The organism is Roseovarius halophilus (ex Wu et al. 2025) (assembly GCF_047086965.1).
Map to the genome: position 1 here is coordinate 1 of NZ_JBKOTX010000011.1, position 56,055 is coordinate 56,055.

At 66.4% G+C, this 56,055-nt stretch carries 57 protein-coding genes and 1 tRNA gene (1 of these 58 only partly in view); 27 read left to right on the top strand and 31 right to left on the bottom strand.

Features of this window, described 5'->3' with window-relative positions; all coding sequences use genetic code 11:
• On the bottom strand, positions 1-2,589 hold a 2,589-nt coding region (gene secA / locus ACH107_RS03650; RefSeq protein WP_412504693.1), incomplete at its 3' end, for a preprotein translocase subunit SecA.
• 188 nt (positions 2,590-2,777) lie between these two features.
• Between secA and ACH107_RS03655 the strand changes: the two genes are divergently transcribed.
• Genes ACH107_RS03655 through mutT form a run of 3 tightly spaced genes read left to right on the top strand, consistent with a single transcriptional unit; the run spans position 2,778 to position 5,257 of the window.
• Entirely contained in the window at positions 2,778-3,644 is an 867-nt protein-coding gene (locus ACH107_RS03655; protein WP_412504694.1) for a peptidylprolyl isomerase, read from the top strand.
• A 3-nt stretch (positions 3,645-3,647) separates the two neighbouring features.
• Positions 3,648-4,862, top strand: a complete 1,215-nt coding sequence (argJ, locus tag ACH107_RS03660; protein ID WP_412504695.1) for a bifunctional glutamate N-acetyltransferase/amino-acid acetyltransferase ArgJ — start codon at positions 3,648-3,650, stop codon at positions 4,860-4,862.
• Positions 4,859-5,257, top strand: coding sequence for an 8-oxo-dGTP diphosphatase MutT (gene mutT, locus ACH107_RS03665; protein ID WP_310690032.1), 399 nt, complete (start codon positions 4,859-4,861; stop codon positions 5,255-5,257). Before argJ ends, mutT begins: the two co-directional genes overlap by 4 nt.
• A gap of 74 nt (positions 5,258-5,331) precedes the next feature.
• Here the strand turns inward: mutT and infB are convergent, their stop codons facing one another.
• From infB to pip, 5 genes are all read right to left on the bottom strand, one after another.
• On the bottom strand, positions 5,332-7,836 hold the full coding sequence (gene infB, locus ACH107_RS03670; protein WP_310690033.1) for a translation initiation factor IF-2: 2,505 nt from the start codon (positions 7,834-7,836) through the stop codon (positions 5,332-5,334).
• A complete protein-coding gene (locus ACH107_RS03675) occupies positions 7,833-8,465 on the bottom strand; it encodes an RNA-binding protein (protein WP_412504725.1) in 633 nt (210 codons plus the stop codon). Before ACH107_RS03675 ends, infB begins: the two co-directional genes overlap by 4 nt.
• Before the next feature lie 21 nt (positions 8,466-8,486).
• Positions 8,487-10,100, bottom strand: a complete 1,614-nt coding sequence (nusA, locus tag ACH107_RS03680) for a transcription termination factor NusA (RefSeq protein WP_412504696.1) — start codon at positions 10,098-10,100, stop codon at positions 8,487-8,489.
• A complete protein-coding gene (gene rimP, locus ACH107_RS03685; protein ID WP_310690035.1) occupies positions 10,100-10,693 on the bottom strand; it encodes a ribosome maturation factor RimP in 594 nt (197 codons plus the stop codon). The genes nusA and rimP overlap by 1 nt, the downstream gene beginning before the upstream one ends.
• 224 nt (positions 10,694-10,917) lie before the next feature.
• Positions 10,918-11,892, bottom strand: coding sequence for a prolyl aminopeptidase (pip, locus tag ACH107_RS03690; RefSeq protein ID WP_412504697.1), 975 nt, complete (start codon positions 11,890-11,892; stop codon positions 10,918-10,920).
• Positions 11,893-11,960: 68 nt separating this feature from the next.
• Between pip and ubiG the strand changes: the two genes are divergently transcribed.
• Positions 11,961-12,707: a bifunctional 2-polyprenyl-6-hydroxyphenol methylase/3-demethylubiquinol 3-O-methyltransferase UbiG gene (ubiG, locus tag ACH107_RS03695; RefSeq protein ID WP_412504698.1), complete on the top strand. Its 747-nt coding sequence runs from the start codon at positions 11,961-11,963 to the stop codon at positions 12,705-12,707.
• Positions 12,708-12,725: 18 nt separating this feature from the next.
• On the opposite strand, the gene ACH107_RS03700 is transcribed toward ubiG, so the two are convergent.
• From ACH107_RS03700 to ACH107_RS03715, 4 genes are read right to left on the bottom strand one after another with little or no spacing between them, the layout of a single operon-like run.
• Positions 12,726-13,169 carry a MarR family winged helix-turn-helix transcriptional regulator gene (locus ACH107_RS03700; protein ID WP_310690038.1) on the bottom strand — a complete coding sequence of 148 codons (444 nt, stop codon included), beginning with the start codon at positions 13,167-13,169 and terminating at the stop codon, positions 12,726-12,728.
• Positions 13,166-13,993, bottom strand: a complete 828-nt coding sequence (locus ACH107_RS03705; protein WP_310690039.1) for a carbon-nitrogen hydrolase family protein — start codon at positions 13,991-13,993, stop codon at positions 13,166-13,168. The genes ACH107_RS03700 and ACH107_RS03705 overlap by 4 nt, the downstream gene beginning before the upstream one ends.
• Positions 13,990-14,247, bottom strand: a complete 258-nt coding sequence (gene grxC / locus ACH107_RS03710) for a glutaredoxin 3 (protein WP_310690040.1) — start codon at positions 14,245-14,247, stop codon at positions 13,990-13,992. Before grxC ends, ACH107_RS03705 begins: the two co-directional genes overlap by 4 nt.
• Positions 14,248-14,276: 29 nt before the next feature.
• Positions 14,277-15,017: a double zinc ribbon domain-containing protein gene (locus tag ACH107_RS03715; RefSeq protein ID WP_412504699.1), complete on the bottom strand. Its 741-nt coding sequence runs from the start codon at positions 15,015-15,017 to the stop codon at positions 14,277-14,279.
• 14 nt (positions 15,018-15,031) lie between these two features.
• Between ACH107_RS03715 and ACH107_RS03720 the strand changes: the two genes are divergently transcribed.
• Both ACH107_RS03720 and hemH read left to right on the top strand, forming a co-directional pair.
• The gene (locus tag ACH107_RS03720) at positions 15,032-15,865 is read left to right on the top strand and encodes an SAM-dependent methyltransferase (RefSeq protein ID WP_310690042.1); all 834 of its coding nucleotides are present in this window, start codon (positions 15,032-15,034) and stop codon (positions 15,863-15,865) included.
• 55 nt (positions 15,866-15,920) lie between these two features.
• Positions 15,921-16,985: a ferrochelatase gene (hemH, locus tag ACH107_RS03725; RefSeq protein WP_310690043.1), complete on the top strand. Its 1,065-nt coding sequence runs from the start codon at positions 15,921-15,923 to the stop codon at positions 16,983-16,985.
• Positions 16,986-17,071: 86 nt separating this feature from the next.
• On the opposite strand, the gene ACH107_RS03730 is transcribed toward hemH, so the two are convergent.
• Positions 17,072-17,263, bottom strand: a complete 192-nt coding sequence (locus ACH107_RS03730) for a hypothetical protein (RefSeq protein WP_310702608.1) — start codon at positions 17,261-17,263, stop codon at positions 17,072-17,074.
• Between the two features lie 147 nt (positions 17,264-17,410).
• Positions 17,411-18,004 carry a L,D-transpeptidase family protein gene (locus ACH107_RS03735; protein WP_310690045.1) on the bottom strand — a complete coding sequence of 198 codons (594 nt, stop codon included), beginning with the start codon at positions 18,002-18,004 and terminating at the stop codon, positions 17,411-17,413.
• Positions 18,005-18,165: 161 nt separating this feature from the next.
• On the opposite strand from ACH107_RS03735, the gene ACH107_RS03740 reads away from it, so the two are divergent.
• Positions 18,166-18,732, top strand: coding sequence for a CAP domain-containing protein (locus ACH107_RS03740; protein ID WP_412504700.1), 567 nt, complete (start codon positions 18,166-18,168; stop codon positions 18,730-18,732).
• Here the strand turns inward: ACH107_RS03740 and ACH107_RS03745 are convergent.
• From ACH107_RS03745 to ACH107_RS03770, 6 genes are all read right to left on the bottom strand, one after another.
• Entirely contained in the window at positions 18,723-19,214 is a 492-nt protein-coding gene (locus ACH107_RS03745) for a L,D-transpeptidase family protein (protein ID WP_310690047.1), read from the bottom strand. The two genes, ACH107_RS03740 and ACH107_RS03745, sit on opposite strands and share 10 nt — an antisense overlap.
• A gap of 81 nt (positions 19,215-19,295) precedes the next feature.
• Positions 19,296-20,492 carry a class I SAM-dependent RNA methyltransferase gene (locus ACH107_RS03750; protein ID WP_412504701.1) on the bottom strand — a complete coding sequence of 399 codons (1,197 nt, stop codon included), beginning with the start codon at positions 20,490-20,492 and terminating at the stop codon, positions 19,296-19,298.
• 30 nt (positions 20,493-20,522) lie between these two features.
• Positions 20,523-21,095 carry a LysE family translocator gene (locus tag ACH107_RS03755; RefSeq protein ID WP_412504702.1) on the bottom strand — a complete coding sequence of 191 codons (573 nt, stop codon included), beginning with the start codon at positions 21,093-21,095 and terminating at the stop codon, positions 20,523-20,525.
• Positions 21,095-22,252, bottom strand: coding sequence for a CCA tRNA nucleotidyltransferase (locus ACH107_RS03760; RefSeq protein WP_412504703.1), 1,158 nt, complete (start codon positions 22,250-22,252; stop codon positions 21,095-21,097). Before ACH107_RS03760 ends, ACH107_RS03755 begins: the two co-directional genes overlap by 1 nt.
• Positions 22,249-22,839, bottom strand: coding sequence for a CoA pyrophosphatase (locus ACH107_RS03765; RefSeq protein ID WP_310690051.1), 591 nt, complete (start codon positions 22,837-22,839; stop codon positions 22,249-22,251). The genes ACH107_RS03760 and ACH107_RS03765 overlap by 4 nt, the downstream gene beginning before the upstream one ends.
• Positions 22,829-23,815 carry an Hsp33 family molecular chaperone HslO gene (locus ACH107_RS03770; protein WP_310690052.1) on the bottom strand — a complete coding sequence of 329 codons (987 nt, stop codon included), beginning with the start codon at positions 23,813-23,815 and terminating at the stop codon, positions 22,829-22,831. The genes ACH107_RS03765 and ACH107_RS03770 overlap by 11 nt, the downstream gene beginning before the upstream one ends.
• A 70-nt stretch (positions 23,816-23,885) precedes the next feature.
• On the opposite strand from ACH107_RS03770, the gene ACH107_RS03775 reads away from it, so the two are divergent.
• Complete coding sequence (locus ACH107_RS03775; RefSeq protein ID WP_310690053.1) at positions 23,886-24,320, top strand: NUDIX hydrolase; 435 nt, start codon at positions 23,886-23,888, stop codon at positions 24,318-24,320.
• Positions 24,321-24,366: 46 nt separating this feature from the next.
• Complete coding sequence (locus ACH107_RS03780; protein WP_412504704.1) at positions 24,367-25,593, top strand: argininosuccinate synthase; 1,227 nt, start codon at positions 24,367-24,369, stop codon at positions 25,591-25,593.
• A gap of 97 nt (positions 25,594-25,690) precedes the next feature.
• Here the strand turns inward: ACH107_RS03780 and ACH107_RS03785 are convergent.
• The 8 genes from ACH107_RS03785 to leuC form a co-directional block, all read right to left on the bottom strand.
• Positions 25,691-25,767 (bottom strand) — tRNA-Pro (locus tag ACH107_RS03785).
• Between the two features lie 15 nt (positions 25,768-25,782).
• Entirely contained in the window at positions 25,783-26,775 is a 993-nt protein-coding gene (locus tag ACH107_RS03790) for a DMT family transporter (protein WP_310703124.1), read from the bottom strand.
• Between the two features lie 96 nt (positions 26,776-26,871).
• Entirely contained in the window at positions 26,872-27,978 is a 1,107-nt protein-coding gene (gene leuB, locus ACH107_RS03795; protein ID WP_412504705.1) for a 3-isopropylmalate dehydrogenase, read from the bottom strand.
• 84 nt (positions 27,979-28,062) lie between these two features.
• The gene (locus tag ACH107_RS03800) at positions 28,063-29,112 is read right to left on the bottom strand and encodes an endonuclease/exonuclease/phosphatase family protein (RefSeq protein ID WP_412504706.1); all 1,050 of its coding nucleotides are present in this window, start codon (positions 29,110-29,112) and stop codon (positions 28,063-28,065) included.
• Positions 29,113-29,141: 29 nt separating this feature from the next.
• A complete protein-coding gene (locus ACH107_RS03805; protein ID WP_412504707.1) occupies positions 29,142-29,963 on the bottom strand; it encodes a hypothetical protein in 822 nt (273 codons plus the stop codon).
• Between the two features lie 354 nt (positions 29,964-30,317).
• A complete protein-coding gene (gene leuD, locus ACH107_RS03810) occupies positions 30,318-30,923 on the bottom strand; it encodes a 3-isopropylmalate dehydratase small subunit (RefSeq protein WP_310691172.1) in 606 nt (201 codons plus the stop codon).
• A gap of 21 nt (positions 30,924-30,944) precedes the next feature.
• Entirely contained in the window at positions 30,945-32,120 is a 1,176-nt protein-coding gene (locus ACH107_RS03815; RefSeq protein ID WP_412504708.1) for an AAA family ATPase, read from the bottom strand.
• Between the two features lie 74 nt (positions 32,121-32,194).
• Positions 32,195-33,601, bottom strand: coding sequence for a 3-isopropylmalate dehydratase large subunit (leuC, locus tag ACH107_RS03820; protein WP_310703067.1), 1,407 nt, complete (start codon positions 33,599-33,601; stop codon positions 32,195-32,197).
• 353 nt (positions 33,602-33,954) lie between these two features.
• Between leuC and rsfS the strand changes: the two genes are divergently transcribed.
• The 11 genes from rsfS (at position 33,955) to ACH107_RS03875 (ending at position 45,190) form a co-directional block, all read left to right on the top strand.
• A complete protein-coding gene (rsfS, locus tag ACH107_RS03825; RefSeq protein WP_412504709.1) occupies positions 33,955-34,326 on the top strand; it encodes a ribosome silencing factor in 372 nt (123 codons plus the stop codon).
• Positions 34,326-34,796, top strand: coding sequence for a 23S rRNA (pseudouridine(1915)-N(3))-methyltransferase RlmH (gene rlmH / locus ACH107_RS03830; RefSeq protein ID WP_412504710.1), 471 nt, complete (start codon positions 34,326-34,328; stop codon positions 34,794-34,796). The genes rsfS and rlmH overlap by 1 nt, the downstream gene beginning before the upstream one ends.
• A gap of 112 nt (positions 34,797-34,908) precedes the next feature.
• Positions 34,909-36,435 (top strand): 2,3-bisphosphoglycerate-independent phosphoglycerate mutase, encoded by a 1,527-nt coding sequence (gene gpmI, locus ACH107_RS03835; RefSeq protein ID WP_310691180.1) that lies wholly within the window; start codon positions 34,909-34,911, stop codon positions 36,433-36,435.
• Positions 36,432-37,550, top strand: a complete 1,119-nt coding sequence (locus tag ACH107_RS03840; RefSeq protein ID WP_310691181.1) for a murein hydrolase activator EnvC family protein — start codon at positions 36,432-36,434, stop codon at positions 37,548-37,550. Before gpmI ends, ACH107_RS03840 begins: the two co-directional genes overlap by 4 nt.
• A 29-nt stretch (positions 37,551-37,579) precedes the next feature.
• Positions 37,580-38,920, top strand: a complete 1,341-nt coding sequence (locus ACH107_RS03845) for a S41 family peptidase (protein ID WP_412504711.1) — start codon at positions 37,580-37,582, stop codon at positions 38,918-38,920.
• Between the two features lie 3 nt (positions 38,921-38,923).
• Positions 38,924-39,406, top strand: a complete 483-nt coding sequence (locus ACH107_RS03850; RefSeq protein WP_412504712.1) for an RNA pyrophosphohydrolase — start codon at positions 38,924-38,926, stop codon at positions 39,404-39,406.
• Positions 39,403-39,765 carry a hypothetical protein gene (locus tag ACH107_RS03855; RefSeq protein ID WP_412504713.1) on the top strand — a complete coding sequence of 121 codons (363 nt, stop codon included), beginning with the start codon at positions 39,403-39,405 and terminating at the stop codon, positions 39,763-39,765. The genes ACH107_RS03850 and ACH107_RS03855 overlap by 4 nt, the downstream gene beginning before the upstream one ends.
• Before the next feature lie 409 nt (positions 39,766-40,174).
• Positions 40,175-40,975 (top strand): DeoR/GlpR family DNA-binding transcription regulator, encoded by an 801-nt coding sequence (locus ACH107_RS03860; RefSeq protein WP_310691184.1) that lies wholly within the window; start codon positions 40,175-40,177, stop codon positions 40,973-40,975.
• A 143-nt stretch (positions 40,976-41,118) separates the two neighbouring features.
• Positions 41,119-42,198 carry a DUF2793 domain-containing protein gene (locus ACH107_RS03865; RefSeq protein WP_412504714.1) on the top strand — a complete coding sequence of 360 codons (1,080 nt, stop codon included), beginning with the start codon at positions 41,119-41,121 and terminating at the stop codon, positions 42,196-42,198.
• Positions 42,199-42,288: 90 nt separating this feature from the next.
• Positions 42,289-43,611: a UDP-glucose/GDP-mannose dehydrogenase family protein gene (locus ACH107_RS03870; RefSeq protein ID WP_310691186.1), complete on the top strand. Its 1,323-nt coding sequence runs from the start codon at positions 42,289-42,291 to the stop codon at positions 43,609-43,611.
• 94 nt (positions 43,612-43,705) lie between these two features.
• Positions 43,706-45,190 (top strand): calcium-binding protein, encoded by a 1,485-nt coding sequence (locus ACH107_RS03875; protein WP_412504715.1) that lies wholly within the window; start codon positions 43,706-43,708, stop codon positions 45,188-45,190.
• Positions 45,191-45,205: 15 nt separating this feature from the next.
• Here ACH107_RS03875 and ACH107_RS03880 read toward each other — a convergent pair whose 3' ends face one another.
• Complete coding sequence (locus tag ACH107_RS03880; protein ID WP_412504716.1) at positions 45,206-46,396, bottom strand: NAD(P)/FAD-dependent oxidoreductase; 1,191 nt, start codon at positions 46,394-46,396, stop codon at positions 45,206-45,208.
• 44 nt (positions 46,397-46,440) lie between these two features.
• Between ACH107_RS03880 and ACH107_RS03885 the strand changes: the two genes are divergently transcribed.
• The gene (locus ACH107_RS03885) at positions 46,441-46,740 is read left to right on the top strand and encodes an HNH endonuclease (RefSeq protein WP_310691190.1); all 300 of its coding nucleotides are present in this window, start codon (positions 46,441-46,443) and stop codon (positions 46,738-46,740) included.
• Between the two features lie 89 nt (positions 46,741-46,829).
• Here ACH107_RS03885 and ACH107_RS03890 read toward each other — a convergent pair whose 3' ends face one another.
• Both ACH107_RS03890 and ACH107_RS03895 read right to left on the bottom strand, forming a co-directional pair.
• A complete protein-coding gene (locus tag ACH107_RS03890; RefSeq protein ID WP_310691191.1) occupies positions 46,830-47,429 on the bottom strand; it encodes an enoyl-CoA hydratase/isomerase family protein in 600 nt (199 codons plus the stop codon).
• Complete coding sequence (locus ACH107_RS03895) at positions 47,426-48,169, bottom strand: SDR family oxidoreductase (RefSeq protein ID WP_412504717.1); 744 nt, start codon at positions 48,167-48,169, stop codon at positions 47,426-47,428. The genes ACH107_RS03890 and ACH107_RS03895 overlap by 4 nt, the downstream gene beginning before the upstream one ends.
• Before the next feature lie 135 nt (positions 48,170-48,304).
• On the opposite strand from ACH107_RS03895, the gene ACH107_RS03900 reads away from it, so the two are divergent.
• From ACH107_RS03900 to lpxK, 6 genes are all read left to right on the top strand, one after another.
• Complete coding sequence (locus tag ACH107_RS03900) at positions 48,305-49,810, top strand: DUF2125 domain-containing protein (RefSeq protein ID WP_412504718.1); 1,506 nt, start codon at positions 48,305-48,307, stop codon at positions 49,808-49,810.
• A 142-nt stretch (positions 49,811-49,952) separates the two neighbouring features.
• Positions 49,953-51,299: a TldD/PmbA family protein gene (locus tag ACH107_RS03905; RefSeq protein WP_412504726.1), complete on the top strand. Its 1,347-nt coding sequence runs from the start codon at positions 49,953-49,955 to the stop codon at positions 51,297-51,299.
• On the top strand, positions 51,292-52,098 hold the full coding sequence (locus ACH107_RS03910; protein ID WP_412504727.1) for an inositol monophosphatase family protein: 807 nt from the start codon (positions 51,292-51,294) through the stop codon (positions 52,096-52,098). The genes ACH107_RS03905 and ACH107_RS03910 overlap by 8 nt, the downstream gene beginning before the upstream one ends.
• Before the next feature lie 45 nt (positions 52,099-52,143).
• Complete coding sequence (locus tag ACH107_RS03915; protein ID WP_310691195.1) at positions 52,144-52,386, top strand: DUF4170 domain-containing protein; 243 nt, start codon at positions 52,144-52,146, stop codon at positions 52,384-52,386.
• A 27-nt stretch (positions 52,387-52,413) separates the two neighbouring features.
• Positions 52,414-53,556, top strand: a complete 1,143-nt coding sequence (locus tag ACH107_RS03920; protein WP_412504719.1) for a 3-deoxy-D-manno-octulosonic acid transferase — start codon at positions 52,414-52,416, stop codon at positions 53,554-53,556.
• Complete coding sequence (gene lpxK / locus ACH107_RS03925; protein ID WP_310691197.1) at positions 53,556-54,560, top strand: tetraacyldisaccharide 4'-kinase; 1,005 nt, start codon at positions 53,556-53,558, stop codon at positions 54,558-54,560. Before ACH107_RS03920 ends, lpxK begins: the two co-directional genes overlap by 1 nt.
• Here lpxK and ACH107_RS03930 read toward each other — a convergent pair.
• The gene (locus ACH107_RS03930; protein ID WP_310691198.1) at positions 54,539-55,663 is read right to left on the bottom strand and encodes a CaiB/BaiF CoA-transferase family protein; all 1,125 of its coding nucleotides are present in this window, start codon (positions 55,661-55,663) and stop codon (positions 54,539-54,541) included. The genes lpxK and ACH107_RS03930 overlap by 22 nt on opposite strands.
• Positions 55,660-56,055, bottom strand: partial view of a DsbA family protein gene (locus tag ACH107_RS03935; protein WP_412504720.1) — the 3' portion only. Its footprint extends 279 nt past the window's final position; 396 of the gene's 675 nt are visible here — the last part of the coding sequence; its start codon lies beyond the right edge, outside the window; it ends in the stop codon at positions 55,660-55,662. Before ACH107_RS03935 ends, ACH107_RS03930 begins: the two co-directional genes overlap by 4 nt.

Consider the following 56,055-nt stretch of genomic DNA (forward strand, 5'->3'; position numbering starts at 1 on the left):
GGCCGGGGCCCCGGCCCGCGTCGGGCCTGTATTCTCGCGCGAGGCGGCATTCTGAAGCTGTTTCTGCTGCTCTTGCAACTGGGCCATCATCTGCTTCTGCTCTTCCTCGGTCATGGGCCGGATCTGCGACAGCTTTTGCGTGACATCCGTGCGCAGACCGTCCAACAGCCCCTCGAAGAGCTGGAAGGATTCGGTCTTGTATTCGTTCAGCGGGTCACGCTGGGCATAGCCACGGAATCCGACGACCGAGCGCAGATGCTCCAGCGTCACCAGATGCTCGCGCCACTTGGTGTCGATGGTCTGAAGCAGGATCTGCTTTTCGATGTTGCGCATGGTGTCCAGGCCGAACGCCTCGGCCTTTTCATCCATGTACTTGGTCGCCGCCTCTGACAGACGCTCGTGGATGGCGTCGTTGTCGACGCCTTCCTCCTCGGCCCACTCCATGATCGGCACGTCGATGCCCAGCTTTTCGATCACCTCGGCATGGAGGCCCTCGGTATCCCACTGGTCGGCGTAGGACTTGGGCGGCATATGGGCGTCGACCATGTCCTCGATGACCTGCTCGCGCATGTCGCTGACGATCTCCGAGAGGTCCTGCGCCTCCATGATCTCGCGGCGCTGGCCGAAGATCACCTTGCGCTGGTCGTTCATCACGTCATCGAACTTGAGCAGCTGCTTGCGGATGTCGAAATTGCGCCCCTCGACCTTGGCCTGCGCCCGCTCCAAAGACTTGTTAACCCAAGGGTGGACGATGGCCTCGCCCTCTTTCATGCCGAGGCCCGACAGCATCTTGTCGAGCCGTTCCGAGCCGAAGATGCGCATCAGGTCATCCTCGAGCGACAGAAAGAAAGCCGAGCGCCCCGGATCACCCTGCCGGCCCGACCGGCCGCGCAACTGGTTGTCGATGCGGCGGCTCTCGTGCCGCTCGGTGGCCAGAACGAAAAGCCCGCCGGCCTGCTTCACGGCCTCTTCATCGGCCTCATGCTCGGACTCGATGCGCTCGCGGATCGCCTCGGGGTCGCCCTCCGGATCTGCCTCGATGGCCTGCATGACCTGGAAATCGACATTGCCGCCCAGCTTGATGTCGGTGCCGCGTCCGGCCATGTTCGTGGCGATGGTCACGGCGCCCAGCTTGCCGGCGTCGGCGATGATCTGCGCCTCCTGTTCGTGCTGGCGAGCGTTGAGGACGTTGTGTGTGACCCCCACCTCGGTCAGAAGCTGGCTGAGATGCTCGGACTTGTCGATCGAGGTGGTACCCACCAGGATCGGCTGGCCCTTGGCGTTGGCCTCCTTGATGGTCTCGACGATGGCGTCGAACTTCTCCTTGGCGGTGCGATAGACCGCGTCATCGTCGTCGGCCCGGTCGATGGGCTTGTTCGTCGGCACCTCGACAACGCCCAGACCGTAGATTTCCATGAACTCGTCGGCCTCGGTCAGGGCCGTGCCGGTCATGCCCGACAGCTTGTCATAAAGCCGGAAATAGTTCTGGAACGTCACGCTCGCCATGGTGACGTTCTCGGGCTGGATTTCGCAGCCCTCCTTGGCTTCGATGGCCTGGTGCAACCCTTCGGACAGACGCCGGCCGTGCATCATGCGACCGGTGAACTCGTCGATCAGCACGACCTGGCCGTCGCGCACGATATAGTCCTTGTCGCGCGTGAACAGCTTGTGCGCCCGCAGGCCCTGGTTCACATGGTGAACGACGGTGGTGCTTTCGGGATCATAAAGCGACTGCCCCTCGGGCAGGAGCCCGGCCTCAAGTAGGCGCTGCTCGAGAAACTCGTTGCCTTCATCGGTGTAGGTGACACCGCGGGTCTTCTCGTCCAGCTCGTAGTGGTCCTCGGTCAGCTCGGGGATGACCTTGTCGATGGCGACATAGAGGTCGGACCGGTCCTGCGCCGGTCCCGAAATGATCAGCGGGGTGCGCGCCTCGTCGATCAGGATGCTGTCGACCTCGTCAACGATGGCGAAGTTGTGTCCGCGCTGCTTCATTTCCGAAAGCTCGGATTTCATGTTGTCGCGCAGATAGTCGAAGCCCAACTCGTTGTTGGTCGCATAGGTGATGTCGCAGGCGTAGGCTTGCTTCTTTTCGTCCTCGTCCTGCTGCGGGTAGACCACGCCGCAGGTCAGGCCCAACGCCCCGTAGACCTTGCCCATCCACTCGGCATCGCGGCGGGCCAGGTAGTCGTTGACGGTGACAATATGCACGCCCTTGCCGGTCAGCGCGTTGAGATAGGCCGGGAAGGTCGCCACCAGCGTCTTGCCCTCGCCCGTCTTCATTTCCGAGATGTTGCCCTGGTGCAGGAAGATGCCGCCCATCAGCTGTACGTCGAAGGCGCGCAGACCCAGGGCGCGCTTGGCTGCCTCGCGGCAATTGGCGAAGGCCTCGGGCAGGATGTCGTCCAGGCTCTCGCCGTCCTTTGCGCGCCGGGCCAGGTCTTCGGTCCGGGCCTTCAGATCGGCATCGGCGAGCTTTTCGAACTCGGGTTCAAGCGCGTTGATCTTTTCGACGATCGGGCGTGTCGCCTTGATCTTGCGGTCGTTGGCGGTGCCGAAGACCTTTTTCGCGAGTGTTCCGAAACCGAGCATGTTGTCTCCGCGGCCAGGGGCTGGCCTTCGTGGCATCAAAGAATGAGGAGGTTGGTTGTGCCCGCGCGGCACGCCGCCTAAGTTCGGGGCCAAGACCGGCCCCCCTCGGGACCTGAAAGCGATGTAAGGGGCCGCAATTCTAGTGTCAACGCCGCGCACCGACGCGGCAGATAAAGGACGGAGCCACTATGTACGAGAGCCTCAAGATCGCGACCCTGCTGACCGGCCTGGCGCTGCCCACGGGTGCGGCCCTGGCCCAGGACCAGGGCACGAGCTCGGGCGACGTCGCCGCCGACACGGTGGTCGCGACGGTCAACGGGACGGATATCACCCTGGGCGAAATGATCATCACGCGCCAGCAGCTGCCCGAACAGTACCAGGATTTGCCGAACGAGACGCTGTTTTCGGGCATCCTGGACCAGCTGGTTCAGCAGCAGCTTCTGGCCGACGCGCTGGAGGACACGCCCGCGCGCATCGGGATCGCGCTTGCCAACGAGGAACGCGCCCTGCGCGCCGGCGAGGTGGTCCAAGACCTCTACGCCGACGCCGTGACCGAAGAGGCGATCCAGGCCGCTTACGAGGCGCGCGTGGCCGACATGGACGAGAGCATGGAATGGAACGCCTCACACATCCTTGTCGAGACCGAGGAAGAGGCCGCCGAGATCAAGACGCTGGTCGAGGACGGCGCCGATTTCGCCGAAACCGCGCAGGACCGTTCGACCGGGCCGTCGGGCGCCAGCGGCGGTGAACTGGGCTGGTTCGGGCCGGGCCAGATGGTCGCCCCCTTCGAGGAGGCCCTCGGCAGCATGGAAACCGGCGATATCTCGGACCCGGTGCAGACCCAGTTCGGCTGGCATATCGTCAGACTGAACGACACCCGCGCGCAGGAGGCCCCCGGCCTTGACGAGTTGCGCCCGGAAATCGTTAGCCAGTTGCAGCAAGAGGCCGTGCAGGCGCGCTTGGACGAGTTGAGCGAGGCTGCGCAGGTCGACCGCAGCGTGCCCGATCAGGTCGACCCCTCGGTGCTGGGCAACACGGGCCTTCTTGAGGACTGATTCATGGCGAAATCCCCCCTGGCGCCCGCGCGCTTTCCCGACCTGCCGGTCATCGAGGGCGTGCGGTTCGCCAGCGCGGCCGCCGGCGTGCGTTACACCGACCGACCGGATGTGATGCTGGCCGAACTGGCCGGGGGGACGACCATCGCCGGGGTCTTTACCCGCAGCGCCACCCGCGCCGCGCCGGTGCTGGACTGCGAGGCCAAGATCGGCCGGCCGGACACGGGCCGGGCGGCCATCCTGGTGAACTCGGGCAATGCCAATGCCTTTACCGGGGTCGCCGGGGCGGCGGCGGTCGATGCGCTCTGCCAGGGCGTGGCCGAGACGCTGGACCTAGACCCCGGGCGCGTCTTGACTGCCTCGACCGGCGTTATCGGCGAGGTCCTGCCCCACGATCGCATCCTCGACAGCCTGGCCGGGCTGGCCGGGGCGCTGGCGCCTGAGGGGATCGAAGCCGCCGCCAACGCCATCATGACCACAGACACCTTCGCAAAGGGCTCCATGGCCGAGGTCGAGATCGGCGGTCGGCCGGTCCGCATCGCCGGCATCGCCAAGGGATCGGGCATGGTGGCGCCGGACATGGCGACCATGCTGGTCTATATCTTCACCGATGCCCGGATCGGACAGGACCCGTTGCAGACCCTGCTGCGCGCCCTGACCGACCAGACCTTCAATTGCATCACGGTGGACAGCGACACCTCGACCTCGGACACGCTGCTTTGTGCGGCGACCGGGGCCTCGGGCGTGGATGTCACCAACAGCGCCGGTTTCACCAAGGCCCTGCATGATGTGATGCTGGACTTGGCCCAGCAAGTGGTGCGCGATGGCGAGGGGGCCAGCAAGTTCGTCGAGGTTCAGGTCAGCGGGGCCGCGTCGGACGGTGAAGCGAAACAGATCGGCCTGGCCATCGCCAATTCCCCGCTGGTCAAGACGGCCATCGCAGGCGAGGATCCCAACTGGGGCCGCATCGTCATGGCCATCGGCAAGAGTGGCGTGCGCGCCGACCGCGACCGGATCACGATCCAATTCGGCACCATCCTGGTGGCGGAAAAGGGCTGGGTCGCCGAAGGTTATACCGAGGAGGTCGGCGCCGCCTACATGAAAAACGACGAGATCGTGATCGCGGTGGAGCTGGGGCTGGCCGGGGGCATGGCCACGGTCTGGACCTGCGATCTGACCCACGGGTACATCTCGATCAACGCGGATTACCGCTCTTGAAGACGGTTCTTGTGAGTGCCGTCGCCCTTGTCGATATCGACGGGCGGGTGTTGCTCGCGCAGCGCCCCGAGGGCAAGTCGATGGCCGGGATGTGGGAATTCCCCGGCGGCAAGGTCGACCCCGGCGAAACCCCCGAGTCGGCCCTGATCCGCGAATTGCAAGAGGAACTGGGCATCGACACCTGGTCGTCGTGCCTTGCCCCACTGACCTTCGCCAGCCACAGCTATGAAGAGTTCCACCTGCTCATGCCGCTCTTCGCCTGCCGCAAATGGGAGGGGATACCACAGGGCAGGGAAGGTCAGGCGTTGAAATGGGTGCGCCGGACCGAGTTGCGCGACTACCCGATGCCCCCCGCCGATATTCCGCTGCTCCCGATCCTGCGCGACTGGCTCTGAGCCGCCGCCGACCCTTATGACGCAAAAGGGCGCCCACATGGGCGCCCTTCGCATGTCTTGGGTCCGGCAAAGCGTCAGAGGCTGCGCTCGATCTCCTCGCGTTCGAAGATCTCGATCACATCGCCGGGGCGGATGTCCTCGTATTTCTCGAAGGCCATACCGCATTCCTGGCCCGAGATGACCTCGGCCACCTCGTCCTTGAAACGCTTGAGCGTCTTCAGCGTGCCTTCGTGGATCACCACGTCGTCGCGCAGCAGACGCACCCCGGCCGACCGGCGGGCGATGCCTTCGGTGACCAGGCAGCCGGCCACCTTGCCGACGCCCGAGACCTTGAAGACCTCGCGAATCTCGGCGTAGCCGATGAAGTTCTCGCGCACCTCGGCCGAGAGCAGGCCAGAGGCGGCCGCCTTCACGTCGTCCACCAGGTCGTAGATGACCGAGTAGTAGCGGATCTCGACACCCTTTTGGTTGGCCGAGTTGCGCGCCGGGGCGTTGGCCCGGACGTTGAAGCCGATCACCGGGGCGCCCGAGGCTTCGGCCAGGCCGATGTCGGTCTCGGTGATGGCGCCGACACCCGAATGCAGAACCCGCACGCGCACCTCGTCGTTGCCAATCTTCTCCATTGCCTGGATGATCGCCTCGGTCGAGCCCTGGACGTCGGCCTTGACCACGATGGGCAGTTCCTTGACGTTTTTATCTTCCTTGGCCTTGGCCAGCAGCTGGTCCAGCGTGGTTGCAGCGCCGGCGGCAGCGCGCTTATCCTTGGCGGCCTCCTGGCGGTATTCGGCGATCTCGCGGGCCTGGGCCTCGGTCTCGACGACGTTGAGCACGTCGCCCGCCTCGGGCGTGCCGTTCAGGCCAAGCACCTCGACCGGGACCGAAGGCCCGGCCTCCTTGACGCGCTTGCCCTGGTCGTTCTCCATGGCGCGGACCTTGCCCCACTGTTCGCCGACGACGAAGATGTCGCCCTGGCGCAGCGTGCCTTTCTGTACCAGCACGGTGGCGACGGGGCCGCGGCCCACGTCCAGCTGGGCCTCGATCACTGCCCCTTGGGCGGCGCGATCGGGGTTGGCCTTGAGGTCCAGGATCTCGGACTGCAGCGCGATCGCCTCCAGCAATTCATCCAGACCCTGGCCGTTGATCGCCGAGACCTCGACATCCTGCACGTCACCGGACAGCCCCTCGACGATCACCTCGTGCTGAAGCAGGTCGGTGCGCACCTTGTCGGGGTTGGCGTCAGGCTTGTCGCACTTGTTGATGGCGACGATCATGGGGACCTCGGCAGCCTTGGCGTGATTGATCGCCTCGATGGTCTGCGGCATGACCGCATCATCGGCGGCCACCACCAGAACCACGATATCCGTCACGTCCGCCCCGCGCGCCCGCATCGAGGTAAAGGCCGCGTGGCCGGGCGTGTCGAGGAAAGTCAGCACGCTGCCGGAGTCGGTCTGCACCTGGTAGGCCCCGATGTGCTGGGTGATGCCCCCGGCCTCGCCGGCGGTGACGCGAGCGTGGCGGATGGTATCGAGCACCGAGGTCTTGCCATGGTCGACGTGGCCCATCACGGTCACGACCGGCGGACGCGGCTGCATGTCCGCCTCCTTGTCCTCGATCGTGTCGATGACCTGTTCCACGTCCGCATCCGAGACCCGCACGACGCGGTGGCCGAATTCCTCGATGATGAGTTCGGCGGTATCGGCGTCGATGGTCTGGGTCTGGGTCGCCATGATGCCGTTCTGCATCAATGACTTGACAACATCGGCCACCCGTTCGGCCATGCGGTTGGCCAGTTCGCTGACCATGATCGCCTCGGGCAGTTGCACATCGCGGATGACCTTCTCGCGGTCGACCTGGCCACCCATGGCCTTTTGCCGGGCGCGCTCCTGCTTGCGCTTCATCGCCGCCATGGATTTCTGACGTCCGCCCTCGCCGCCGCGCAGCGCCTGGTTCAGCGTGAGCTTGCCCGAACGGCGGCCCTCGTCGCGGCCGCCCTTGCCCTTGGACTGCTTGTTGTCGCGCTCCTTGTCCTTGCGCGGACCGGCGGCGGGCCGACCCCCGCCGCGGGGCTGCTGCTGTTCGGGCGCGGGGGCCGGGGCAGGGTCGGCGGGCGCGGCGGCCTTCCTGGCGTCCTCGGCCTCTTCGCGCTTCTTGCGCTCTTGCTCTTCCTGCTTGGCCTTGAGCGCCTCTTCGCGCTCGCGCTCTTCGCGTTCCTTGGCCTCGACCTCAGCACGGCGGCGCTCGCGCTCGGCGGCGCGGGCCTCTTCCTCTTCTTCGCGTTTCTTGGCGTCCTCGGCCTCCCGTGCTCGGGCGGCTGACAGGGCCTTCATCCGGCGCTCCATCTCGGCATCCGAGATCCCGGCCGGGCGCTTGGACGGGTCCCCGCCGGTCGGGTTCGATGCGCCGCCGCCCGAGCCGCCGGACTTGCCACCCGACGCGCCAGGCTTGGGCGTGACAACGCGCTTGCGCTTCGTTTCGACCACGACATTCTTGGTCCGGCCATGGCTGAAGCTTTGCTTCACACTGCCCGACCGTGGGCCGCCACGCACACCAAGGGGTTTCTTGCCGTCACTATCGCTCATTTGGCTTCTGTATCCTTTCCGGTGGCGCCCGCGCCACCGACGTTTGCCCGCAAACCTTTTAGTCTTGCGGCTTCCTCTACAACACGGTCGCCGAGTCCACCAGAGGCAAGCGCAGCGTGTATCACAGATTGACGCCCGAATGCCAAACCCAATTCGGTTGACGTCAGGCAGTCGAAATAGCGCGCCCCGGTCGGCGTCCAGAGCTTGTCCTTGCCGCGCACCGACCCGTCCGAGGCCTGGAGCAGGGCGCGCACGTTCGCCGTGCCGGCCAGCCAGCCCTTGACCTTCTCGAAGCCGCAAACGGCACCGCCCGCCTTACGAGCGAGTGAGACCGTCCCGATCACGCGGCGGGCCAGCTGACACTCGATCTCGTCGGCCAGTCCGGCCGGCAGCGTCACCTTGCCCTTGGCGGCGCGGGCGAACTGCGCGGGCTTGACCGCCTCGATCACGGCACGGTCGGCGGTCACGTACATCCCGCGCCCGGGCAGCTTGCCCAGGATGTCCGGCACTAAGTCGCCCTCCGGCCCCACGACGAACCGTATCAACCCGGGTTTGGGCGCCGTTTCACCGGTGACGATACACCGGCGTTCGGGTCCGTCCTGTTCCTTGGTGCGACCTCCGCGACCCATCGGCATCCAGAAGGCCCGCGATCAGGCCTCCTGCTCCTCGTCGAGCGCGGCGTCATCCTCGGACCCGGTCTCGAGATCGGCGGGATCGACCCAGCCCAGCATCACGCGCGCGGTCATGACCATGTTCTGCGCCTCTTCCAGGCTGACATCGAAGGGTTCCAACACCCCGTCATCCTTGGTGCGTTCCCCGTCGGTGACGGTCCAGCCGCCAGCCAGTTCCCAGTCGGCGCATGTGGCGAAGTCCTCCAGCGATGTCACGCCGTCCTCGGCCAACGCGAGTATCATCTGGGGGCTCAGCCCCTCGAATTCAACAAGGCTGTCCTGCACGCCCAGTTCGCGCGCGCGTGCCATGGCCTTGGCGTTCTGCTCCTCGAGGTATTCCCGGGCGCGGGCCTGAAGCTCAGTCGCAGTATCCTGATCGACGCCGTCGATGACCAGAAGCTCGTCCAGCTCGACATAGGCAACCTCTTCGAGGTTGGTGAAGCCTTCGGAGACCAGAAGCTGGGCGAAGAACTCGTCCAGGTCCAGCGTGTCCACGAACAGCTTGGTGCGTTCTTCGAACTCGGCCTGGCGGCGCTTGGATTCCTCTTCCTCGGTCATGATATCGATATCCAGCCCGGTCAGCTGGCTGGCCAGGCGGACGTTCTGGCCGCGCCGCCCGATGGCAAGGCTGAGCTGCTCCTCGGGCACGACAACCTCGATGCGCTCGGCCTCCTCGTCGAAGACCACCTTCGAGACCTCGGCCGGTTGCAGCGCGTTGACCAGGAAGGTCGGCATGTCCTCGTTCCAGGGGATGATGTCGATCTTCTCGCCCTGAAGCTCGTTGACCACAGCCTGCACGCGGCTGCCACGCATGCCGACACAGGCGCCGACCGGGTCGATCGAGCCGTCATGGGAAATCACGGCGATCTTGGCGCGGCTGCCGGGATCACGGGCCACCGACTTGATTTCGATGATGCCCTCGTAGATCTCGGGCACTTCCATCTTGAACAGTTCGGCCATGAACTCCGGCGCGGTCCGCGACAAAAAGATTTGCGGGCCTCGCTGCTCACGGCGCACGTCCTTGATGTAAACCCGGACCCGGTCGTTCGGGCGATAGCTTTCGCGGCCGATCTTTTCGTTGCGCCGCAAGACACCCTCGCCCTGGTTCAGGTCGACGATGACATTGCCGTATTCCTCGCGCTTGACCTGAACGTTGAGGACCTGACCGATCCGGTCCTTGAACTCCTCGTACTGCTTTTCACGCTCTGCTTCGCGGACCTTCTGCAGGATGACCTGCTTGGCCGATTGCGCGGCGATGCGACCCATCTCGACCGGGGGAACCTCCTCGACGTAGGTATCGCCGACCTGCGGGTTCTCCAGATACTGCTGCGCCTGATCGACGGTCATCTCGGCCTGGTAATTTTCCAGCTCGTCATCCTCGACAACCGTGCGCACCCGGGTGAACTCGGCGCGTCCGGTCTTGCGGTCGATACTCACGCGGATATCCATCTCGGCCCCGTAGCGGGATTTGGCGGCCCGGGCGAGGGACTCTTCCATGGCCTCGATCACCAGGGCCGGGTCGATCATCTTCTCACGTGCCACCGCCTCGGCGGTCTGCAGCAGTTCCAGCTGGTTGGCAGAGGTAATCGCCATCAGTCTTTCTCCTCATCCGGACCGTCCAGCACGGTCTCCACTTCGTCAAATTGTGTCTCGTCGATCTCGCCGGCATCCTTGCGGCCCTTGAGCACGTCGCGGATCAATTCATCGGTCAGCACCAGCTTGGCATCGCTGAGCCAGTCTAACTGCAACCCGATGGTCACCGATTCGCCATGCTCCTCGATCTCGATCAGGACGTCGTTGCCTTCGGTGCCGTGCAACGTGCCCTTGAAGCGGCGGCGGCCATCGATCAGCTGCTCGGTCTCGATCCGCGCGACATAGCCTGACCACAGGTCAAAATCCTTGAGCCGCGTCAGGGGCCGGTCGATGCCGGGACTGGACACCTCCAGCGTGTAGGCATCCAGAATCGGGTCCTCGACATCCAGAACCGCGCTGATTGCGGTGCTGATCTGGCCGCACTCGTCCACCTCGATGGTGCCATCGGGTTTCTGGACCATGACCTGCAGGGTGCTGTCCTTGCCGGTCATCAGCCGCACGCGCACCACCTCGAAACCCATGTCCTCGACGGTGGGGGTTATGATCTCGTTGATACGGCGATCCATCGCCGAACGGGCAATCAGGTCAGACATGGTATCCAGGCACGGCCTTGCAGGCACAAAAAAAACGGGCGCGCGGCCCGTTCGATCTTTCCGGTGGAGCCTCGGGGGTGGAAGCCGAAGCGCCGCTTTCATGAGGCATATAGGGGCTAAGCCTACCCGACGCAAGAGCCGTCTTGCAGACCCGCGTCCCGGCGGACGGGGGCGAAGGGCAGGGACCGGTCGCACACCCGCGAATCATCCCCCAGACCGCGCGGTCAGCGCCGCGTGGCGATCCGGTCCATGGCGCGGACCAGCTCGGAACTGATACCTGGTTCGGACAGCGCATGACCGGCCTTTGGCACCATGACCAGCCGCCCGGCGGGCCAGGCCTTGGACAGGCGATGCGCCGAGGCGGGCGGGCAGATCATGTCGAACCTGCCCTGCACGATCACGCCAGGGATGCGCGCGATCCGGTCCATCCGGGCGAGAATTGCAGTATCCTGGTTCAGGAAGGCACCGTTATGGAAATAGTGGCATTCAAGCCGCGCGAAGGCCCGCGCATAGTCACCCGGCCCGTCCATCCCGGACCCGTTGCTGTCGATCGAGGCGAGCGCGTTTTCCCAGCCTGCCCAGGCACGGGCATAACGGGTCTGGAGCGCCCGGTCCTCCGAGAACAACCGCCGGTGATAGGCGGCGATCATCCCGTCGCGCTCATCCTCGGGCACAAGGGCGGCGAAGCGATCCCAGAGCTCGGGCCAGAACCGGCCCGCCCCGCCCTCGTAGAACCAGTCAAGCTCGGGCTGGGTGGCCAGGAAAACGCCACGCAGGACCAGATCCCGCACCCGGTCGGGATGTTCCTGCGCATAGACAAGCGCCAGCGTCGCCCCCCAGCTGCCGCCGAAGGCGATCCAGTTTTCGATGCACAGGGTTTCCCGGATATGCTCGATGTCGCGCACAAGATCCCACGTCGTGTTCGCCTGGACGCTGGCATGGGGGCGCGAGCGGCCACAGCCGCGCTGATCGAAGAGGATCACCCGGTAGACGGCCGGGTCGAAGTAGCGCCGCATGGCCGGGCTGCACCCGCCCCCCGGTCCGCCATGCAGAACGACCACCGGCAGGCCCTGGGGATTGCCGCATTGTTCGACGTAGAGGCTATGACCGTCGCTCACCTCCAGCATCCGCTGGTCGAAGGGTTCGACCTGCGGGTACAGATGGGCAGCCGCGCGCCGTTGTTCCGGGACCTTGTCCATGTCCAACCTATATGCAATCGCGGGCAGGATGTCCCGACCGGGCGTGGGATGCCACTTTGGAGAGAACGATGCAAACCGGACCGAACACCATCGACGCAGGCGAAGTCGCCAAGTTCGAGGCCATGGCCGCCGAATGGTGGGACCCGCAAGGCAAGTTCAAGCCGCTGCACATGCTCAATCCCACCCGGCTGGACTACATCACCGGCCAGATCGCCGCCGAGTTCGCGCGCGACCTTTCCGCCGACCGGCCGTTTGCCGGGCTGCGCCTGCTGGATATCGGCTGCGGAGGGGGGCTGCTGTGCGAACCCATGGCGCGGCTGGGCGCGACGGTCGTGGGCGCCGACGCGGCCCCGCGCAACATCGCCGTCGCGCAGATCCATGCCGAGCAATCAGGGCTCGAGATCGACTATCGCCATACGACAGCCGAGGCGCTGGCGGCGGCGGGCGAGGCTTTCGACGTTGTCCTGAACATGGAGGTCGTCGAACACGTCGCCGACCCACAGGCCTATCTGAATGCCTGCCATGATCTTCTCAAACCGGGCGGGCTGCACATCTGTTCGACGATCAACCGCAATCCCAGAAGCTTTGCCAAGGCCATCGTGGGCGCGGAATACGTGATGCGCTGGCTGCCCAAGGGCACGCATGACTGGAAAAAGTTCATCACGCCGGACGAGCTATTCGCCCTGCTTCGCCAGGCCGGGCTGGACCCGGTGGACCGCAAGGGGTTCAGCTTCAACCCGGTGCTCTGGTCCTGGTCGATCTCGGAGCGTGACCTTTCGGTGAACTACGTCACCGCCGCGATACGCCCATCCTGAAGCGGCCCGCGCAGGGCGTTATTCATCAGCCGAAAGGTTGACGCGCAGCGCGCGCAGCACCGGCAGGATCGCGCGGACCTTCTCGGGGCCGACCTCGTCTACCGCCTCGGCGATAATGGGAGCGATGGCGGCCACGGCGGCATCGCGCGCCTTGCGGCCCGCCGGCGAGATCGTCACCATCTTGCGCCGGGCATCGTCCCAGTCGGGCCGGATATGGATATACCCCGCGGCCTCCAGCTTGCGCAGGGTGTTCGTCATGGCCCCGCGCGTCAGGTGAAAGGTGCGCGCCAGTTGCGCCGGGCTTTTTTCGGTCTGGCTGCGCGCCAGATGGTTGAGCACCGAGAAATGGCTCAACTCCATCCCCCGCGGCAAAACCTTCGCGACGTTGTTGCGCGCCAGCTGGTCCACCGTGAGAATCTCGCTGAAAAGGCCGACGGCAAGGCTGTCTGTCTGGGTGCTCATGGTCCCCGGAACGTCCTGTCGCTGTGGATCGCTGGCAAGCGGCTGCGGGTATTTGCCACCTCTTCCAGGTCGATATCAACGGTGAAGACACCCGTTTCCGTGCCTGCGTCCAGCAGAACCTGGCCCCAGGGCGACACGACCATGGCGTGGCCATGGGTCCGGCGCGGGCGGCCGGCGCGGGCCGCATGCGTGCCCGACTGCGCCGCGGCAATGACGAAGGCACCCGTCTCGATGGCGCGGGCACGCAGCAGCGGTTCCCAATGCGCGCGTCCGGTGACGGGCGAAAAGGCCGAGGGCACCAGCAGGACCTCGGCCCCCACCTGCGCCAAGTGTCGGTAGAGATGCCCGAAGCGCAGATCATAGCAGATGGTCAGGCCGAAACAGCCCAGCGGCGTAGGTGCCAGCACCGCGCGGTCGCCCGGGGCATAGCCATCGGATTCACGATATGTCTCGCTCTCCGAGATGGCGACGTCGAACATGTGGATCTTGTCGTAGCGCGCAACGATCTCGCCCGCCGGCGAGACAAGGAAAGACCGATTCACGAATCGGCCTGCGTCGCCGCCTTTCAGCGCGAGAGACCCAATCGACAGCCAGAGGCCCAGATCGCGCGCCTGCGCGCACAGCCCAGCCAGAACCGGATCATCGGCTTCATGGCGCAAGACGCTGTTCTGATGCGCCCGGTCCAGGCTGACGCAATTCGTCACCTCGGGGGTGCAGACGATATCCGCCCCCTGCGCCGCCGCCTGCGTCATCAGATCACTGGCGGTGGCGAGATTGTCAGCGGGATCATCGCTGGCACAAAGCTGGAGAAGCGCGGCTTTCACGCCGCCAGCAGGCCGTCGAGCCTGCCGGCGCGGTCCAGCGCGTAAAGTTCATCACAGCCTCCGACGTGATCGTCGCCCACAAAGATCTGCGGGACGGTATGGCTGCCCCCGGCCCTTTCGAGCATCTCGGCCCGGCGATCCGGGTCGCGCGCGATGTCGATCTCGGAAAAGGCAACGCCCTTCGATTGCAGCAGCCGCTTGGCCGCGTGGCAAAACCCGCACATCGGCGAGGTATAGATTTCGACTGGTTTCATGAGTAGCCCCCGATTGGTTCGCCGCTAACCTATGCCTCTTTGGTGACGCGGGCCAGTGCCAGTACGCAGACCGCGTGTGCACCGGCGGCAAGGCAGGCCTCGGTCGCCGCCGCGAAGGTGGCGCCGCTGGTCATGACATCGTCCACGAGGATCACCTGCCGCCCCTGCACCTGCGCACCGCGGCAGTCGTGGGCCACGATGGCGCCCGCCAGGCTTTGAAAGCGTGCCTCGCGGTCGTGGCCATCAAGCGGGGCCGTGGCCTTTCGGCGCACCAGCACGTCGGGCATGTAATCGGCGGGGGCCAACTCGGACAGGCGCTGGGCCAGCACGGCAGACTGGTTGTACTTGCGCCGTGCCAGCCTGCGCCAGTGCAGCGGCACTGGCACCAGCGCCGGACGCTCCGACCAGACCGGGCGCGCGGCGCGCAGCAGCCAGGGCGCGGCGACCCGCGCCAGGTCGAGCCTGTCGCCATGTTTGAGCTGCAGCACCATGCGCCGCCCGGTGTCGCGATAGGCGAAGGCCGCGCGCCCCCGCTGCCAGGGCCGGGCAATCGCAAGGCAATCGTCGCAGAGCGCATCGCTTTCCCCCGGGGTGCCGGGTTGGCCCGGCAGCGGGGCGCCGCAGGCATCGCAGGTCAGACCCTCGATGAAGGGGGTATCGCGCCAGCACGCCCCGCAGAGCGAGAACGCGACCGCCGTGCGCGCATCGCACATGGCGCACTGCGGCGGATAGACCGCCTCGACAAGGCTTTGAATTGCTGCCCGTATCATCTAGATCGCCCCTCATGACCCAGCCGCCCCGCCTGACCGACCGCGAGACCCTCGAGAGGATGCGCCGCCGCGCCGCACAGTTCGGCCCGGTGCTGTTCCTGCAAGACGCGGCCGCCGACGAAGTTCAGGAGAGGCTGGCCATGGTTAACAGGGGGTTCACGCGGCCGGCAGTCGTCACCCCCTGGCCCGCGGTGTGGCACGCGCGCCTGCCCGAGGCCCGGGTCATTCATGACACCGAGGTGCTCGAGCTAGTTGAAGGGGGCCATGACCTGATCGTGCACGCGTTGTGCCTGCACTGGGCGGATGATCCTGTTGGCCAGCTTGTCCAGTGCCGCCGTGCGCTGGCGCCGGACGGCCTGCTGCTGGTGACGCTGTTCGGCGGCCAGACACTGCACGAGCTGCGCAGCGCCCTGGCCGAGGCCGAATCCCGGGTCACCGGCGGACTGTCCCCGCGCGTATTGCCCATGGGCGAGGTGCGCGATCTTGGCGGTCTTCTGCAAAGGGCGGGCCTTGCTCTGCCCGTGGCCGATACCCTGCCCCTGCGGTGCAGCTATCGCGACGTGATGCACCTGGTGCACGAGTTGCGCGGCATGGGCGAGACGAACGCGATGCAGTCCCGTCACCGCGCGCCCCTGCGCCGCGACATCCTGCCACGCCTTCAGCAGGTCTATCATGACGCCTATGCCGACCCGGACGGACGCCTGCCGGCCACCTTCGAGATCGTCACGCTGACCGGCTGGGCGCCCAGCGCGGATCAGCAAAAGCCCCTGCGGCCCGGCTCGGCGTCGCACCGGCTGGCCGATGCGCTGGGCGCGCAAGAGGTGCCACTCAAGGACGCAGGTGATTGACCCGCCGTGCAGACACGCTAAGCCAAGATCAAACAATTCCAGGACACCCAGACCTATGACCCAGACCGAGGCCACATGCCCCGCCCATGCCCCCGCGGACCATCCCAAGATCAAGCCTGCCAAGGTGGGGGTCCTCCTGGCCAATCTCGGGACGCCGGATCACTATAGCTATTGGCCCATGCGGCGGTATCTGAACGAGTTCCTGTCCGACAAGCGCGTGGTCGACTATTCGGCCTGGCTCTGGCAGCCGCTGCTGCAGCTGGTCATCCTGAGCAAACGGCCCTTTGCCAGCGGTGCCGCTTACAAGTCCATCTGGAACGAAGCGGCCGACGAAAGCCCCCTTCTGACCATCACCAAGGACCAGACCGCCGCGATGAAGGCGCGCCTGAAGGAGCGGTTCGGCGACGATGTCATGGTCGATTTCTGCATGCGCTACGGCAACCCTTCGACCAAGACCAAGGTGCGCGAGATGGTCGAGGCAGGCTGCACCCGGATCCTGTTCTTCCCGCTCTATCCGCATTACGCGGGGGCCACCTCGGCCACGGCTAACGATCAGTTCTTTCGCGCCCTGATGGACGAGAAGTGGCAGCCCATCGCCCGCGTTGTGCCCCCCTATTTCGACGAGCCGGCCTATATCGAGGCGCTCGCGCAATCCGTCGAACGGGCCTACGCGGAAAAGGAAGACAGGCCCGAGATTCTGGTCTGTTCCTATCACGGGATGCCGCAGCGCTACCTGACCGAGGGTGACCCCTATCACTGCCAGTGTCAGAAGACGACGCGGCTGCTCAAGGAACGGCTGGGCTGGGACGACACGCAGATCACAACGACCTTCCAGTCCGTCTTCGGCCCCGAGCAGTGGCTGCGGCCTTACACGGTCGAAGAGGTCGCGCGGCTGGCCGAAGAGGACGGCAAGAAGAAGATCGCCGTGATCGCCCCGGCCTTCTCCGCCGATTGCATCGAGACGCTGGAAGAGATCAACGAGGAGATCAAGGAAAGCTTCGAGGAGGCGGGCGGCGAGGATTTCACCTATATCCCCTGCCTGAATGCCGACGATGCCCATATGGACGCACTGGCCGGCGTGGTCGAACGCGAACTGCGCGGCTGGCTGGACCGGGGCTGAACCGCGTCACAGAAGCAAGCCCAGAACGAAGAAACGCCGCTGGATATCCAGCGGCGTTTCCGATTTTCTAGACCTTTCGGTCGGGATCAGTCGGCCGACGCAGCAGCCGCGATCAGCGCGACCAGGATGAGCGGCACGATCAGGTTGGAGGACGAGCCAGCGGTGGTCTCTTCCTCGACGACGACAGGCTCCATCTCGACGACGGGCTCTTCCATCCCGCCGGCGAAGGCGGTCGAAGCGGTGCCGGCGAAAACAGCGGCGAGTGCGATCTTTTTCATGTTCATTCTCCAGTTTTTGCCCAAGGCAATGATGTTGAGGAACGCCAAGGGCACCCAAGACTTACCTCGTGGTTGCCGATAAAGCAGCATTTGCTCCGAAACGCAAAGCGCATTGCGGTGTTTCTGCGTCCTCGGTCCGTCTTGTCGTCAAATCAGCAACACCTGGGTCCCGACATCGGCGAATCCGAACAACTCCTGGATGTGCTCATTGTACAGCCCGATGCAACCGTTCGATGACCGGCGCCCGATCTTGCGCGTGTCATGGGTGCCATGGATACGATAATAGGTCCAGGATAGGTAGAGCGCATGCGTGCCGAGCGGATTGTCCGGCCCCGGGCCGACATAGTCGGGCCACTCGGGGTTGCGTTCCTTCATGGCCGGAGTCGGGCGCCAGCTGGGCCCCTCGACCTTGCGCACGACCTCGGTGCGGCCGCGCCGGGTCAGGTCTTCGGTCAGCGGCACGCTGGTGGGATAGAGCTTGTAGAGGCTCTCGTCCTCGGACCAGTAGTGCAAAGCGCGGCTTTGCACGTCGACCAGAATCGCCCCACGGCGCAGAGTGCTGAAATAGGGACGCCAGTCGAGCTGACGGAAGCTGGACACATTACGCCGCGTGGACTGCGAGACATCGCCCTCCATCTCGGTCGTGTTCCTGGTTTGCGCGACTGCGCCGGTCCCGGCCAACGCGGCCGACCCCGCCAGAAAGCTGCGGCGGCTCAGGCTGCCAAAGGGGTTTGCTGACATCGTTGTTCTCCAACCCGGTCACGTCTCGTGACGTTGTGTATGGCGCATTTGCCGCGTTCGCAAATCAAACAACCGTCATGCGACCGTCTTCACGCCGATGTGGGTTTGAATCGTGACGGCCCGCAGGCTATGCCCCTGCGAAATCGGACAAGGAGTCCCCGATGCGCCGCCTTTTCGCCCTTTTTTCGATCCTGCTGTCCGGGCTGGCCGCCTGCGCCCCCGTCGATCCCGGCCGGATCGGCCCCGACGGCCTGCCGTTGCCGCAGGTCTACCGCATTGATGAGGACAACCGCGCCAAGATCCAGTTTCGCATGCTCGACAGCCTCAACGCGCTGCGCGATGCCGCCGGGGCACCGCCGGTGACGCTGAACGCCCGGCTCAACGCCGCCGCCGCGACGCATTCGCGCGACATGGCCGTGCAGAACCGGCCTTGGCATTTCGGGTCGGACGGGTCCTCGCCGCTGGAGAGGCTGCGCCGGGTCGGCTACACGGGGCAACTGCGCGGCGAGACGATTTCCGAGACCTTCGAAACCGAGTTGCAGACCCTCGCCGCCTGGATGGAGGCCCCTGAGACCCGCGCGGTTCTGCTGGACAGCGCGGCCAGCGAAATGGGCTTTGCCTGGTTCCAGGAGGAGAACGGCAAGATCTGGTGGACGCTGGTTCTGGGCGACGGCACCCGCACCGGCCCGGTGCCTGAACAGAACCCGGTGCCAGACCTTCAGGGGTAGATCATGATCGGCGTGCCGACATCGACCATGGCGTAGATGTCCTCGATCTCGCGGTTGGTCACGGCGATGCAGCCGGCCGTCCAGTCCGCGTCGCCTCGGTTCAGGCGGGGCGTGCCGTGGATGAAGATGTCGCCCCCCGGAGACAGGCCCAGCGCCCGGGCCTTGGCACGATCGGCGTCGTTCGGATAGGAAATGCCGACCGACAGGTGAAAACTGCTGTTCGGGTTCTTGCGGTCGATCAGATAGGCGCCCTCGGGCGTGCGCCCGTCCCCCTCGACCTGTTTGTGCCCTTCCGGGGCAAAGCCCAGTTCGAAATCGAAGGCACGCAGAACCTCCGCCTCGTGCAGCAGGTAGAGCCTGCGTCGCCTCTTGTAGAGGACCACACGGGTGACGGGCGGCCCGTCATAGCTGCGAAACTTTGACGAACAGGCCGACAGGGCTGCCATGCAGGCGCCGGCCAGGAAGACGCGTCTTTTGATCATGACTGCCCGATACTGCGGTTCTTGTTTGCGTTATGATACCAAGGCCAACACCTCCGGCCCAGAGATTTCGGCGCGTCGCGCTCACGTCCGCGTGAGCAGGGCCGCCACCTCGACATGGGCCGACCACCGGAACTGATCCACGACATCGACCCATTCCAGCGCAAACCCGGCCTGTGACAGCCGCGCCACGTCGCGGGCGAAGGTAACCGGGTTGCAGGACACCATGACGACACGCGACAGATCCGAGGCGGCCAGCGTCTCGGTCTGGGCCTCGGCCCCGGCGCGCGGCGGGTCCATGACCGCGGCATCGAAGGCGTCCAGTTCGTCCGGCTCCAGGGGCCGGCGGAACAGGTCGCGCCGCGCATGGGTGACCTGGTGCAGCCCAACGGCCCGGCGCCAGCCATGATCGAGCGCCTGGACCAGCGCCTCGGACCCCTCGACCGCGTGGACATTGACCGTCGACGCGAGCGGCAGGGAGAAGGTCCCGCAGCCGGCGAAGAGGTCCACCACGCGCTTGGCGCCCCGCACGCCATCCTGCACCGCGCGTCGCAGCGCCGCCTCGCCCTCGGTCGTGGCCTGCAGGAAAGCGCCGGGCGGCGGCACCACCCGCGCCAGACCCATGGCCAGTTCGGGCGGCTGGAAGGTGGCGAGCACCTGGTCGTTCCAGGTGATGCGAGCAAAGCCCTGGGCGCGGGCTGTCTCGGTCACCCGCAGCCGCAGCGCGCCGTCCAGGGGACGGTCGGTCTCGACCAGAACATCCAGCCCGGCCAGGGTCTCGGTGACGATCAGGGTGATCTCGGACTTGCGCGAGGCCGCCAGCTGGGTCAACGCCACCAGTCCCGCGCGTGCCTCCGTAATCGTGGGGCAGACAAGCTGGCAGTCCGGCGTGTCCGTCAGAGTATGGGTGCCACGCGCATGAAAGCCGATCGTCGCCCCCTGTTTCGTGCGACGCGCCTTGAAGGCCGCCCGGCGCCGCGATTGCGCCGGCGAGGTATGCAGCGCGCGAAAGGGGAAGGGTAGGCCGCGCGCCTGCAGGGCCTTTTCTACCACCCCGACCTTCCAGTCGGCCACGAAGGCCTCGGACGCATGCTGCATCTGGCAGCCGCCGCAGGTGCGGAAATGGCGGCAGGGCGCCCTTACCCTGTCCGGCGAGGGCGTCAGCACGCGCGTGCCGCCCTCGGAGACCTCGACCTCCTCGCCGGGCATAACCCGGTCGGCCAGCGTACCATCGGCCAGTTGGCCGGTGCCGTGCAGGGTCAGGGAAGTCACTTTCACCATGGGCCGCTCCGTCGGGGTCAAGCCCTTCCGTTACAGGAACACCAGACCCGAGAAAACCGCCAGACCCACCGCCATGACCCGCATGAAGACCGTCCGGGCGAAATCGTCCTGCATCAGGGTCGAAAGCAGGCTGCCCGCGAAGGTCCAGAACAGGCAGACAAAGAGGTTCACGCCGGAAAAGGTCAGCCCCAGCGCCGTTGCCTTGACCCAGGGGCCAAGCATGTCGACATGGGCGGTCGCGGCGATGGCCACGGCCCAGACCTTGGGATTGACCCATTGGAACAGCACCGCCTCGACAAGGCGCATGGGCTTTTCGCTGTCCCCCCGGGCCAGCGGCCCTGCCCGCCACAGCCCCCGGGCCATCCAGAGAATCCAGCCCGCCGCGACGAGCGACAGAACGAGTCGCAGCGCCGGAACCGTCTGCACCAGCCAGCCCAGCCCGAGGCCCGTCGCGAAGGCCGTGATCCCAACGCCCAGCACCACCCCAACCAGATGCGGCAGAGTCGCGCGAAAGCCGAAGCGCGCACCCGAGGCCGTCAGCAGGATCACGTTCGGCCCCGGCGAGAACAACCCGAAGAAGACAAAGCCGATCAGCGCCGCCATCACAGCGACTTGAGAAGGTCGGCCCGCGACAGCGTGAACTCGGACGCGATCCAGTTGGCCTCGAGACGGCGCAGGGCCGCGCCCAGTGCCGGCCCCTCGAGGCCCGGTTGCAGGTCCGTGGCCGTGATCGGAAAGACCTGCTCTGCACCGGCTTTCAGCCGGATCAGGGTCGAGTCGTCCAGCGGTTGGCCCAGTGCGGCCTGGCGCAACAGCAGCGCCGCGGTGCCCTCTTTGGCGCCCAGGCGATAGCCAAGCTCTGCCGCCCCGCCCCCCTCCAGTGCGGCCGCGCGCAGCCTGTCGCGGCGGCGCGCGTCCGCCTTGCGCAGGCGCAGGGCCCGTGCCACTTCTTCTCCACCGAGGCTGGCCAGCCTCAGGACCGGATCGGGATCCAACCCGGCCTCTTGTTCGAGGTGCACCAGCACGGGCAGGACCGACGGCTCGGCCCCCGCCATCACCCGTATCAGCACCCCGGTCTGCGCCATGGCGGCTACGGCAGGCGCAGGGTCGGGGGCGGCCAGCAGGCGCAGCATCTCGTGGCCAATGCGCTCCTTCGACAGGCCCTCGATCCCTTCGGCATGTTCGGCACAGGCTGCCAGACCCTCGGCATCCAGCCCCGCGCCAGCGTCACCAAACCAGGCGTGAAACCGGAAGAAACGCAGGATGCGCAGGTAGTCCTCGCGGATGCGCTGGGCGGGGTCGTCGATGAACCGCACCCGGCCTGCGTCAAGGTCCGGAAGGCCGCCCAGCGGATCCTGAACCACCCCGCTGGCATCGGCATAAAGTGCGTTCATCGTGAAATCGCGGCGCTGGGCGTCCGCCTCGAGACTGTCGGCAAAGGCCACCGTGGCCCGGCGGCCATCGGTGGCGACATCGCGCCGGAAGGTCGTGATTTCGAAGGGGCGGCCATCGGCAACAACGGTGACGGTGCCATGGTCGATGCCCGTGGGCACCACCTTTAGCCCAGCGGCCTCGGCCAATTCCATGACCGCCTCTGGCCGGGCATCGGTAGACAGGTCCAGGTCCTGCACCGGCGCGCCAATCAAGGCGTTGCGGACGCAGCCCCCAACGAAATAGGCGAAATGTCCGGCATTTTCGAGCATGGCACAAACCGCCTGCGCCGCCGGGTCGGCCAACCAATCCGCCTGCAACCGGGTCATGCCACCATCCTCTCGGCGAGGCCGCGCAGGATTCGGGCGGTGGCCCCCCAGATGTAGTAGGGGCCGAAGGGCACGGTGTAATAATGCCGCCACTGCCGACGCCAGAGCCGCGCTTCGACCCTGAACCTGTCCGGATCGGTCACATGCGCCAGGGGCACGCGAAAGATCTCGGCGACCTCGCCCTCCTCGGGGCGCAGGGGCGCAGCCCCATCCACCAGCGCCAGGAAGGGCGCGACGGTATAGCCCGTCACGGTCTCGTGCGGGGGCAGCGCGCCCAGGATTTCGACCCCGCTGCGGGGCAGGCCGATCTCTTCCTCGGTCTCGCGCAGGGCAGCGGCCTCGAGGGTGGCATCCTCTGGGTCCTGCCGGCCGCCGGGCAAGGCGATCTGGCCCGGATGATGCTTGAGCCGCGCCGAACGCTTTGTCAGGATCACCTCGCCGCGGTCGGTGACGGGCACCAGAACCGCGGCCGGCCGCAACATGCGGCCCTCGTGCAACACGACATCCGGGTTCAGATCGAAATCCGACGAGGCGTCGCCCGCCCGCCGGGCGGCGCGGGTCAGGCTCTGTCTCAGGTCAATCGTCACTGTCCGACCCGAGGCCGACCGTCGCCGGGTCAAGCCTGTAATGCGCCCCGCAGAACTGGCAATCGGCGGTGACAAGGCCTTCTTCGGTGGTCATCGTGGCGATGTCCTTGGCCGAATAGATCGACAGGCTGCTGCGCACGCGATCCTCGGAACAGGAACAGCCGAACTGCACCGGCTGCGGGTCGAAGACGCGCGGGGCCTCTTCATGGAAAAGGCGCAACAAAAGCTCGGTCGGCTGCACGTGGGGGCCGATCAATTCCATGGTCTCGACCGAATCAAGCAGGATGTTGGCACGCGACCAGTTCTCTTCCTCGTCGCCCTCGAGGATGTCCTCGGGCGCCAACAGCCCGGCATCGCCCGAGCCGCCCTGGGTCGCGAAGGGGCTGGCCTTGGGCATCTTCTGAAGCATGACACCACCCGCGCGCCAGGCCTCACCCTCGCCGGGGATGGTCGACCGGCCGAAGTCCAGCGCGAAACGGGTCGGCAGTTGCTCGGACTGCGCGAAATAGGTCTCGGCGCAGCTCCGCAGCGATCCACCTGAAATCGGTGTGATCCCCTGGTAGGGAACATTGCCCTGGCCCTGATCGATCAGGATGGCGAAATAGCCCTTGCCGATCTGCGCGAAGGGCGCAGCCGTCTCGGCCAGGCGGTCGGCGTCGAAGCTGGCATAGGCGCGGATGTGCGCCGGTTCCCCCTCGGCCTTGGGCGCATAATAATCTGTGGCGATTAACCGGGCCGGGCCGTCGCCGCGCACCTGCAGGCTGAGCTTCCAGCGCAGTTTGACAGTCTGACCGATCAGCGCCGTCAGCAGCGCCATCTCGGCCACCAGCGATTCGATCATCGGCGGATAGTCGTGCTGGTCGAGGACCCGGTCGAGGACTCCGTCGAGCCGGGCCACCCGGCCGCGCACGTCCGAGCGGTCGAGCTGGAAGGGCAGAACGGTATCGTCCCAGGCGATCTTGGAGCCGAGTGTCATGGGGTTTCCTAACCTGTCGGGGATTGGCATACCGCGTCCATATAGGGGCGACAAGGCAAGGACCAAGAGTGTGATCAGACGCTACGGCGAAGCCATCCGTCCGGGCCTGCGCTACAGGCAGCGCCCCGGCGTCTATGCGATCCTGCAGCATGGGCCGCATGTCCTGCTGACCTACCAGGCCGGGCTGCACCACGAGTTCCAGCTGCCCGGCGGCGGCATCGACCCGGGCGAAAGCCCCCTGCAGGCGCTGCATCGCGAGGTCCACGAGGAAACCGGCTGGCGCATCGCGCGACCGCGCCGCATCGGCGCGCACCGCCGCTTTGCCTTCATGCCCGACTACGATCTCTGGGCCGAGAAGATCGCCCATGTCTACCTGGCCTATCCGACGCGCCCGCTGGGCCCGCCGACAGAGCCCGAGCACAGCGCCGTCTGGGTCCCCCTGCCCGAGGCGCCCGCCCTGCTGGCCAGCGCGGGCGATGCCACCTTCGTGGCCAGCTTGCTATGACCTGAAAAACCCGGTACCTCCGCGCCGACCAAGAACGGAGACCCACATGTCCGCGCCCAAGAAAGTCGTCCTCGCCTATTCCGGCGGCCTCGACACCTCGATCATCCTGAAATGGCTGCAAACCGAGTATGGGTGCGAGGTGGTGACCTTCACCGCCGACCTCGGCCAGGGCGAGGAACTGGAACCCGCCCGCGAGAAGGCGGAGATGCTGGGGATCAAGCCCGAGAACATCTACATCGAGGACATCCGCGAGGAATTCGTCCGCGACTACGTCTTTCCGATGTTCCGGGCCAATGCTCTTTACGAGGGGCAGTACCTGCTGGGAACATCCATCGCGCGGCCGCTGATTTCCAAGCGCCTGGTCGAGATCGCCGCCGAGACCGGGGCCGATGCCGTCTCGCACGGGGCGACCGGCAAGGGTAACGACCAGGTCCGGTTCGAGCTTTCGGCCTATGCGCTCAATCCCGATATTCGGGTCATCGCCCCCTGGCGCGAGTGGGATCTGACCAGCCGCACGCGGCTTCTGGACTTCGCCGAGAAGAACCAGATCCCCATCGCCAAGGACAAGCGCGGCGAGGCGCCCTTCAGCGTCGATGCGAACCTTCTGCACACCTCCTCGGAGGGCAAGGTCCTCGAAGACCCCGCCAAGGCCGCGCCGGACTACGTTTATCAGCGCACGGTGCATCCAGAAGAGGCGCCCGAGACGCCCGAGATCGTCGAGGTCGGCTTCGAGAAGGGCGACGCCGTGAGCATCAATGGCAAGGGCATGTCACCGGCTACGATCCTGACCCGGCTCAACGCGTTGGGCGGCGCGCACGGGATCGGACGGCTGGACTTTGTCGAGAACCGTTTCGTCGGCATGAAATCCCGCGGCATCTACGAGACACCCGGCGGCACGATTCTGCTCGAGGCCCACCGCGGGATCGAGCAGATCACGCTGGACAGCGGCGCGGGGCACCTCAAGGACAGCCTGATGCCGCGTTACGCCGAACTGATCTACAACGGGTTCTGGTTCTCGCCCGAACGCGAGATGCTGCAAGCGGCCATCGATCACAGCCAGCAGCATGTCACCGGCACGGTGCGGCTCAAGCTCTACAAGGGCAGTGTCACTTGCATCGGGCGCTGGTCCGATCACAGCCTCTATTCCGAGGCCCATGTGACATTCGAAGAGGATCTGGGCGCCTACGACCAGACCGACGCCGCCGGGTTCATCCAGCTCAACGCGCTGCGGCTCAAGCTTCTGGCCGCCAGGAACGCGCGAACCAACGGCTGACAGGGGGCAGACGTCGCGGCGCGTGGGCAGAGATTGGGGGACCCGGGGTGCACTGCCCCCTATACTCCCAAAGGCACCATGAGATCCCTTGTTTCATTGGTCGGAGTGGCGAGATTCGAACTCACGACCCCTGCCTCCCGAAGACAGTGCTCTACCAGGCTGAGCTACACTCCGACCGTGGCTCGCGGGTTACTCTTGCCGGTCGGGTTTTGCAAGACCGATTCTGCTGTCGGGATGCTTGCCGATAAAGCGCAGGAACGGGCCCACGCGCAGGTAGGTTCCGGTATCGGGGCGCGACCGGGTCCGCAATACTGGCGTGGTCCGGGAATGGGTGCCGCTGCTTTCGCGCAGCACGATATAGAGCCCCGAAGCGATGATCAGCGCACTGCCGATCAGGGTCGGGCGGTCGATGGTCTCGCCGAAAAACTGGTAGCCGTAGAAAGACGCCCAGATGATCTGGGAATACTGCATCGGCGCGATGATGGCCGCCTCGCCCGCCTGGTAGGCGGCGATGACCAGCCGCCCGGCGGCAAAGGCGAAGATCGCGATCAGCGCCAGAAGACCCAGATCCTCGATCGGCATGGGCTCGTAAAAGAAATAGAGGGCCACCCCCAGAAGGCCGAAATTCGCCACCATGGGATAGAGCATCATGACGACGGGGCGTTCATCCGCGCCGATCTTTCGGACGATGACCGAATTGAAGGCACCGCCCACCGCAGCCGTGAGCGCAGCAAGATGGCCCGCACCGATCTCGGTCGTCCCGGGCCGCAATACCACCATGACACCGCCCAGCCCGATGATCACCGCCATCCAGCGGCGCAGGCGCACGGTCTCGCCCAGCATCGGGATCGCCAGAACGGTGATAAGCAGAGGAGCCGCGAACAGGATCGCATAGGTCTGCGCCAGAGGCAGCACCGAGAAGGCGAAGAAGGCCCCCAGCGCGGTCAGCACGGTGGCGATGGTCCGCAGCGCCATCCACCATGGATGCACGGGCACCAGCGTGCCCGGCGAGGAATCCCGCATCAGCATCAGCGTGGCGAGCGGAAAGCTCAGCAAAACCGAGAAAAAGAGGATCTGAACGGGCGAGTAACTCGTCCCCAGCGTTTTGACGAAGACATCATGGGTGGCGAATATCCCGAAGGCCATCAAGGCGAACAGGGCGCCACGCAGGTTTGCGGACATGGGGCCGATCCTCTGGTTTCAAAGGATGTTAGCACTAACGTCGCGGCACGAAAAAGGGGCGGCCCCGAAGCGCCGCCCCATCGGCCGGCAATCGTCTCAAAGACTGGCGTTCAGTGCCGCGACGACCGCGTCGCCCATCTCGCTGGTCGTGACGGGCTGGACGCCCTCTTCGCCCAGAAGATCAGCGGTGCGCTTGCCCTCGGCCAGCACCTGTTCCACCGCCTTTTCCAGGCGGTCCGCTTCCGTCCCGAGGTCGAAACTGTAGCGCAGGGCCATGGCGAAGCTGAGGAAGCAGGCGATTGGGTTGGCCTTGCCCTGGCCGGCGATGTCGGGGGCCGAGCCATGCACAGGTTCATAAAGCGCCTTGGGCCGGCCATTCGCCATGGGTGCGCCGAGCGAGGCCGACGGCAGCATGCCGAGGCTTCCGGTCAGCATGGCGGCCGCATCCGACAGAAGATCCCCAAACAGGTTGTCGGTGACAATCACATCGAACTGCTTGGGCCAGCGGCAAAGCTGCATCGCGCCAGCGTCTGCATACATGTGCGACAGCGCGACGTCCGGGTAGTCCGCGTCATGGACCCTCTGGACGACCTCGCGCCAGAGGATGCCGGACTCCATCACGTTTGCCTTCTCCATGGAACAGACCGTGTTGCCCCGTTTCCGGGCCAGCTCGAAGGCCGAGCGCGCCACGCGCTCGATCTCGCTTTCGGTGTAGCGCTGGGTGTTGATGCCCACACGTTCATTGCCTTGCTCGAAGATTCCGCGCGGCTCGCCGAAATAGATGCCGCTGGTTAGTTCGCGCACGATCATGATGTCGAGGCCAGCCACCACGTCCTTCTTGAGACTGCTGAAATCGGCCAGCGCGTCAAAGCACTGGGCCGGACGCAGGTTGGCGAAAAGATCCATTTCCTTGCGCAGGCGCAGCAACCCGCGTTCAGGTTTCACGCTGAAATCCAGATCGTCGTACTTAGGGCCGCCCACGGCGCCCAGCAGCACCGCATCGACGTCCTGGGCGCGGGCCATGGTGTCGTCATGCAGGGGTGTGCCATGCGCGTCATAGGCGGCGCCGCCGACAAGATCCTCTTGCACGTCGAAGGCCATGGCGCGCTTGTCGCCATACCAACCGATGATCTTCTTCACCTCGGTCATGACTTCAGGGCCGATGCCGTCACCGGCAAGGATAAGCAGAGAGGGCGTGGTCATCGTGTCTGGTCCTTTGCGCTTTGCGTCCGGCATCGCCTAGCCGAGCCCCCGCAGGGCGTCAAGAAACCGGTGCCGACCGGGGGGCTAAGGTAATGCGACATCCACCCAGACAAGGCGGTGCGGGCCGGCGGCAAATCCGTCGTCGCCCAGAAGCGCCGCGCGCGGCGTGTCCGAGGCGGGCCAGAAAACGCCCGCCCCGGTAACGGTCAGGTCGCGGCTGGGCAGCACGTAGGACACCCGCAGGTTGCCGGGGCCGGCCTCGTCCCAGTCGGCGGTGTCCAGCGCTGGGTCGCCGCTGCGACCGGGGCTGGGGTTGGCCGCGCCGCCGGCGCTCGCCGGTTTCGGGTCCTGCAACAGCGGATGGTCCAGCATCCGGGCCATGGCCGCGCGGAACCCGTCGCCATCGGCCGGGTCCAGGTTGGTGTTGCCCAGCAGCACCAGCGGCGGCTCGGGCACCGGGCCGAGAGCACCCGACAGCAATCGCGCCCAGAGCCTCAGCTCGTCGCGGTTGCGCAGGCCGTTGCGGTCCTCCGGGCCATCGAAGACCGGCGGCGTGGCGGAATAGGCCAACAGGGTCAGGGCGTCACCACCGCCGATGCGCAGCGGCACCACCCAGTGCGAGGTCGAGGACAACCGCCCGGCCGCCTGCGCCCGCGCCGAGGGGAAGGGGCCGGCCTCCGTTTGCGGCAGCACCGCGCCGGGCAGGTCGGGCCAGGCCAGGTCGGAGAAGTCACGCACGTCGTCAACCACAACCGGAAAGCGGGTCAGAAGCGCCAGCCCCCCGTCGCCGCGAAACCGACCATAACCCTGAGCATCGCGCCGCTCACCTCGCCGGCCATTGCCGTCCATGTCCAGCCCCGTGGCCAGCCCGGTGTTGCCCGGCCGCGCGAAGTGATGATCGAAGGGGCGGGCGAGGCCGTCGTTGAAGGCCTCCAGCGCCGCCAGACCCAGGTCATGATCCATGTCGGTCAGCAGCAGCACATCGGGGGAAATCGCATCGACGATCCCTTGCGTGGCGCGTACCTGCGCGTCCGCGCCCGAAAGGATGTCGCGCAGCAACAGGCCCGGCCCGTCACGGCTGAGCGGGGCGGCAAAGGTGGCGATGCGAATGACCTCCTGCGCCGGGGCAGCCAAGGGCAGCAGGCACAGCGCAATCGCGGCAATCAGACGGCCGAGGGCTGCACCGCGTCGATGTCGTCGAGACAGGCGCGGCTCCGCTGCGCCGATATCAGCCGCGCCAGGCGACTGAGGGCTACGCCCCTCATGATAAGGCTTGCGGGCAGAAAGGCCCATGCGGTCATCGTCCAGATCAGCGTATGTGGATTCGCCAGGCTGACGGGGTCGAAAACGCCCGAGGCCAGCTTGACGATCGCGGGGATAAGGAAGGGCACAAGAAAGCCTAAGATCAGGTTAACGTGGCTTTCCCGCTCAAGTCGTTGCACGACGTCCCCGCCCGTCGTGGGGTCGAAGGTGGGCAGGTTGACCCAGACATTGAAGCCCGCGCCGCCCTGGCTGGGCCAGGCCCTCAGACGCAGGACCATGATGAAAGCGATCAGCCCCAGCAGCGAGATCAGGTAGCTCAGCCCAGCGGCGATGCGGACCTCCCGGACAAGAGCGGCCGGCGCGTTGTCATGCAGCATCAGAACCACCAGGCGCACAGGCGAATAGGGAAAGTCCATCATGTCGGCCAGGCGCGCCCCGAGGATCGCGAAGATATCCGTCAGGGTCGTGGGGTCGATCTTGCCCTTGGCGACCATCGCCATGGAAAAGACCATCAGGAAGAGGATGAGAAAGCGCAGCCGGTTGAAAGGCGGGGCACACCGGAACTCGACAATGCTAGGATAGGCGGAATTGTATTCGGCAAGGGTAAAAACCCCGGCGAGCAGCGCCACGAGGGCGACGGTCTGGTTGGTGTGATGCGAGGTATCCGCCACCATGAGCGACGGCAGGACGACCAGTATCACCACCAGGGCAGCGCGGGTCATCGCACCGGCGATCCGGGAAAGCCCTGCCCCGTCACCCTCGATCCGGCCGGTGCTCAGGCGGCGCTGTCCCCGTGCTGCAGGGGCTGCACACTCGCTGTGGTCAGGTTGCCTTTTCCCTGCCATAATGTAGCCCACGTCCCGAAATCCACCAAAAGACGCCATTGTTGGTGAAGCGGAAACAGGGCGGATTTGCGGCGAGACTGCTACGACAATGCAACCATTTCAGAGCGTTGAAGTGCAGCGACCCATATGTAGCGGTTGGTCCACGGCCAGCCACTACGGCCCGGTCGGAACGTGTCAATTGGCGCAGCGCGGCGGGGGCCGGACCAGGGCCCGGCCCCGCCTTGCGGTCCGTCACACCCAGGGGCGTTCAGCACTCATCTTCGCCTCAAAGGCATCGATGGCCGGGGCCTTTTCCAGGGTGAGACCGATGTCGTCGAGCCCGTTGAGCAGGCAATGCTTGCGCCAGGGATCAACCTCGAACGTGATCTCGCCCCCGTCGGGACCGCTGATCGTCTGGCTCTCTAGGTCGACGGTGAGCGTCACATTCGACCCGCGCTCGGCGTCATCCATCAGCTTGTCGACATCTGCCTGCGGCAGAACGATGGGCAGGATGCCGTTCTTGAAGCAGTTGTTGTAAAAGATATCGGCGAAACTGGTGGAGATCACGCAGCGAATGCCGAAGTCCAGCAGCGCCCAGGGCGCATGTTCGCGCGACGAGCCACAACCGAAATTGTCGCCCGCGATGAGGACCTGCGCCTCGCGATAGGCGGGCTTGTTGAGCACGAAATCCGCGATCTCGGCCCCCTGCCGGTCATAGCGCATCTCGTCGAAGAGGTTCACGCCCAGACCGGACCGCTTGATCGTCTTGAGGAACTGCTTGGGGATGATCATGTCGGTGTCGATGTTAACCAACGGCAGCGGCGCGGCGATCCCGGTGAGTTTGTCGAACTTTTCCATTTTACTTGTCCTTGTTTCTGATTAGGCTTTCGCCCTTTGTCTACGCATGAATTCTGCGAATAACGGCACGGTGAATTCCAGACGACCATGCTCGGGACTGTAAATCATGCCCTTGTGGATAATACTGGCACGTGTAGGACCGATAGATTGCGTTTTGCGGTTCATCGCATTGGCTACATCGGATATTTGATAAGGCCCCTCACCCAAATCGGCCATTGCAGAAACAAATTCGGTCTCGGCCCGTGTCAGCCTATCCATGCGCACCTTGAAGAAACCATCATCAAGTGCTTGCACAACGGGCTCACGCGTTGTCTCTACATCCTCGACGCTAATCTCAGGACCAACTGCAATATCCCACGCATGATAGCCCCATTCTTGAATGAAGAATGGATAGCCTTGCGCAGCGTCAAAAATGCGTGCGATAGCATCTTCTGTGATGGATGCGCCCTCTGTAACTATGGGTTTTTTCAAGGCCGAACGTACGGCTTCTGCATTGAGCGGCCCTATAGTGGGGTATTTAAACAGCCTCTCAGCATAGGACTTGGCGTCGCCCGCTAGTCGCGCGACTTGTGGAAGACCGGCACCGGAAAAAACTATTGGCAACGAAGACTGGGAAACACGGTGCAGTGAAACAATTAGGGCCGAAAGGTCTACCTCGTTCAAGTATTGCACTTCGTCGATCAGCAAAAGCCAAGGTTTGTTCGCTGCAGACGCCGCGTTTCCAAGGTTCTCGAATAATTCAGGTAAGTCGAAAAGAATATCGCCGCTATCAGCCAAACCCGGCTCCGGATCGGACGCACCTTCGATCCCAACTCCGATACCGGCAGCATTGATCTTGAAAACCGATGCAAAGTTCTGCAGTCCGCGAACAGCGTGATGTCTGCCGGCTTCAGTAGCTGATAATGATCGCATCACCCTGCGCATTTCAGGAACGATCAGTCGTGCAAGGCTCGCTTCTTCTGGTGCTTCAATGCGAGAAACGAGGAGACCTTCGGCTTCCGCGATTCGCTTGAATTCGTTAAGTAGAACGGTCTTTCCAGTACCGCGCAGCCCCAGCATCATCAATGGTCGCGCGTGTTTCCCACGCAAAGCGCGTTGGCAGGCAATCTTGGCAGTATCCAGAATTTCGGCGCGCCCAGCAAGTTCAGGCGGGCGTGTTCCCGCACTGGGCGCAAAGGGGTTTTGTACAGGGTCCAACGTGACCTCCCGGCTAATTTAGCTAAATGTAGCAATGTATATGGAAATTCGCTATACATTACTACATATCGCTATCACATCATCTCCCGAATGTCTGTCAGCCTGCCGGTCACTGCCGCGGCGGCGGCCATGGCGGGCGAGGCGAGGTGGGTGCGGCCCTTGTAGCCCTGGCGCCCCTCGAAGTTGCGGTTGGAGGTCGAGACGCAGCGTTCGCCCTCGGCCAGCTGGTCGGGGTTCATGGCCAGGCACATGGAACAGCCCGCCATGCGCCACTCGAAACCGGCTTCCTTGAAGACATCCGCCAGGCCCTCTTCCTCGGCCTGGGCCCGCACAAGACCCGAGCCGGGCACGACCATGGCCCGCATCCCGTCCTTGACCTTCTTGCCGCGCAGGATCTCGGCGGCGGCGCGCAGGTCCTCGATCCGGCCATTGGTGCAGGAGCCGATGAAGACCGTGTCGATCTCGATGTCCGACAGTTTCTGGCCGGGGGTCAGCCCCATGTAGTCCAGCGCGCGCTGGGCCGCGCCGACCTTGCCGCCCTCGAAGCTGTCAGGCGACGGCACGACCCCGTCGATCGGCAGCACGTCCTCGGGCGAGGTGCCCCAGGTAACGACCGGCGCGATGTCCTCGCCGCGCAGGGTGACGACCTTGTCCCAATGCGCGTCCTCGTCCGAGTGCAGGGTCTGCCACCAGGCCATGGCGGCCTCCCACTGGGCGCCCTTGGGGGCGTGGGGACGGCCCTTGATGTAATCAAAAGTCTTTTCATCCGGCGCGATCAGACCGGCGCGGGCGCCGCCCTCGATCGCCATGTTGCAGATCGTCATGCGGCCTTCGATCGAAAGCTCGCGAATGGCCTCGCCGCAGTATTCGATCACATAGCCAGTGCCCCCCGCGGTGCCTGTGGCCCCGATCACCGATAGGGTGATATCCTTGGCCGTGACGCCCGGCAGCAGCTTGCCGGTGATCTCGACCTTCATGTTCTTCGACTTCTTCTGGATCAGCGTCTGCGTGGCCAAAACGTGCTCGACCTCCGAGGTGCCGATGCCATGGGCCAGCGCGCCGAAGGCGCCGTGGGTCGCCGTGTGGCTGTCACCGCAGACGATGGTCATCCCCGGCAGGGTCCAGCCCTGTTCCGGCCCGATGATGTGCACGATCCCCTGGCGCACATCGCTGACCGGGTAATAGTGGATGCCGAATTCCTTGGCGTTGGTGTCCAGCGCGGCCACCTGGATGCGGCTATCCTCGGGCATCTGGTCGGGATTCTCGCGGCCCTGCGTGGTGGGCACGTTGTGATCAGGCACGGCAATGGTCTTGTCGGGCGCGCGGACGGTGCGGCCCGCCATGCGCAACCCTTCGAAGGCCTGCGGGCTGGTGACCTCGTGCACGAGGTGGCGGTCGATATAGAGAAGGCTGGTGCCGTCCTCGGCCTCATGGGCCAGGTGGGCGTCCCAGATCTTGTCATAGAGTGTCTTGCCGGACATGGGTGTCCTCATTGGCTGAATGGAAATGGGGGAGACGTGTCAGGGCCGCGCGCCGCGGGGGCACGCGCTGGCCCTCATGGACGGGCGAGAATGGTCAGCCGGGCGCCGAAGAACCGCCAGGGCAGGCGCGCGCGATCATCCATGTCGAAAACACGGGTCATGCAGGGGATGTATACCCAAGGGGTGGGTCTCGCAAGTGGGGCGTCGTGCGCAGGGGATTCATTGAAATGTCGCCGGTGGCTTGCTAGCTTCAGGGTATGCCCAGCGCTGGGGCTTTGGCGGCGCACCTACAGGAGGACGATGTTCTGTCTCTTACATCATTCGCGGCAGAGGCCGCAGATGACGGGGTTTCCATGATGGATGCCCCAGCACGGGCCACCGCAGCCGGCACCCTGGCTGCCGTGTTAGGCTCTCTCTCAGATGACAAGGCCAAGGACATCGCGCAGGTCGACCTGCGCGGCAAGTCCGAGATGGGCGACTACATGGTCATCGCCACGGGCCGGTCCAGCCGACAGGTGGCCGCCATGTCGGAGAAGCTGACCGACCGTCTCAAGCACGAGTTCGGCATCCTGTCGAAGGTCGAAGGCAAGGAGAGCGGCGACTGGGTGCTGATCGACACCGGCGACGTGATCGTCCATATCTTCCGCCCCGAAGTGCGCGACTTCTACCAACTCGAGAAGATGTGGCTCGCCCCCGGTGAGGATGGCGCCGTCCAGTCCCGCTGATGCGGGTGACCCTCTGCGCCGTGGGCCGGCTTCGCAAGGGGCCGGAAAAGGCATTGATCGACGACTACCTGGCGCGTTTCGACAAGACCGGCCGGGGCCTTGGCCTCGGCCCGGCGACGCTGCGTGAAGTCGAGGATCGCAAGGGCGGCGGCATGGCGGGTGAGGCCACGCTGCTGGACAAGGCGATCCCCTCGGGCGCGGTGATCTGCTGTCTGGACGAACGCGGCAGGATGATGACATCGCCCGATTTCGCGGGCCAGCTTGGCAAATGGCGTGACCAGGGCCGCAGCGATCTGGCCGTCGTGATCGGCGGGGCGGACGGCATCGACCCGGCCCTCCGGGCCCGGGCCGACCTTGCGCTGTCCTTCGGTCAGATGGTCTGGCCACACATGCTGGCACGGGTGATGCTGGCCGAACAGCTCTACCGAGCGGCGGCGATCATGGCAGGCACACCCTATCACAGGGTCTGATGACACGGGCCAGAGAGGGGCATGGCAGGTTTTTCGGCCCAGGCCACACGCGGGCGGTTTTCCTGCCCCTGAGCCTGCGATAGAAGCAGTCAAGCGACATGAGGAGAGCGCCATGACCGCCCCGACCCCCGTTGTTCTTTGCATTCTCGATGGCTGGGGAGACCGTGCCGAGACGCAGGCCAATGCGCCCGCCCTGGCCGAGACACCCAATTTCGACCGGATCGCACGGGATTGCCCCACGGGACAGCTTGTCACCCATGGCAAGGACGTGGGCCTGCCCACCGGCCAGATGGGCAATTCCGAGGTCGGCCACACGAACATCGGCGCCGGCCGGATCGTCGCCATGGACCTGGGCCAGATCGACCTTGCGATCGAAGACGGGCGGTTTGCCGAGAACGACGCGCTGATGTCCTTCATCGAGGAGCTCAAGGTCACCCATGGCACCGCACACCTGATGGGCGTCGTCTCGGACGGGGGCGTGCACGGGCATATCGACCATACCCTCGCGGCGGTGGATGCGATCACCGGCATGGGCGTTCCGGTCGTTTTGCATGCCATCACCGATGGCCGCGATGTGGCGCCGAAATCCGGGGCCGGCTTCCTGAAACGGCTGGAATCCGAGCTGCCCGAGACCGCCCGCATCGGCACGGTCATCGGGCGCTACTACGCCATGGACCGCGACACCCGCTGGGATCGGGTCGAATCCGCCTATCGTGCCATGATCGAGGGCAGGGGCGCGCAGGTTGGCGACCTGTCGCCCTCCAGGATCGTCGAAGGCTACTACGACCAGGACCTGACCGACGAATTCCTGCCCGCCACGGTGGTGGGCGATTATGCCGGGGTGCAGGATGGCGATGGCGTCTTCTGCCTGAACTTCCGCGCCGACCGCGCGCGCGAGATCCTGCGCGCCATCGGCGACCCGGATTTCGCCGAATTCGACATCTCGGGCCGCCCCGAGCTGGCGGGGCTGCTGGGGATGGTCGACTATTCCACCGACCACACTGCCTTCATGACCACCTGCTTTCCCAAGCAGGAGATCGTGAACACCCTTGGTGCATGGGCCGCGGCCAAGGGGTTGCGGCAGTTCCGTGTGTCCGAAACGGAAAAATACCCCCATGTCACCTTTTTCCTGAACGGCGGCAAGGAAGTGCCCGAGGACGGCGAAGATCGCTACATGGCGCCCTCGCCCCGGGTCGCGACCTATGACCTGCACCCCGAGATGTCGGCGGACGAGGTCACCGATGCCTTCGTCGGCGCCATCGAGAAGGGGTATGATCTGATCGTGTGCAACTACGCCAACCCCGACATGGTGGGCCATACCGGCGACCTCGAGGCCGCCAAGGCCGCCTGCGAAGCGGTGGATGCCGGTCTGGGCCGGGTCCTGGCGGCGCTGGAAAAGGCGGGGGGCGCCATGGTTGTCACCGCCGATCATGGCAACTGCGAAACGATGGTCGACCCCCAGACCGGCGGGCCGCACACGGCCCACACGACGAACCCGGTGCCGGTGATCCTCGTGGGCGGGCCAGCCGGTTCGACGATCCGCGACGGACGGCTCGCCGACCTGGCGCCGACGCTTCTGGACCTGCTGCAGATCGACACGCCCTCGGAAATGACCGGGGAAAGCCTGATCTCGCGATGATCCGGACGCTGGCGCTTGTCCTGAGCCTCTGGGCGGGCGGGGCCGCGGCCCAGGGCGCGGCCGAGGCCGCAGAGCAGGCCGCCCGGCAACTGGAGGCGGCATCGATCGCCCTCAACGAGGCCCGATCGTCCGAGGACCGCATCGCCGCCCTGACCGAGACATTGCAGGCCTACGAGGAGGGGATGACCGCGCTGCGCGACGGCCTGCGCCGCGCCGCGATCCGTGAACGCACCCTGACCCGCGATCTTGACGCACGTTCGGACGAGGTGGCCCGGCTGCTGGGCGTGCTGCAACGCATGGGCCGGGCACCGACGCCGCTTTTGATGTTGCACCCGGCGGGGCCGACGGGGACGGCGCGCTCGGGGATGATACTGGCCGATGTCACACCCGGCTTGCAGGACAAAGTCGCACAGCTGCGCGCCCAGCTCGAGGAGGTCGAGACCCTGCGGACCCTGCGCGCCGATGCGCTGGAGACCCTGCAACAGGGCATGACCGCCGCACAGGAGGCCCGCGCCGCGCTGTCCGAGGCTGTCTCAGACCGCACCGAGCTGCCGCGCCGGTTTTCCGAGGACCCCGTCCAGACCGCGCTATTGCTGTCCAATACCGAGACGCTGGCCGCCTTTGCCAGCAGCCTGTCCGAGACCGAGGCCACGGCCGACGCGCCGCCCGCGCCCGATGCCACCGCACTCAAGGGACAATTGGCCCTGCCGGTGGACGGCCAGGTCCTGCGCCATTCCGGAGAAGACGACGCGGCGGGGATCAAGCGGCCCGGCATCCTGATCGCCACGCGCCCGCGCGCCCTTGTCAGCGCCCCCGTTGCGGCCACCGTGCGCTATGCCGGCCCGCTGCTGGACTACGGCAATGTGATCATCCTGGAACCGGCTCAGGATGTGCTCTGGGTCTTCGCGGGGCTGGACCGCGTCTTTGGCAAGATCGGCCAGGTCCTGCCGGAAGGCGCGCCCGTGGGCCTGATGGGAGGTGACACCGGCGACGCTCAAGCTATTTTGACCAAAACGCGGCAGGGGGCGGCCTCGAACAGGCCCGAGACCCTTTATCTCGAGGTGCGGGACGGGCAAGGTGCGACCGATCCCGCCGCATGGTTCGCCTACGACTGAGACGGGCCCGAAAGGACAAGAGGAACATGATGAAGAAATTCGCAATGGCCGCGTCGGGCGGTATCCTGCTAGGCGCGATCGCGACCACGCAGATCGCCGGCCCCCTGATCGCCCAGGAAGCGCAAAACAACGGCAGCGTCTACGAACAGCTGGACCTGTTCGGCGATGTCTTCGAACGCATCCGGTCCGAATATGTCGAGGACGCCGATGAGTCGGAACTGATAGAGGCGGCAATCGACGGGATGCTGTCCTCGTTGGACCCGCACTCCAGCTATCTCTCGCCCGAGGACGCCGAGGAGATGCGCACCCAGACGCGCGGCGAATTCGGCGGCCTTGGGATCGAGGTCACCCAGGAGGAAGGCTTCGTCAAGGTCGTCTCGCCCATGGACGGCACGCCCGCCGATGCGGCCGGGCTCGAGGCGGGCGACTTCATCACCGGCGTCGATGGCGAGAACCTCATGGGCCTGACGCTTGACGAGGCCGTCGACATGATGCGCGGGCCGGTGGGATCGGAAATCACGATCACCGTGGTCCGCGAGGGGGTGGAGCAGCCCTTCGAGGTATCCATCGTGCGCGACACCATTACCTTGACGGCGGTGCGCAGCCAGATCGAGGGCGAAACGGTGGTCTTGCGCCTTGTCACCTTCTCGGACCAGACCTATCCCAACCTCGAGGAGCAACTGGCTGAAAAGGTGGAGGAAGCCGGCGGCATGGACAACGTCAACGGTTTCGTCATCGACCTGCGCAACAACCCCGGCGGGCTTCTCAACCAGGCCATCTCGGTTTCGGACGCCTTTCTCGACGCGGGCGAGATCGTCTCGACCCGCGGCCGCGAGCCCGAGGACGGCCAGCGGTGGAACGCCGAGGAGGGCGACCTGACTGAAGGCAAGCCCATTGTGGTGCTAATCAACGGTGGCTCGGCCTCGGCCTCGGAAATCGTGGCCGGGGCGCTTCAGGATCATCGCAGGGCCATCGTCGTGGGCACCAAGTCCTTCGGCAAGGGCTCGGTACAGACGGTGATGCCGCTGCGCGGCGACAGCGCGATGCGCCTGACCACCCAACTCTATTACACGCCATCCGGTCGCTCGATCCAGTCCCTGGGTATCTCGCCCGACATTATCGTCGAGCAGCCCCGGCAAAACCCCGACAACGAGGCCACCGAGGACGAGGAAACACCCGCCTTGCGGTCGGAATCGGACCTGCGCGGCGCGCTGAACAACGACAGCCTGTCCGAGGACGAGGTCCGCCAGATGGAGGAAGACCGTGAGCGCGCCGAAACGGCCGCCCAGCTGCGCGAACAGGACTACCAACTGGCCTATGCGATCGACATCCTCAAGGGGCTGTCGGCGCTCGGACCGGACGCGGAGTAGTCCGTGACGCCCGAGCAGATCGCCGCTCTGCCCTATCGGCCCTGCGTCGGCGTCGTGCTGGCCAATGCCGAGGGCGGCATCTTCGTCGGTCAGCGCATCGACTGGCCCGAACCGGCCTGGCAGATGCCTCAGGGCGGCGTGGACCCGGGCGAGGACCCGCGCGCCGCCGCCCTGCGCGAACTGGAAGAGGAAACCGGCGTAACCCCCGACCTGGTGCGCCTCGAGGCCGAGACGGCGAGGTGGATTCCCTATGATCTTCCGCCCGAGATCGTGCCGAAACGCTGGGGCGGGCGCTATCGCGGGCAGGAACAGAAATGGTTCCTGATGCGCTTCCTCGGCACCGACGACCAGGTGCAGATCGAGACCGAGCACCCGGAGTTTTCCCGGTGGAAATGGTCCGACCCGGAAGATCTTCTCGCCAATATCGTGGCCTTCAAACGCGAGGTCTACGCCCGCGTCTTGGAGGAATTGGGCGACCGGATATGAGGCCGCTGCTGTCCGCGGCACTTCTGGCCGTCGTGGCCGGCAGCCCGGTGCTGGCGCTCACCTGCATGCCAGCCGATCCGGCCCACACCTTCCTGCGCGCCGACGCGGATGCGGCGCGCTATTCGGCCCTGCTGGGCACCCTCGATTTCGCGCCACTCGACCGGCCCCGGGCTGCCGTTGCCCCGAATGCACAAGAGGTGACGCGCAGCGCCCGTTTCTCCGGCCAAGCACTGGGGGCGGACGGTTTTGCACCAACACCCGATCACACGGTGCACCTGGACTTTTCCTGCGCTGGCGATTGGTGCGGCACCATCGATCCCGGCACCCGCCTCCTGGCCTTTGCCCGGCATGGAGCCTAAGGCCTCGAGATCACCATCGGCCCTTGCGACAGCTGGATTTTCGAGGACCCGGACAGGGCCGTGATCAAGACACTCGAAACCTGCATGGCCGGCGGCCCCTGCGCACCGGACTAACCGCGCGCCTGCCGGGTGCGCTTGACCTTGCGCGGGGTCGTGTCGGCCTTGCGGCGCGCCTGCGTGGTCGAGACCGACAGCGACCGCGTCACCCTGCGCTATTTCGATTCGATCGTCGAGGTGAGCCGCACCGAAGAGAGCTTCGGCACACCCGCGCCACCGGCGCAGGAAACCGCCGGCCAGACTGCTCCTGGGCTGCGCCACTATGGTGGATTTTCGTTGCCATCTGACGTGTTTGCACACAGTCTCGCAGCAATACCGCGCGCAACCGCGCTGCATCCGAAAGGCCGCGAAAATGTCCCAGACTCTCCGCCACCCCGAGATCCTCGAAATGGTCCGCCGCGACGGCAAGGTCACGGTCGAGGGACTGGCCGCGCATTTCGGCGTCACCCTGCAGACGATCCGCCGCGACCTGACCGACCTGTCCGAGGCCGGACGGCTCGACCGCGTGCATGGCGGCGCGGTACTGCCCTCGGGGACCAGCAACATCGGCTACGAGGAACGCCGCGCCCTCAACGCCGAAACCAAGCATGCCATCGCGCGGGCCTGCGCCGCCGATATCCCCGACGGGATTTCGCTGTTTCTCAACATCGGCACCACGACCGAGGCCGTCGCGCAGGAGCTTCTGCACCACCGCGACCTGCTGGTTGTCACCAACAACATGAACGTCGCCAACATCTTGGCCGCCAACACCGACTGCGAGATCGTGGTCACGGGCGGCCAGTTGCGCCGGTCCGACGGGGGGCTGGTGGGCACGCTGGCCACCGAGACGATCCGACAGTTCAAGTTCGACTGCGCCGTGATTGGCTGTTCGGCGCTCGATGCCGAGGGCGACCTGCTCGATTTCGACATCCAGGAGGTCAGCGTCAGCCAGGCGATCCTGCGCCAGTCGCGCCGCACGGTCCTGGTCGCAGACCACACCAAGCTGGCCCGGACCGCCCCGGTGCGCATTGCCTCGCTTGCCGATCTGGACGCGATCTACACCGACGCCGCACTGCCCTTGGCCCTTGGCACTGACTGCGCAGGCTGGGAAACGGCAGTGATCGAGTCTGATCAGCAGGCCAGGACCGGGGTATCGGACCGGGGTATCGACTGATCTGTCGCCATTTTGCGCGTCATGGCCGGACCGGCCCCTGACACATTGGGATGATACGACGCAACGCACGGTGCGTTCAGGCACTGGCAGGGAGTCCGGGGCAGGCTCTCGCATCGACGCAGCCCCTATCGAACAGGTTCCCGATGACAGACACCACGCCCTCGCTCGGCCTGCCGCTGATCCAGCCTGCCCAGGCCCAGAAACATGTCACCCACAACGAGGCGCTGGCCCGGCTCGACACCCTGACCCAGCCCGTGGCGCAGTCGCGCACCCTGACGGCGCCGCCGACCGACGCGCAAGACGGCGACACCCGGATCGTGGCCACCGGCGCCACCGGCGACTGGGCCGGGCAGGACGGCGCCATCGCGGTCATGCAGGGCGGCGCCTGGCAGTTCCTCGCCCCGGCCGAGGGCTGGTTGTGCTGGATCGCCGACGAGGCCGCGCAGGCCGTCTTCGATGGTAGCACCTGGTCCGCGGTGCAGATGCCCGCCCCCGAAAACCTGCCACGGCTGGGAATCGCAACCGGGGCCGACCTGCAGAACCCGCTTTCGGTGGCCGGGCCGGGCACACTGCTGACCCATGCGGGCGACGATCACCGCCTCACGCTCAACAAGGCCGCGCCCCATTATACCGCCAGCCTGGTGTTGCAGACCGGATTTTCCGGCCGGGCCGAGATCGGGCTGACGGGCGACGACGACCTGCATCTGCGCGTCTCGCCGGACGGGACGGCGTTCCAGACGGGCATTGTCATCGAAAAGGACAGCGGGCGGGTCAGTTTTCCCGCCGGGGGCGGTGCGCCCCGGGTGGCACAGCTGCGCAATTCAGATACCGCGACGGACCTCAATACCGCAATACTGACGGATATCCCCGTCGCGGGCGTGGCGGACATCCTCGACAGCGACCGCTTCGCCGTCTCGGGCGACGGCATCGCGTGCCTTGTCGCCGGGCGGGTCCGGGTCACGGGGAGCCTGCATGTCACAGCTGCGGCGCCGGATGCGAATCTGAACCTGCGGATCGCGGTCAACGGCACCGCACTGCCCGGCGGCGTGGCCTCGGGGCACATCAGCGGCCAGAACGGCCATGGCGAGGCCTCGCTGCACCTCTCGCGTCTCGTCGAGGTTGCAGCAGGCGACGTCGTGACGCTCCAGACCCTGCGCGAGGCCGCGACAGGGCCGATCACCATGACCGACGGCAACAGCCTGTTGCTGCTGGAACAATGGTGACACCACAACCTGCCCGTTGATACCGCAACCACGTTGACAGAACCGGGCCCGTGGCCGAAGACCGCCGTGTCAAGGATTTGGAGCAGCGTTATGAAAATTGCGGTTGTCGGCACGGGCTACGTCGGCCTGGTGTCGGGGGTGTGTTTCTCGGATTTCGGCCACGAGGTCGTCTGCGTGGACAGGGACGCGGAGAAGGTCGCGCGGCTCACGGCCGGCGAGGTTCCGATCTACGAGCCCGGCCTTGACGAGTTGATCGCCAAGAACGCGCAGGCCGGGCGGCTGTCCTTCACCACAGACCTGTCCGAGGCGCTGGACGGGGCCGACGCGGCCTTCATCGCCGTAGGCACGCCCACCCGGCGCGGCGACGGCCACGCCGATCTGTCCTATGTCATGGCCGTGGCCGAGCAGATCGCCTGCACGGCCACGGGCTATCTGGTCATCGTCACCAAGTCGACGGTGCCCGTGGGCACGAACCGCAAGGTCAAGCAGGTGGTCGCAAAGGCCAACCCCGCGTTGGACTTCGACGTGGCCTCGAACCCCGAGTTCCTGCGCGAAGGGGCGGCCATCGACGATTTCATGCGCCCCGATCGCGTCATCGTCGGCGTCCAGACAAACCGCGCCGCCGATGTCATGGGCGAAATCTATCGCCCGCTCTTCCTGCGCGATTTCCCGATCGTCACCACCGATCTGGAAAGCGCCGAGATGATCAAATACGCCGCCAACGCCTTTCTGGCGACGAAGATCACCTTCATCAACGAGATGGCGGCGCTGTGCGAAAAGGTCGGTGCGGACATCAAGCAGGTTAGCAAGGGCATGGGCCTGGACGGGCGGATCGGCAACAAGTTCCTGCACGCGGGCCCCGGCTTTGGCGGGTCGTGCTTTCCCAAAGACACGCGCGCGCTGGCCCGGATCGGCCAGGACCACGCGGTGCCCATGCAGATCACCGAGACCGTCATAAAGGTGAACGAGGAAACCAAGCGCCGCATGACCGACAAGCTGCTGGACATGTGCGACGGCAGTTTCAACGGCAAGCTGATCGCCGTGCTGGGCGTGACCTTCAAGCCCAACACCGACGACATGCGCGATGCCCCCAGCCTGTCGATCGTGCCCGCACTGGTGGGCGGCGGGGCCAAGGTGCGTGTCACCGACCCCCAGGGCCGCCACGAGGGCGAGGCGCTGCTGCCCGGCGTGAACTGGGTCGAAGATGCCTACAAGGCCGCGCGCAATGCCGACCTGGTCGTGATCCTGACCGAATGGAACGAGTTCCGCGGGCTCGACCTCAAGAAAATCGCGCGGCACATGAACACGCCCCGCATGGCGGACCTGCGCAACATCTATTCCGTAAAGGACGCCAAGCGCGCGGGCTTCGAGCGATACGACTCGATCGGGCGTGCCACGCTTGAGACAAATTAGAAAGATCCGCGCCGAGGCCGACACAATCGCGGCGACTCCAGTCCGATAGTTTCCGCCACCCCTGATCCGGGTTCATTCGGTGAGGGGGGTCGGCTTGGCCGGTCTGGTGCACGTGACGACGATTGCGGCAGGGCCGCACACGGTGGGGATCACCGCGCTCGAGGTCGCCTGGATCTCCGGCACGCCCCACCTGCTGAGCGGCTCGGGCGCCGATGGCGGGCTGGTCTCCTATGTCATCGGCCCCGCCGGCCTCACATACGTCGACCATGACAGCGCCGGGCCCAACAGCGGCACCGAGGGGCTCAGCGATCTGGACGTGATGGATGTCGGCGGCCAGCCCTTCCTCGTGCCCTCGGGGCGGTCCGACGACGACACCGCCCTGCACGCGCTGGACGACAGCGGGCGATTCGACGGCTTTTTCACCCCCGACGACCACACCGTGTTGCTGTCCAACGTGCAGGTCTCGACCACGGTCACGATCCTGGACACCGCCTTCGTGATCAACAGCCAGTGGGGCCAGCCGGGGTTCAACGTCTTCGCCCAGGGCGATCATATGGCCCTGAACCTTGCGACCACGGTGGCCGACACCGCCGAGAGCCACACCGGCGATATCACCGATATGGAAACCCTGAGCATCGACGACCGGGTCTTCGTCTTCTCGGTCTCTGGTGCGGACGCCGGGATCACCAGCCACTGGATCGGCCACACAGGCGCGATGCGCCCGATGGGCGCGCTGGGTCCGGACAATGGGCTATGGGTCTCGGCCCCCACGGCGCTGGCCACGGCCGAGCCCGGGGGCCAGCCTCTTGTGGTCGTCGCCGCGGCGGGGTCGCACAGCCTCAGCGTGCTGGACGTGGGACCGTTCGGCAACCTGGAGATCCTGCACCACTACACCGACACCCGGGACACCCGGTTCGGGGACGTGCAGGCGGTCGAGACCGTCGAGATCGGCAACCGGGCCTTCGTCGTCGCGGGCGGGGGCGACGATGGCATCTCGGTCTTCGAGCTTGCCCCGGACGGGCGATTGTTTCACCTCGACACCGTCGCGGACCAACTCGACACGACCCTGATGAACGTCTCGGACATCGCGGCAACCGTTCTGGACGGGACGGTGCATATCCTCGTCAGCGGCAGTGACACCGGGGTGCCCCAATTCACCCTCGACCTGGGCGACCTTCCCGACAGCCTGAGCGGCAGCGCCGCGGGCGAAAGCCTGTCGGGCACGGCCGGGGACGACCTGATCGCAGGACGGGGCGGCGACGACAGGCTTTCGGGCGGCGGCGGGAATGACCGGCTGATCGACGGGACCGGAAAGGACACGCTGACCGGCGGCGCGGGGGCCGATGTCTTCGTCTTCGTGGCGGACGGTCAGACCGACCGGATCACCGATTTCGAGGACGGGCTGGACCTGATCGACCTCGGCGATCTGCCCATGCTCTACGATTTCGACCAGTTGCCCCTGACCCAGCAGGGTGACGCGGTGCGAGTGACCTTCGGCGACGAGGTGCTGATGATCGGCTCCGCGGGAGACCTGCAGGTCTCCGACATGACGGCGGCGGATTTCGTCTTCGGCTTCTGACCTGTGCCGGTTGGCTCAGAGCCCGGGCGCATTGTCCGCAAGATGGCGCGCCGCGGCCCGCCCAGCCCAGCGTCCGGTGGCCATGCATCCGGTCAGCAGGTAGCCGCCCGTCGGCGCCTCCCAATCCAGCATTTCCCCGCAGGCGAAGACCCCCGGCCGGTCACGCAACATCAGATCGGGCGTCAGCGCCTCGAAGCGCAGCCCCCCGGCCGTGGAGATCGCCTCATCCATCGGCCGCAGCCCCGCGTGGCCTATGGGCAGGGCCTTGACCCGGGCCACCCAATCCGACCGGGGCAGGCCGGCACCGCCGGTCATCTCGAAGAAAAGTGCCACCTTGGCGGGCGGCAGGCGCAGGCTGTTCCGGAGCCAATGCGCCAGCCGCGCCTTGGCAGGAAGGCGCGCGGCGAGCGCCTTGGGCGATAGGTCCGGCACCAGGTCCAGTGTCAGCGCCGCCCCGGTGCGCAGGGCCGGGGTCAGGCTGTAGAGGCCGCCACCTTCCAACCCACGGGCACTGATCGTCGCCTCGCCGCGCGATGTCAGTTCGCCCGCTCGCCATTCCACCGCCTTGAGCGGCGCGCCCATGTGGGGGGCCATGTGATCTGTCCAGCGCATGGCCAACGCCGCGTTCGCGGGCTGGAAGGGCGCCACATCGCGCAGCCGCTCCACCCATGCCCCGTCCGATCCCAGCCGCGCCCAGGACGCCCCGCCACAGGCGAGGACCACCGCGCGGGGGTGCATTTCTGCCGGCCCCTCGGGGGTCTCGACGCGCAGCGCCCCGCCCTCGTCCCAGCCGGTCCAGCGCCAGCGGCGGCACAGGGTGACGCCCTGCGCGTCCAACCGCCGCAGCCAGGCCCGCAGCAGGGGCGAGGCCTTCATGGCCTGTGGAAAGACCCGGCCGGTCGTCCCGGTGAACACGGGCTGGCCCAGCGCCTCGGCCCAGTGCATGATCTGCGCCGGACCGAAGTCCGACAACATCGGGCGCAGCACCTCGGCCCGGTCGCCATAAGCGGCGAGGACATCCTCGAAGGGGGCGTCCTTGGTCAGGTTCAGCCCCGATTTGCCCGCCATCAGGAACTTGCGCGCGGGCGAGGGCATGGCCTCGGCCAGGGTCACCGAATGCCCCGCTGCAGCCAATTCGCCCGCTGCCATAAGCCCCGCGGGCCCGGCCCCGACGATCAGCGCATCTGTAGCGTCTGACAAAACCATGCCGTCCCCCTTGGCCTGCGCCGCCCCGCCATTACACTCGCAGCATGGATGAGGAAACGCCCATCTGCGCGCTTTGTCGCCGGCCCATCCCGCGGGACGCGCCGCAAAGCCTGCATCACCTCGTGCCCCGGCTGAAGGGCGGCAAGGGCGGCCCGACCGTTCTGCTGCATCACATCTGTCACAAGGAAATCCACGCCACCCTGTCCGAGGCCGAGCTGGCGCGCAGCTACAACTCCCCCGCGGCCCTGCGCGCCCACCCCCGGCTGGCCAAATTCATCGACTGGGTGCGCAAGCGCCCGCCGGGCTTCAATGGCCACAGCACGGATGGACGACGCAAGCGGTAGTGTCGCAAGCCTCTCAAGGCTACCTCAGGCATTTCTTGAAAGCCGCGATAATTGCCCCGGCAAGCGGCTCCGCCGTCAGGCCCCGACCCTCAAATCATCCCTTTGATCGCGATGACGTGCTCCGCCCCGGCGGACAGGACGTCCGAGGCAATGTCGCGGGCGTCGTCCACCGGCGCGTCGCAGATTCGATCGGTCAGGCCGAACGCGAGCGCCTCTTCGGCGGTGATCTTCTGCCCGCCCATCAGGATCAGCTTGGCCCGCGCCGGGCCGACAAGCGCCGACAGGCGGCGCGGGTCGGTGGGCTGCGGCAGGTGGCCCAGTTTCATCACCGGGTAGAAGAACTTCGCCCCCGGCACGCAGAGGCGCAGGTCGCAGGCCAGGACCATGCCCATGGCGCCCCCGGCCACCGTGCCGTTGAGCGCGGCGATGGACAGCCCGCGAAACTCGGCCACCGCCCAGGACAGCCGCTCCCACTGGGGCGAGCGTGCAAGCGTGCCGTCCTGCACCTCATCCAGGTCGGCCCCGGCGCTGAAGACCTTGCCCGCCCCGGTCAGGATCAGCACCCGTTCGCGGGCGTCGTCCACCGCATCGGCCAGGTCCGCCAGCATCGCCTCGGTCAGCGCGTTGGCCTTGTCGGGGCGTTTCAGGGTCAGGGTCAGCACATCGCCCGCACGGTCGATCCCGATCATGACAGGCCCACCTTCTCGCGCACCTTTGCATCGCGCAGGGACACGTCCTGGCCCAGATAATCGTCGGCCGCGGCCCCGCACATCCAGACCAGCGCCCGCGCCGGCCACTCGGGCGGGATATGGTCGGACCAGTCCAGCTGGCTGATCGGGTTGATGCCCGAGGCCTTGATCTCTTTCTGCATCTGCGTGGCCACGGTGCCCGGCGACAGGCCCAGCACGCGGATGCCCCGGTCACGGTATTCCTGGTCCGCCGACCGCGTCAGCATGTAGGCCCCGGCCTTGGAGGCGCAGTAATGCGACCAGCCCTCGACCGGACCATGCGCCGCGCCGGAGGAAATCGTCACGATGGTGCCGCCGCCCTGTTCCAGCATCCCCGGCAGGACCGCGCGCATCCCGTTGAAGACCCCCTTGAGGTTGATGTCGATGGCCTTGCCCCAGTCCTCGGGGTCGGCCTCGGCCAGGTGCGAAATCGGTTCGATCACCCCGGCATTGCCGACCAGCACGTCGATCCGGCCGAAGGCGGCAATGGTCGCGTCCACCGCCGCCTGCATCTCCCAGTAGCGGCTGACATCGCAGGGGATGGCGATGGCCGCCGTGCCGATCTCTCCGGCCAGCTCGGCGATCCGGTCCTCGGTCCGGGCCAGAAGTGCCACCCGCGCCCCGGCCGCTGCAAAGGCGCGCGCCGCCTCGGCCCCGATCCCGCGACTGGCCCCGGTGATCAGCACCACCTTGTCCTTCATCGTAGTGTCACCTGCCTGCGCCATTGATTCCCCATCTGTTCACTGCCCTATGGGATGAAATGATATCCCCACCTTGACCCCAGCGACAGGGCTTGGAAAGCTTGGGGCGAGATTTTTGAGAGGAGCACCCGCGAAATGACGAAATCGTTTGCCCTGCGCATGGCCAGTCTCGGGGCCGCCCTGCTGTGCGGCTCTGCCGCCAACGCCGATGTCACGGCCCAGCAAGTCTGGGACAACTGGAAGACCCAGATCGACGCCTATGGTGAAGGCGTGAGCGTCGGTGCCGAGACCATGTCCGGCGACACCCTGACCATCGAGTCCCTGACACTGGACATCTCCGAAGACGACATGAACGTCGAGGCCGCGATGGGTCCGCTGACCTTCACCGAACTGGGGGATGGCACTGTCAGCGTCGGCATGCCCGAAAGTTATCCCTTGACCCTTGAGCTCGAGGGCAACCCCGTCCAGCTCACCATCAGCAACGCGGGCCTGGACATCATCGCCTCGGGCACGCCCGAGGCCCTGGCCTATGACCTTGGCGCCGAGCGCTATGCCATCACGCTCGACAGCCTCGGCCCGGAGTTCGAGGAGGAAGGCATCCTGAATGCCGGGATGATCACCATGAACGACGTTCAGGGCGACTACACGGTCATCACCGGCGACGACCTGACCGAGATGGACTACACCCTCGACGTGGGCAGCGTCGAGATCGACGTTGACCTGCGCGAGCGCGGCGGGTCGGGCGTGATCCTTGTGGCCGCCGAGATGGCCGACCTGGGCCTGAATGCCGAGATCGCCATGCCCGAGGCGATGGATACGGATTCCCCCGAGGCCATGTTCACCGAGGGCTTCGCCTTCGAGGGCGGCTATGCCATCGGGCCGTCCAGCTACGCCTTCGAGATCGACGAAGAGGGCGAGGCCATGTCGGGCACCGCTGCGACGGACAGCACCGAGCTGACCGTGGCCGCGGATTACGACGGCATGGCCTACCGGTCGCAGACGAAAGGGGTCGAGATCGACTTTTCCGTGCCCCAGGAAGTGCCCTTCCCGGTTGAGGCGGCGCTGTCGACCTTCGGGTTCACCTTTGACGTGCCGATGAGCCAGACCGAAGAGCCGCGAGACTTCGAGCTGGGCATGGAACTGCGCGATCTCACGATCGGCGACGGCTTGTGGAACATCTTCGACCCGGGCGAGGCCCTGCCGCGCGATCCCGCCACGCTGGCCATCAACCTGTCCGGCGAGGCCACCCCGCTGTTCGATTTCATGGACCCGCAGCAGGCCCAGCAGGCCGCCATGTCGGACATGCCCGCCGAGCTTCACGCGGCAGCGCTCAACGAGCTTGTCCTGCGTCTGGGCGGTGCCGAGATCACGGGTGACGGCGCCTTCACCTTCGACAACACTGACCTTCAGACCATTCCGGGCGTGCCGCGCCCCGAGGGACAGGCCGATTTCCGGCTGGTCGGCGTGAACGGGCTGATCGAAAAGCTGGTCCAGATGGGCCTGATCCCGCAGGAGCAGGCCATGGCCCCGCGCATGATGCTGGGCATGTTCGCCCAACCGGTGGGCGAGGACGAACTGACCTCGACCATCGAGATCAACGAACAGGGTCACATCCTGGCCAACGGCCAGCGCATCCAGTAACGCCGCCACATGGCGCTTTCGCGGGGCGTCCGGGATACCGGGCGCCCCGTTTCGCTGATCCGCCCGCCGCGGCGGCGCACTTGCGGTGCGGTGCCGGGCGGGCTACCTCTCCGCCAACGCAAGGAAGCCCCCGACGATGACCATGTCACGCCCCCCCTCCGACCTGACCGAGACCCTGCTGCGCGCCGCCAGGGCCGCCGGGGCCGACAGTGCCGATGCCATCGTCGTCAGCGGGGCTTCGTCCTCGATAGACGTGCGCGCCCGGGCCCTGGAACAGGCAGAGCGTTCGGAGAGCATCGACATGGGCCTTCGGGTCTTCCTCGGAAACCGGCAGGCCAATGTCTCGGCCTCCGACACCAAGGATGCCACCATCGAGGAAATGGCCGGGCGCGCCGTCGCCATGGCCCGGATCGCCCCCGAAGACCCCTACGCCGGGCTGGCCGCGCCCGACCAGCTGGCCACGGATGTTGATGCCAGCCCACTGGATCTCGTGGACACCACCCCCGAACCCGACCCTGGCGTGCTGCAGCACTGGGCCGAAGAGGCAGAGGCCGCCGCATTGGCCGTCGAGGGCGTCACCCAGGTGCAGTCGGCGAGCGCCACGCATGGCAGCCGACAGATCCACCTGGCGACCAGCACCGGGTTTTCGGCGGGCTATGGCAACACGGGGGTTTCGGTGTCCTGCGTCGCGATCAGTGGCAGCGGCACCGGGATGGAACGCGACTACGACTACGACAGCCGCACCCACATGGCCGACCTGCGCGGTGCGGCCGAGATCGGCCAGCGCGCGGCGGAACGGGCCGTGGCCCGCCACGGCGCCCGCAGACCGGCCACCGGCAGCTATCCCGTGCTGTTCGACGAACGCATCGCCAGCAGCCTGATCGGCCATCTGGTGCAGGCGATCAACGGAACCGCCATCGCGCGCGGCGCGTCCTGGCTGCTGGACGGCATCGGGCAGGAGGTCCTGCCCCCTGACCTGTCGCTGATCGAGGACCCGCGGCGCGCCCGCGTTCAAGGCTCGCGCCTCTTCGATGCCGAGGGCCTGCCGACCCGCCGTCGCGCCATTGTCGAGAATGGCGTCCTGACGGGTTGGACCCTCGATCTGGCCACCGCGCGCAAGCTGGGTATGCAAAGCACGGGCAATGCCATGCGCGGGGTTTCGGCCCCGCCCTCGCCCGGGCTGACCCACCTGGCCTTGACCCAAGGCGCGCACAGCCGCGCCGAGCTTCTGCGTGACATGGGCACCGGGCTGCTGGTGACCTCGATGATCGGCTCGACCATCAACCCCAATACGGGCGACTATTCCCGCGGCGCCTCGGGCTTCTGGGTCGAGAACGGCGAGATCGCCTATCCGGTCAATGAATGCACCATCGCGGGCAACCTGCGCGAGATGCTGCGTGGTCTCGTGCCCGCCAATGACGCGCAGCCGCACCTGAGCCGTGTCGTGCCTTCGCTTCTGGTCGAGGGGCTGACCCTTGCCGGTGATTGATGACCTCACCCTTCTGGAACAGGCCGCACAGGAGGCTGGCGACATCGCCCTGCGCCATTTCCGCGCCGACCCGCAGGTCTGGGAAAAGGCCTATGACGCCGGCCCGGTAACCGAGGCCGACCTCGCCGTCGACCGCTACCTGCGTGACAAACTGCTCACGGCGCGGCCCGGCAATGGCTGGCTGTCCGAGGAAACCGAGGACGACGCCGACCGGCTGACCGCCGAACATGTCTTCATCGTGGACCCGATCGACGGCACCCGGGCCTTCATCGACCACAGCGAAGACTGGGCGTTGTCGCTGGCCGTGGCCGAGCGGGGGGCCGTCTCGGCGGCCGTTGTCTATCTGCCCGCGCGCGGCCTGATGTATTGCGCCGCAAGGGGCGCTGGCGCGAGGCTGAACGGGGCTCCGATCCGGGTGACAGACACGACGGATGTCTCGCGGGCCGACGTCCTGACCACCAAGCCGAACCTGGCGCCCGGTTTCTGGCGCGGGCCGGTGCCGGGGTTCAATCGCGGCTTTCGCACCTCGCTGGCCTACCGGCTCTGCCTTGTGGCCGAGGGGCGGTTCGACGCCATGCTGACCCTGCGCCCGACCTGGGAATGGGACGTGGCCGCCGGCAGCCTTATCGTGGCCGAGGCAGAGGGGCACGCCACCGACGGTAACGGCGACACCCCCCTATTCAACACGCAGCAGCGCCAGATCGCGGGCATGGTGGCCGGTGGCGGGCTGCACGGCCCGCTGATGGACGCGCTGCGCCGCGACCTTTCCCGGCCCGGTCACTTTACCCTTCCCGGCTGAGCGCCTAGGCTGTGCTGCAAGTGCAGAAAATGCAGGAGAATGGACATGGCGCAACGCCTTCACCTGGTGTTCGGCGGCGAACTCGTCGATCCCACCAAGAACACCTTCAAGAACGTCGAGGACATCCACCTTGTTGGGATCTACCCCAACTACGAGCAGGCCTATGACGCCTGGAAAGCCGAGGCCCAGCGCACCGTGGACAATGCCCACATGCGCTATTTCATCGCCCATCTGCACCGTTTGCGCGAAGAAGGCGCCGAGGCCTCGCCGACCGAGGAACTGGGCTGAGCCGCGTCCCGGCCGGGCGCGCATGTCATGACGGACCTCAAGCCGCCGCTTGTCTGGATCTGTAGCGAGGATGCCGGGAACCTGGCTGCCGCCACGGCTCTGGCGCGGCATCTGCACGGGGCCGAGACAGAGATGCGCCTGGTGCTGAGCGCGCCGCGCGCCGTCCTCGGCCAGGTCGCGGACTTGGGATGCCCGCGCGCCGACCTGGTGGAGACCCCCGCCGGCAGCGGCCCCGCAGCGCGCGCCTTCCTCGACCGGCATGCGCCCTTCCTCCTGGTCTGGTTCGGCGGCCTGCGCCCGGCACTCATGACGGCGCTGGCTCGGCGCGACCTGCCCATGGTGCTGGTCAATATCGCCCTGCACGAACTGTCGCCGCGCGGGCTTGGGCTGGGTGCGCGCAAGCTGCGCCAGCCGCTGGGCGGGTTCGGGCACATCCTGGGCGTTGATGGCGCAACCAGCAGCCGCCTGCAAAAGCTGGGCGTCAGCGCCGACCGGATCACCGTAACCGGACCCCTGCAAGAAGACGCCAGCCCCCCCGGCCACGACCCGAACGAACTGACCGTCATGGCCGAAGCCGTGGGCAGCCGCCCCGCCTGGTTTCCCAATGCCATCGTGCCCGGCGAGGTTGCGCAGATCGTCGCCGCCCACAAGGGCGCCAGCAGGCGCAGTCACCGTCTTCTGACCATCGTCTCGCCCCGCGCGGTCGCAGACGGGCCGGATCTTGCCCGCCGCCTGACACGGTTGGGGCTGCGCACCGCCCTGCGCTCGGCCGAGGAGCCACCCGAGGAAGACGTGCAGGCGCTGGTGGCGGACTCCCCGGGCGAGGCCGGGTTGTGGTATCGCCTCGCGCCGGTCTGCTTCATGGGCGGCACGCTGTCGGGGCCGGATGGCCCGGCGCCCTTCACCGCCGCCTCGGTCGGCTCGGCGGTGTTGCACGGCCCCTTCGTGCAACCCTGGCAGGCGCAGTATCAGCGCCTGTCCCGGGCCGGGGCCGCACGCAAGGTGCGCAGCGGGTCAGAACTGGGGGCGGCGCTCGGGGAATTGATCGGCCCGGATCGCCCCGCCACCATGGCCCATGCCGGCTGGGACGAGGTGACGCGAAGCTCGGTGGCCTATCACGATCTGACCATCCTGATCGAGAACGCGGCCTTTGACGGGGTGCTGGCCTGATGCGCGCGCCCGGCTTCTGGCACAGGGACCCGGCAAGGCCCGGATTGCGCGCCCGGCTTCTGGCGCCGCTAGGCTGGCTCTTCGGCGCCCTGACTGCCCGGCGCGTGGCGCAGGCGGCCACACATCGCGCAGGGGTGCCGGTAATCTGTATCGGCAATATCAACGCGGGCGGCACCGGCAAGACACCCACGGTGATCGCCCTGGCCCAGCGCCTGAGCGAACGGGGCAGCGCTGTCCATGTCGTCAGCCGCGGCCACGGCGGCAGCCTGACCGGCCCGCTGCGTGTGGACCCGTCCCGGCATCAGGCGGCAGAGGTCGGCGACGAACCCCTGCTGATCGCCGCCTTCGCGCCCACCTGGGTGGCGCGGGACCGTGCGGCGGGGGTGCGCGCTGCCGAAGCTGCCGGGGCAGGCGTGATCCTGCTGGACGACGGGTTTCAGAATCCGGGGGTGGCCAAGGACCTGTCCGTGGTTGTTGTCGACGCGGTCAAGGGCTTTGGCAATGGCCGCGTCCTGCCTGCCGGGCCACTGCGCGAACCCGTGGACGCAGGACTGGCCCGGGCCGATGCGCTGCTGGTGATCGGAGCGCGCAGGCACCGTCAGGCCTTCCAGCCCGACGTGCCGGCCACCTGCCTGCGGCTGGAGGGTGCGCTTGTCGCCTTGCCGACCGGGATGCCCTGGCAGGGCATGCGCGTGCTGGCCTTCGCCGGAATCGGCCACCCCGAGAAGTTCTTCGCCACCCTGCGCGGGCAGGGGGCCGAGCTGGTGCGCGGCGAGGCGCTGGCCGACCATCAGCCCCTGACGGGTGCCCTGATGCTGCGGCTGGAAAAGGACGCGGCGCTGTTGAATGCCCAGCTTGTCACCACGGAAAAGGATGCGGTGCGCCTTCCACCGGCGTTCCGGCAGAAGGTCATCACCCTGCCCGTGCGGCTGGAACTCGCGGATTGGTCAGCTCTGGATGCCCGGCTGGATGCGCTGCTGGCTCAGGGGTCGGCCAAGTCCTGATCCTGCCCCAGCCACGGCGCGGCGCGGCCGGCGGCCAGCTCGGCCCCCGAAAACCGGATCGGCGCCCGCACGCCCGGCACGCCCTCGGGGTCGATGCGCAGCCCGCGCGCGACCACCTGCGGGTCGGCAAAGACCTCGGCCATGTCGTTGATCGGCCCGGCAGGCACGCCCGCCCCCTCGCAGCCCGCCAGCAGGTCGGCCCTGGTCCATTTGGCAATCGCCTGCGCCAGCAGATCCACCAGCACATCGCGGTTGTCCAGCCGCGCGGGGTTGGTGGCGAACCGCGCGTCCCCGCCCAGGGCACCCAGCCCCAGCAGATCGCAAAGCCGCCGGAATTGCCCGTCGTTGCCCACGGCAACGATCACATGGCCATCGGCACAGTCGAACACCTGGTAGGGCACGATGTTCGGATGCGCATTGCCAAGCCGCCTCGGCGCCGCGCCCGTCGCCAGGTAGTTCATCGCCTGATTGGCCGTGGCGGCGACGGCCACGTCCAGCAGGGCCATGTCGATATGCTGTCCCGTGCCGGTGCGGGCGCGCTGGTGCAGGGCGGCCAGAACGGCATTGCTGGCATAGAGCCCGGTCAGGATGTCGGTGACGGCGACGCCCACCTTCTGGGGCTGGCCCGCCGGGTCGCCGGTGACGGACATCAACCCGGACATCCCCTGGATGATATAGTCATAGCCCGCGCGGGCGGCATAGGGGCCCTCCTGCCCAAAGCCGGTGATGGAACAGTAGATCAACCCGGGATTGGCAGTTTTCAGGCTGTCATAGTCCAGCCCGTATTTCGCCAGCCCGCCGATCTTGAAGTTCTCGATCACCACGTCGGCGCCCGCGATCAGCCGCCGGGCCGCGGCCACATCCTCGGGCACGGTGAAATCCAGCACGACCGAGCGCTTGCCCCGGTTGCAGCCATGGAAATAGGCGGCCGCCCTGTCGCCCGCGCGGTCGATGAAGGGTGGCCCCCAGTGGCGGGTGTCATCGCCCGCCGGGGCTTCGATCTTGATCACCTCGGCCCCGAGGTCGGCCAGCAACTGCCCGGCCCAGGGGCCGGCCAGGATGCGGGCCAGTTCCACGACCCTGAGGCCGTCCAGAGGTGTCATTCGGCGGCGTCAGCCTCGGAAAGCTTCTCGTCCAGCACCGCGGCGAAATCGTCGTAGGACATGTTGGAGTATTTCTCGCCCTGAATCACGAAGCTGGGCGTGCTCTCGACATCATCCGCCTCGGCGTTGGCCTGATACCAGCCGTAAAGATTCTGCGCGGTCTCGCCGTCGCTGAGGCAGGCGTCGAGGTCCTCGTCTGTCAGGCCCGCGACCTTGCCGATGCGGCGCAGGTCGGCGACGATGTCCTCACCGCTCTCGCGGCGGGCCCAGTCCTGCTGGCGTTCGTAGATCAGATCGGTGATGCCGAAGAAACGCTCTTCACCGCCGCAGCGCGCCACCATCGAGGCCCAAAGACCGGGCCGGTCGAAATAGACCTCGCGGTAGACGAAACG

Coding starts and splice junctions, on each gene's coding strand:
- ACH107_RS03890 (WP_310691191.1), bottom strand. CDS start 47,429: ATGATCGGGATCGACCGTGCGGGCGATGTGCTGACCCTGACCCTGAAA.
- ACH107_RS03760 (WP_412504703.1), bottom strand. CDS start 22,252: ATGACCCGGTTGCAGGCGGATTGGTTGGCCGACCCGGCGGCGCAGGCG.
- ACH107_RS03720 (WP_310690042.1), top strand. CDS start 15,032: ATGACCCAGCCGCCCCGCCTGACCGACCGCGAGACCCTCGAGAGGATG.
- ACH107_RS03930 (WP_310691198.1), bottom strand. CDS start 55,663: ATGACACCTCTGGACGGCCTCAGGGTCGTGGAACTGGCCCGCATCCTG.
- ACH107_RS03675 (WP_412504725.1), bottom strand. CDS start 8,465: ATGGGTCGCGGAGGTCGCACCAAGGAACAGGACGGACCCGAACGCCGG.
- ACH107_RS03780 (WP_412504704.1), top strand. CDS start 24,367: ATGTCCGCGCCCAAGAAAGTCGTCCTCGCCTATTCCGGCGGCCTCGAC.
- ACH107_RS03805 (WP_412504707.1), bottom strand. CDS start 29,963: ATGACCCGCGCTGCCCTGGTGGTGATACTGGTCGTCCTGCCGTCGCTC.
- ACH107_RS03755 (WP_412504702.1), bottom strand. CDS start 21,095: ATGGCGGCGCTGATCGGCTTTGTCTTCTTCGGGTTGTTCTCGCCGGGG.
- ACH107_RS03880 (WP_412504716.1), bottom strand. CDS start 46,396: ATGGTTTTGTCAGACGCTACAGATGCGCTGATCGTCGGGGCCGGGCCC.
- rlmH (WP_412504710.1), top strand. CDS start 34,326: ATGCGGGTGACCCTCTGCGCCGTGGGCCGGCTTCGCAAGGGGCCGGAA.
- ACH107_RS03745 (WP_310690047.1), bottom strand. CDS start 19,214: ATGATCAAAAGACGCGTCTTCCTGGCCGGCGCCTGCATGGCAGCCCTG.
- nusA (WP_412504696.1), bottom strand. CDS start 10,100: ATGGCGATTACCTCTGCCAACCAGCTGGAACTGCTGCAGACCGCCGAG.
- ACH107_RS03905 (WP_412504726.1), top strand. CDS start 49,953: ATGTCACGCCCCCCCTCCGACCTGACCGAGACCCTGCTGCGCGCCGCC.
- hemH (WP_310690043.1), top strand. CDS start 15,921: ATGACCCAGACCGAGGCCACATGCCCCGCCCATGCCCCCGCGGACCAT.
- ACH107_RS03855 (WP_412504713.1), top strand. CDS start 39,403: ATGAGGCCGCTGCTGTCCGCGGCACTTCTGGCCGTCGTGGCCGGCAGC.
- ACH107_RS03845 (WP_412504711.1), top strand. CDS start 37,580: ATGAAGAAATTCGCAATGGCCGCGTCGGGCGGTATCCTGCTAGGCGCG.
- ACH107_RS03770 (WP_310690052.1), bottom strand. CDS start 23,815: ATGACACTCGGCTCCAAGATCGCCTGGGACGATACCGTTCTGCCCTTC.
- ACH107_RS03790 (WP_310703124.1), bottom strand. CDS start 26,775: ATGTCCGCAAACCTGCGTGGCGCCCTGTTCGCCTTGATGGCCTTCGGG.
- gpmI (WP_310691180.1), top strand. CDS start 34,909: ATGACCGCCCCGACCCCCGTTGTTCTTTGCATTCTCGATGGCTGGGGA.
- ACH107_RS03865 (WP_412504714.1), top strand. CDS start 41,119: ATGACAGACACCACGCCCTCGCTCGGCCTGCCGCTGATCCAGCCTGCC.
- pip (WP_412504697.1), bottom strand. CDS start 11,892: ATGGACAAGGTCCCGGAACAACGGCGCGCGGCTGCCCATCTGTACCCG.
- rsfS (WP_412504709.1), top strand. CDS start 33,955: ATGATGGATGCCCCAGCACGGGCCACCGCAGCCGGCACCCTGGCTGCC.
- ACH107_RS03700 (WP_310690038.1), bottom strand. CDS start 13,169: ATGAGCACCCAGACAGACAGCCTTGCCGTCGGCCTTTTCAGCGAGATT.
- ACH107_RS03885 (WP_310691190.1), top strand. CDS start 46,441: ATGGATGAGGAAACGCCCATCTGCGCGCTTTGTCGCCGGCCCATCCCG.
- ACH107_RS03740 (WP_412504700.1), top strand. CDS start 18,166: ATGCGCCGCCTTTTCGCCCTTTTTTCGATCCTGCTGTCCGGGCTGGCC.
- ubiG (WP_412504698.1), top strand. CDS start 11,961: ATGCAAACCGGACCGAACACCATCGACGCAGGCGAAGTCGCCAAGTTC.
- lpxK (WP_310691197.1), top strand. CDS start 53,556: ATGCGCGCGCCCGGCTTCTGGCACAGGGACCCGGCAAGGCCCGGATTG.
- argJ (WP_412504695.1), top strand. CDS start 3,648: ATGGCGAAATCCCCCCTGGCGCCCGCGCGCTTTCCCGACCTGCCGGTC.
- ACH107_RS03860 (WP_310691184.1), top strand. CDS start 40,175: ATGTCCCAGACTCTCCGCCACCCCGAGATCCTCGAAATGGTCCGCCGC.
- ACH107_RS03735 (WP_310690045.1), bottom strand. CDS start 18,004: ATGTCAGCAAACCCCTTTGGCAGCCTGAGCCGCCGCAGCTTTCTGGCG.
- leuB (WP_412504705.1), bottom strand. CDS start 27,978: ATGACCACGCCCTCTCTGCTTATCCTTGCCGGTGACGGCATCGGCCCT.
- infB (WP_310690033.1), bottom strand. CDS start 7,836: ATGAGCGATAGTGACGGCAAGAAACCCCTTGGTGTGCGTGGCGGCCCA.
- ACH107_RS03920 (WP_412504719.1), top strand. CDS start 52,414: ATGACGGACCTCAAGCCGCCGCTTGTCTGGATCTGTAGCGAGGATGCC.
- ACH107_RS03915 (WP_310691195.1), top strand. CDS start 52,144: ATGGCGCAACGCCTTCACCTGGTGTTCGGCGGCGAACTCGTCGATCCC.
- ACH107_RS03900 (WP_412504718.1), top strand. CDS start 48,305: ATGACGAAATCGTTTGCCCTGCGCATGGCCAGTCTCGGGGCCGCCCTG.
- leuD (WP_310691172.1), bottom strand. CDS start 30,923: ATGGAAAAGTTCGACAAACTCACCGGGATCGCCGCGCCGCTGCCGTTG.
- leuC (WP_310703067.1), bottom strand. CDS start 33,601: ATGTCCGGCAAGACACTCTATGACAAGATCTGGGACGCCCACCTGGCC.
- ACH107_RS03840 (WP_310691181.1), top strand. CDS start 36,432: ATGATCCGGACGCTGGCGCTTGTCCTGAGCCTCTGGGCGGGCGGGGCC.
- ACH107_RS03870 (WP_310691186.1), top strand. CDS start 42,289: ATGAAAATTGCGGTTGTCGGCACGGGCTACGTCGGCCTGGTGTCGGGG.
- grxC (WP_310690040.1), bottom strand. CDS start 14,247: ATGAAACCAGTCGAAATCTATACCTCGCCGATGTGCGGGTTTTGCCAC.
- ACH107_RS03655 (WP_412504694.1), top strand. CDS start 2,778: ATGTACGAGAGCCTCAAGATCGCGACCCTGCTGACCGGCCTGGCGCTG.
- ACH107_RS03750 (WP_412504701.1), bottom strand. CDS start 20,492: ATGGTGAAAGTGACTTCCCTGACCCTGCACGGCACCGGCCAACTGGCC.
- ACH107_RS03730 (WP_310702608.1), bottom strand. CDS start 17,263: ATGAAAAAGATCGCACTCGCCGCTGTTTTCGCCGGCACCGCTTCGACC.
- ACH107_RS03715 (WP_412504699.1), bottom strand. CDS start 15,017: ATGATACGGGCAGCAATTCAAAGCCTTGTCGAGGCGGTCTATCCGCCG.
- rimP (WP_310690035.1), bottom strand. CDS start 10,693: ATGTCTGACCTGATTGCCCGTTCGGCGATGGATCGCCGTATCAACGAG.
- ACH107_RS03895 (WP_412504717.1), bottom strand. CDS start 48,169: ATGAAGGACAAGGTGGTGCTGATCACCGGGGCCAGTCGCGGGATCGGG.